53 protein-coding genes (1 of these 53 only partly in view) are annotated in these 55406 nt (G+C 70.1%); 16 read left to right on the forward strand and 37 right to left on the reverse strand.

Going from position 1 to position 55406, the window contains the following annotated elements; genetic code table 11:
• From MEICH_RS29985 to MEICH_RS0103110, 14 genes are all read right to left on the reverse strand, one after another.
• Window positions 1-1967, reverse strand: a 1967-nt coding sequence (locus tag MEICH_RS29985; protein WP_036218230.1) for a glycoside hydrolase family 38 N-terminal domain-containing protein, incomplete at its 3' end; no start/stop codon positions are given.
• Window positions 1951-3324 (reverse strand): DUF885 domain-containing protein, encoded by a 1374-nt coding sequence (locus MEICH_RS23370; RefSeq protein ID WP_027891387.1) that lies wholly within the window; start codon window positions 3322-3324, stop codon window positions 1951-1953. The genes MEICH_RS23370 and MEICH_RS29985, both read right to left, overlap by 17 nt.
• Window positions 3321-4163, reverse strand: coding sequence for an ROK family protein (locus MEICH_RS0103050; protein WP_027891388.1), 843 nt, complete (start codon window positions 4161-4163; stop codon window positions 3321-3323). Before MEICH_RS0103050 ends, MEICH_RS23370 begins: the two co-directional genes overlap by 4 nt.
• 67 nt (window positions 4164-4230) lie before the next feature.
• Window positions 4231-5748: a DUF4127 family protein gene (locus tag MEICH_RS0103055; RefSeq protein WP_027891389.1), complete on the reverse strand. Its 1518-nt coding sequence runs from the start codon at window positions 5746-5748 to the stop codon at window positions 4231-4233.
• Between the two features lie 103 nt (window positions 5749-5851).
• Window positions 5852-7231 carry an FAD-dependent oxidoreductase gene (locus tag MEICH_RS0103060; protein WP_051304192.1) on the reverse strand — a complete coding sequence of 460 codons (1380 nt, stop codon included), beginning with the start codon at window positions 7229-7231 and terminating at the stop codon, window positions 5852-5854.
• Between the two features lie 22 nt (window positions 7232-7253).
• Window positions 7254-8135 (reverse strand): carbohydrate ABC transporter permease, encoded by an 882-nt coding sequence (locus MEICH_RS0103065; RefSeq protein WP_027891391.1) that lies wholly within the window; start codon window positions 8133-8135, stop codon window positions 7254-7256.
• Between the two features lie 177 nt (window positions 8136-8312).
• Window positions 8313-9221, reverse strand: coding sequence for a carbohydrate ABC transporter permease (locus tag MEICH_RS0103070; protein WP_027891392.1), 909 nt, complete (start codon window positions 9219-9221; stop codon window positions 8313-8315).
• Entirely contained in the window at window positions 9218-11296 is a 2079-nt protein-coding gene (locus MEICH_RS23375) for a glycoside hydrolase family 20 zincin-like fold domain-containing protein (RefSeq protein ID WP_174422429.1), read from the reverse strand. The genes MEICH_RS0103070 and MEICH_RS23375 overlap by 4 nt, the downstream gene beginning before the upstream one ends.
• A 44-nt stretch (window positions 11297-11340) precedes the next feature.
• The gene (locus MEICH_RS0103080) at window positions 11341-12570 is read right to left on the reverse strand and encodes an ABC transporter substrate-binding protein (protein WP_027891393.1); all 1230 of its coding nucleotides are present in this window, start codon (window positions 12568-12570) and stop codon (window positions 11341-11343) included.
• Between the two features lie 56 nt (window positions 12571-12626).
• On the reverse strand, window positions 12627-13526 hold the full coding sequence (locus MEICH_RS0103085) for a carbohydrate ABC transporter permease (protein WP_051303869.1): 900 nt from the start codon (window positions 13524-13526) through the stop codon (window positions 12627-12629).
• Complete coding sequence (locus MEICH_RS0103090) at window positions 13523-14440, reverse strand: carbohydrate ABC transporter permease (protein WP_245587608.1); 918 nt, start codon at window positions 14438-14440, stop codon at window positions 13523-13525. Before MEICH_RS0103090 ends, MEICH_RS0103085 begins: the two co-directional genes overlap by 4 nt.
• Before the next feature lie 194 nt (window positions 14441-14634).
• Entirely contained in the window at window positions 14635-15900 is a 1266-nt protein-coding gene (locus MEICH_RS0103100; RefSeq protein ID WP_027891396.1) for an ABC transporter substrate-binding protein, read from the reverse strand.
• Window positions 15901-15947: 47 nt separating this feature from the next.
• Complete coding sequence (locus tag MEICH_RS0103105) at window positions 15948-16787, reverse strand: MurR/RpiR family transcriptional regulator (RefSeq protein WP_027891397.1); 840 nt, start codon at window positions 16785-16787, stop codon at window positions 15948-15950.
• A gap of 165 nt (window positions 16788-16952) precedes the next feature.
• The gene (locus MEICH_RS0103110) at window positions 16953-17648 is read right to left on the reverse strand and encodes an N-acetylmannosamine-6-phosphate 2-epimerase (RefSeq protein ID WP_027891398.1); all 696 of its coding nucleotides are present in this window, start codon (window positions 17646-17648) and stop codon (window positions 16953-16955) included.
• Between the two features lie 77 nt (window positions 17649-17725).
• Here MEICH_RS0103110 and nagZ point away from each other — a divergent pair, with 77 nt between their 5' ends.
• The 3 genes from nagZ (at window position 17726) to MEICH_RS0103125 (ending at window position 20698) form a co-directional block, all read left to right on the forward strand.
• Window positions 17726-19252, forward strand: coding sequence for a beta-N-acetylhexosaminidase (nagZ, locus tag MEICH_RS0103115; RefSeq protein ID WP_027891399.1), 1527 nt, complete (start codon window positions 17726-17728; stop codon window positions 19250-19252).
• A gap of 194 nt (window positions 19253-19446) precedes the next feature.
• Complete coding sequence (locus tag MEICH_RS0103120) at window positions 19447-20409, forward strand: quinone oxidoreductase family protein (protein ID WP_027891400.1); 963 nt, start codon at window positions 19447-19449, stop codon at window positions 20407-20409.
• A 7-nt stretch (window positions 20410-20416) separates the two neighbouring features.
• A complete protein-coding gene (locus tag MEICH_RS0103125) occupies window positions 20417-20698 on the forward strand; it encodes a hypothetical protein (protein WP_027891401.1) in 282 nt (93 codons plus the stop codon).
• 147 nt (window positions 20699-20845) lie between these two features.
• On the opposite strand, the gene MEICH_RS0103130 is transcribed toward MEICH_RS0103125, so the two are convergent.
• The 3 genes from MEICH_RS0103130 to MEICH_RS0103140 all read right to left on the reverse strand — a co-directional run bounded on the left by MEICH_RS0103130 (window position 20846) and on the right by MEICH_RS0103140 (window position 23089).
• Window positions 20846-21076: a hypothetical protein gene (locus MEICH_RS0103130; protein WP_157202589.1), complete on the reverse strand. Its 231-nt coding sequence runs from the start codon at window positions 21074-21076 to the stop codon at window positions 20846-20848.
• 157 nt (window positions 21077-21233) lie between these two features.
• The gene (locus MEICH_RS0103135) at window positions 21234-21695 is read right to left on the reverse strand and encodes a hypothetical protein (RefSeq protein ID WP_027891403.1); all 462 of its coding nucleotides are present in this window, start codon (window positions 21693-21695) and stop codon (window positions 21234-21236) included.
• A gap of 41 nt (window positions 21696-21736) precedes the next feature.
• Window positions 21737-23089, reverse strand: coding sequence for a dihydrolipoyl dehydrogenase family protein (locus tag MEICH_RS0103140; protein WP_027891404.1), 1353 nt, complete (start codon window positions 23087-23089; stop codon window positions 21737-21739).
• Window positions 23090-23203: 114 nt separating this feature from the next.
• Here MEICH_RS0103140 and MEICH_RS0103145 point away from each other — a divergent pair, with 114 nt between their 5' ends.
• Window positions 23204-24121, forward strand: coding sequence for a nitrilase-related carbon-nitrogen hydrolase (locus tag MEICH_RS0103145; RefSeq protein WP_027891405.1), 918 nt, complete (start codon window positions 23204-23206; stop codon window positions 24119-24121).
• 18 nt (window positions 24122-24139) lie between these two features.
• Window positions 24140-24991 carry an NAD(+) synthase gene (nadE, locus tag MEICH_RS0103150; RefSeq protein WP_027891406.1) on the forward strand — a complete coding sequence of 284 codons (852 nt, stop codon included), beginning with the start codon at window positions 24140-24142 and terminating at the stop codon, window positions 24989-24991.
• Between the two features lie 414 nt (window positions 24992-25405).
• Here nadE and MEICH_RS0103155 read toward each other — a convergent pair whose 3' ends face one another.
• Window positions 25406-25627, reverse strand: a complete 222-nt coding sequence (locus MEICH_RS0103155) for a hypothetical protein (protein ID WP_027891407.1) — start codon at window positions 25625-25627, stop codon at window positions 25406-25408.
• 312 nt (window positions 25628-25939) lie between these two features.
• On the opposite strand from MEICH_RS0103155, the gene MEICH_RS0103160 reads away from it, so the two are divergent.
• Both MEICH_RS0103160 and MEICH_RS0103165 read left to right on the forward strand, forming a co-directional pair.
• Window positions 25940-26662, forward strand: coding sequence for a zinc ribbon domain-containing protein (locus MEICH_RS0103160; protein WP_027891408.1), 723 nt, complete (start codon window positions 25940-25942; stop codon window positions 26660-26662).
• 97 nt (window positions 26663-26759) lie between these two features.
• Entirely contained in the window at window positions 26760-27674 is a 915-nt protein-coding gene (locus tag MEICH_RS0103165; RefSeq protein ID WP_027891409.1) for an aminoglycoside phosphotransferase family protein, read from the forward strand.
• A gap of 185 nt (window positions 27675-27859) precedes the next feature.
• Here MEICH_RS0103165 and MEICH_RS0103170 read toward each other — a convergent pair whose 3' ends face one another.
• The 3 genes from MEICH_RS0103170 to MEICH_RS0103180 form a co-directional block, all read right to left on the reverse strand.
• Window positions 27860-28153 (reverse strand): HU family DNA-binding protein, encoded by a 294-nt coding sequence (locus MEICH_RS0103170; RefSeq protein WP_027891410.1) that lies wholly within the window; start codon window positions 28151-28153, stop codon window positions 27860-27862.
• A 92-nt stretch (window positions 28154-28245) separates the two neighbouring features.
• Complete coding sequence (locus tag MEICH_RS0103175; RefSeq protein ID WP_027891411.1) at window positions 28246-28884, reverse strand: lysophospholipid acyltransferase family protein; 639 nt, start codon at window positions 28882-28884, stop codon at window positions 28246-28248.
• A gap of 247 nt (window positions 28885-29131) precedes the next feature.
• Complete coding sequence (locus MEICH_RS0103180) at window positions 29132-29575, reverse strand: YbaN family protein (RefSeq protein ID WP_018464981.1); 444 nt, start codon at window positions 29573-29575, stop codon at window positions 29132-29134.
• Between the two features lie 106 nt (window positions 29576-29681).
• On the opposite strand from MEICH_RS0103180, the gene MEICH_RS23380 reads away from it, so the two are divergent.
• A complete protein-coding gene (locus MEICH_RS23380; RefSeq protein ID WP_036218237.1) occupies window positions 29682-30131 on the forward strand; it encodes a hypothetical protein in 450 nt (149 codons plus the stop codon).
• Between the two features lie 229 nt (window positions 30132-30360).
• On the opposite strand, the gene MEICH_RS0103190 is transcribed toward MEICH_RS23380, so the two are convergent.
• The 3 genes from MEICH_RS0103190 to MEICH_RS0103200 are packed head-to-tail and all read right to left on the reverse strand — an operon-like array spanning window position 30361 to window position 32969.
• The gene (locus MEICH_RS0103190) at window positions 30361-31194 is read right to left on the reverse strand and encodes a metalloenzyme (protein ID WP_027891412.1); all 834 of its coding nucleotides are present in this window, start codon (window positions 31192-31194) and stop codon (window positions 30361-30363) included.
• Between the two features lie 45 nt (window positions 31195-31239).
• Entirely contained in the window at window positions 31240-31590 is a 351-nt protein-coding gene (locus tag MEICH_RS0103195) for a P-II family nitrogen regulator (protein ID WP_027891413.1), read from the reverse strand.
• 11 nt (window positions 31591-31601) lie between these two features.
• A complete protein-coding gene (locus MEICH_RS0103200; RefSeq protein ID WP_027891414.1) occupies window positions 31602-32969 on the reverse strand; it encodes an ammonium transporter in 1368 nt (455 codons plus the stop codon).
• 281 nt (window positions 32970-33250) lie between these two features.
• On the opposite strand from MEICH_RS0103200, the gene MEICH_RS0103205 reads away from it, so the two are divergent.
• From MEICH_RS0103205 to MEICH_RS0103220, 4 genes are all read left to right on the forward strand, one after another.
• Window positions 33251-34177, forward strand: a complete 927-nt coding sequence (locus MEICH_RS0103205; RefSeq protein WP_027891415.1) for an HrcA family transcriptional regulator — start codon at window positions 33251-33253, stop codon at window positions 34175-34177.
• On the forward strand, window positions 34167-34865 hold the full coding sequence (gene moaD / locus MEICH_RS0103210) for a molybdopterin converting factor subunit 1 (RefSeq protein ID WP_027891416.1): 699 nt from the start codon (window positions 34167-34169) through the stop codon (window positions 34863-34865). The genes MEICH_RS0103205 and moaD overlap by 11 nt, the downstream gene beginning before the upstream one ends.
• Window positions 34862-35095 carry a hypothetical protein gene (locus MEICH_RS0103215; protein WP_027891417.1) on the forward strand — a complete coding sequence of 78 codons (234 nt, stop codon included), beginning with the start codon at window positions 34862-34864 and terminating at the stop codon, window positions 35093-35095. Before moaD ends, MEICH_RS0103215 begins: the two co-directional genes overlap by 4 nt.
• A 106-nt stretch (window positions 35096-35201) precedes the next feature.
• Complete coding sequence (locus MEICH_RS0103220; protein WP_027891418.1) at window positions 35202-37211, forward strand: bifunctional diguanylate cyclase/phosphodiesterase; 2010 nt, start codon at window positions 35202-35204, stop codon at window positions 37209-37211.
• 256 nt (window positions 37212-37467) lie between these two features.
• Here MEICH_RS0103220 and MEICH_RS0103225 read toward each other — a convergent pair whose 3' ends face one another.
• From MEICH_RS0103225 to dnaK, 5 genes are all read right to left on the reverse strand, one after another.
• On the reverse strand, window positions 37468-38439 hold the full coding sequence (locus tag MEICH_RS0103225) for an aldo/keto reductase (protein WP_027891419.1): 972 nt from the start codon (window positions 38437-38439) through the stop codon (window positions 37468-37470).
• Window positions 38440-38619: 180 nt separating this feature from the next.
• Entirely contained in the window at window positions 38620-38862 is a 243-nt protein-coding gene (locus MEICH_RS0103230) for a chaperone modulator CbpM (protein WP_027891420.1), read from the reverse strand.
• Between the two features lie 16 nt (window positions 38863-38878).
• Window positions 38879-39769, reverse strand: coding sequence for a DnaJ C-terminal domain-containing protein (locus MEICH_RS0103235; protein WP_027891421.1), 891 nt, complete (start codon window positions 39767-39769; stop codon window positions 38879-38881).
• Between the two features lie 58 nt (window positions 39770-39827).
• On the reverse strand, window positions 39828-40382 hold the full coding sequence (locus tag MEICH_RS0103240; RefSeq protein ID WP_027891422.1) for a nucleotide exchange factor GrpE: 555 nt from the start codon (window positions 40380-40382) through the stop codon (window positions 39828-39830).
• A 69-nt stretch (window positions 40383-40451) separates the two neighbouring features.
• Window positions 40452-42332 carry a molecular chaperone DnaK gene (gene dnaK, locus MEICH_RS0103245; protein WP_027891423.1) on the reverse strand — a complete coding sequence of 627 codons (1881 nt, stop codon included), beginning with the start codon at window positions 42330-42332 and terminating at the stop codon, window positions 40452-40454.
• Window positions 42333-42766: 434 nt separating this feature from the next.
• Between dnaK and ftsH the strand changes: the two genes are divergently transcribed.
• Window positions 42767-44647 carry an ATP-dependent zinc metalloprotease FtsH gene (gene ftsH / locus MEICH_RS0103250; RefSeq protein WP_027891424.1) on the forward strand — a complete coding sequence of 627 codons (1881 nt, stop codon included), beginning with the start codon at window positions 42767-42769 and terminating at the stop codon, window positions 44645-44647.
• Window positions 44648-44872: 225 nt separating this feature from the next.
• Here the strand turns inward: ftsH and MEICH_RS0103255 are convergent, their stop codons facing one another.
• Genes MEICH_RS0103255 through MEICH_RS0103275 form a run of 5 tightly spaced genes read right to left on the reverse strand, consistent with a single transcriptional unit; the run spans window position 44873 to window position 52204 of the window.
• Window positions 44873-46561 (reverse strand): FAD-dependent oxidoreductase, encoded by a 1689-nt coding sequence (locus MEICH_RS0103255; protein WP_051303870.1) that lies wholly within the window; start codon window positions 46559-46561, stop codon window positions 44873-44875.
• A gap of 54 nt (window positions 46562-46615) precedes the next feature.
• Window positions 46616-46873, reverse strand: a complete 258-nt coding sequence (locus tag MEICH_RS0103260; protein WP_027891426.1) for a hypothetical protein — start codon at window positions 46871-46873, stop codon at window positions 46616-46618.
• Entirely contained in the window at window positions 46857-48278 is a 1422-nt protein-coding gene (locus tag MEICH_RS26845) for a sensor histidine kinase (protein WP_051303871.1), read from the reverse strand. The genes MEICH_RS0103260 and MEICH_RS26845 overlap by 17 nt, the downstream gene beginning before the upstream one ends.
• Before the next feature lie 6 nt (window positions 48279-48284).
• Window positions 48285-51623 carry a response regulator gene (locus MEICH_RS26850; RefSeq protein ID WP_051303872.1) on the reverse strand — a complete coding sequence of 1113 codons (3339 nt, stop codon included), beginning with the start codon at window positions 51621-51623 and terminating at the stop codon, window positions 48285-48287.
• A 2-nt stretch (window positions 51624-51625) separates the two neighbouring features.
• Entirely contained in the window at window positions 51626-52204 is a 579-nt protein-coding gene (locus MEICH_RS0103275) for a carboxymuconolactone decarboxylase family protein (protein WP_157202590.1), read from the reverse strand.
• A 168-nt stretch (window positions 52205-52372) separates the two neighbouring features.
• On the opposite strand from MEICH_RS0103275, the gene dps reads away from it, so the two are divergent.
• Complete coding sequence (dps, locus tag MEICH_RS0103280) at window positions 52373-52903, forward strand: DNA starvation/stationary phase protection protein Dps (RefSeq protein ID WP_027891428.1); 531 nt, start codon at window positions 52373-52375, stop codon at window positions 52901-52903.
• Between the two features lie 77 nt (window positions 52904-52980).
• On the forward strand, window positions 52981-53286 hold the full coding sequence (locus tag MEICH_RS0103285; RefSeq protein ID WP_027891429.1) for a hypothetical protein: 306 nt from the start codon (window positions 52981-52983) through the stop codon (window positions 53284-53286).
• 22 nt (window positions 53287-53308) lie between these two features.
• Here the strand turns inward: MEICH_RS0103285 and MEICH_RS27740 are convergent, their stop codons facing one another.
• Window positions 53309-53710: a zinc ribbon domain-containing protein gene (locus MEICH_RS27740; RefSeq protein WP_027891430.1), complete on the reverse strand. Its 402-nt coding sequence runs from the start codon at window positions 53708-53710 to the stop codon at window positions 53309-53311.
• 18 nt (window positions 53711-53728) lie between these two features.
• Between MEICH_RS27740 and MEICH_RS28380 the strand changes: the two genes are divergently transcribed.
• On the forward strand, window positions 53729-54079 hold the full coding sequence (locus MEICH_RS28380) for a GNAT family N-acetyltransferase (protein ID WP_027891431.1): 351 nt from the start codon (window positions 53729-53731) through the stop codon (window positions 54077-54079).
• A gap of 85 nt (window positions 54080-54164) precedes the next feature.
• Here MEICH_RS28380 and MEICH_RS0103300 read toward each other — a convergent pair whose 3' ends face one another.
• On the reverse strand, window positions 54165-54890 hold the full coding sequence (locus MEICH_RS0103300) for a hypothetical protein (RefSeq protein ID WP_157202592.1): 726 nt from the start codon (window positions 54888-54890) through the stop codon (window positions 54165-54167).
• A 118-nt stretch (window positions 54891-55008) separates the two neighbouring features.
• A protein-coding gene (locus MEICH_RS0103305) for a DEAD/DEAH box helicase (protein WP_027891433.1) crosses the window boundary here: on the reverse strand, window positions 55009-55406 show its end. The gene runs 1207 nt beyond the window's last position; only the last 398 of its 1605 coding nucleotides appear in the window; its start codon lies beyond the right edge, outside the window — the gene reads right to left on this strand; the stop codon is at window positions 55009-55011.

A 55406-nucleotide genomic window follows, 5' to 3' on the forward strand; every position in this document is an offset into this window, starting at 1 on the left:
GCGGCCTCGGGGTGGGGGGCGGCGACGCCGGCGCTGAGGCGCTCGAGCGCCCGCCGCCGCAGCCCCTCGGCCACCGCCAGCGCCTGGGACAGGCTCTCCTGGGCGTCCTTGGGCACGCTGTGCACCCCCGAGCCCGGCAGGACGTCGTGGAACTGGCCCAGCAGCAGCGCCTTCCAGGCCCCCTCGAGCGCCTCCCACTCCTCGCCCGCTCCGCCCAGCCCGGCCCGCTCCGCCAGCACCAGCGCCGCCTCGGCCTCGACCAAGGCGTGCTCGAGCCGCCGGTTGAGCCGCTTGACCTCGGCCTGGGTGGTGTAGGTGGCCCGGTGCAGCTCGAGGTACATCTCCCCCACCCACACAGGCAGGGCCGAGGGCGGTGGGGCGTCGATGGTCGATGGTCGATGGTCGATAGCCAAGGGCCTTTGCTGCTTCCCGCCCTCCTGGCGTTCGGCGTTCGGCGTTCGGCGTTCGACGGCTTCGTAGAAGCCCTCCACCCGCCCGATCTCGGCCCTGGGCAGCCCCGGAAAGGCGCGGTAGCGGGCGTAGCGCTCGAGCATCTCGGCGCTGGGGCCGCCCCCGCCGTCGCCGTAGCCGAAGGCGTAGAGGGTGGCGGGGTGGTAGCGCTTGCCCTTGAAGTTGTGCCAGGTGCCCGCGAGGTCCTTGGCCTCGAGCCGCCCGTTGTAGCTCTCGTTGGGGTTCCAGAAGCCGTGGGCCAGCACCCGCGTGCCGTCGAGGCCCTCCCACTGCCATAGGTCGTGGGGGAAGGCGTTGGTCTCGTTCCAATTGAGCTTGGTGGTGAAGAAGTAGGGCAGCCCGCCCTGGCTCAGGACCTGCGGCAGGTTGGCGGCGAAGCCGAAGGTGTCGGGCAGCCAGGCCACCGAGGCCCGCCGCCCGAACTTCTGCTGGAAGTAGCCCTGCCCGTAGAGGAGCTGCCGCGCCCAGGACTCGCCCGAGAGCAAATTGCCGTCGGGCTCGACCCACGTCCCGCCCACCAGCTCCCAGCGGCCCTCCTGCACCCGCTTCCTGACCTCTTCGAACAGCTCGGGGTCGTCGGCCTCGAGCCAGGCGTAGGCCTGGGCGCTGGACTGGTTGAAGCACAGCTCGGGGTAGCGCTCCATCAGGTGCAGCACGGTGGCGAAGGTGCGCCGGACCTTGCGCCGGGTCTCGGCTACCGGCCACAGCCAGGCCAGGTCGATGTGGGCGTGGCCACTCATGAGCAGGCGGCCCGCCGATGGGTAGCGTTCCCGGATGGCCTCGAGCCGACGCGCGAGGTGGGCCCGCGCCGCCTCCAGGCTGGCGCGGTGCTCCGGGCCCAGCGCCAGGCCGGGGCCGTCGAACTTCCACTCCTCCCACAGCTGCGCGGTCATCCCCGACCAGCTCGAGCGCTCGAGCTGCTCGAGGTAGGCCTGGGCCGGGCCGCGCGGCAGCCGGACGAGGGCGAAGGTCTCGGAAAGGGCGTCGAGCAGGAGCTGGGCCACGTCGGGCTGGACCTGCTGGGCCGCGTCCAGGGCGCAGGCTAAGTCGGTGTGCAGCGCCCGCACCTGGAGGTCGGGGAGGAAGAGCCGGGCCTCCTCGAGCCGGGGGTGGGGCACCGGGCTGCCGAAGAGGCCCCTGGGCACCGCCTCGACCTCCAGCGCCACCACCTCGGCGCCCCTAGCGGCCTCGAGCAGCGGGTACTCGCGGTGGAAGGGGTTGAGCCCGCCCAGGGCCTTGCCGTCGAGGGTCAGGAGTCCCTCCCCGCCCACGTTCAGCCGCACCCACACCGGCTTGCCGGCCCAGGCGCTGGGCACGTGGCCGCTGAAGATCATCTCGGCGGGGAAGGCCCGGCTGGGCCACTCCTGCCCCACCTCCAGCGGCAGCCAGTCGGTGTTGGGGGCGCGGAACTCGCACTCCAGCGGGAAGGTCTCGAGGTCGCTCCAGGCCGATAGCTCCTGCAGCCGTGCCCGCAGCCGTTCAAACTCCTGCTTCATAGTCTTCCTTCCCCTCGATCCAGGCCCGCACCATGCCGGGCGTGACGGGCTCCTCGAGCAGGCGGCGGAACCAGGCCTCGGCGTACGGCGGCTCCGCCGCCGTCCCAGAGGGAATCTGCCTACTGGCGTACGGACGATTGTCCGTCCCGGAGGGAATCTGCCCGCTGGCGTACGGACGATTGTCCGTCCCGGAGGGAATCTGCCCGCTGGCGTACGGACCGCGGTCCGTCCCGGAGGGAATCTGCCCCCGCACCCGGAACAGCTCGTCCAGCAGGTCGCCCCCGGCGGTGTAGGTGAAGATGTAGGAGCGCCAGGTGGGGTTGGTGATGAACTCGAGGCTCTTGCGGGCGCGCTCGGGCGTGGCGAGGGCGTAGCGCCGGAGGTAGCCCAGCACCTCGGCCTCGGGGCGCTTCTCCTCGTGCAGCAGCAGCGCCGCGTTGCCCGAGACGTGCTTGAGGGTGCGCTGCTGCCGCACCGCCGCCTGCATGGCCTCGACCTCGGCACGGCCCACGCCCAGGCCCAGGTACCCGGCGAGCTCGAGCAGCCACTGTGCCTCCTCGGCCTCCGGGAGCACCATCGCGCGGGCCTTGACCGCGATCCCCTCGGAGATCACGCACTCGGGGGAGTTGATGAGCAGGATCGAGGCCTCGGCGTGGCCCTGCTCGCGGTACAGGCGCAGCTCCTTGAGCACGTGCTCGGTGTGGTGGCCGGGGTAGCCCTCGTGGGCCATGGTGTCGGGGAGGGAATAGAGGTGGGTGGGGAGGTCGGTGTTGAGGTCGATGCGCGAGCGGTAGCCGCCCAGGTACCAGTTGTAGGCCCCCCAGGGCTGCTCCCTGACCAGCTCCACCGTGAACGACTCCTCCCTCGGCAGCCCGTAGCGCCCGCGCACCCGCTCGCCCAGGCGCTCGAGCAAAATCCCCAGCACCTCCCCCACCCGCTCACGCGGCACCACGAAGCGCTGTCGGAAGGCCTCCAGGCGCTCGGGAACCGGCCCCTGGCCCGGCAGCACGTCCTCCAGGCCGGCGATGGCCTCCTCGAAGCGGGACTCGGGCACCGCCTCGGCCTCCACGCCGTACAGCCGCCGCACCTCCTCGCGGTAGGGCAGCGCCTCGCCCTGCAACAGCGCCAGGGTGGTCTGCATGGCCGCGACCTGCGCCTTTAGCCAGGCGCGGCGCGGTCCGGGCCCCAGGCCCTCCACCGCCCGGGCCAGCTCCTCGGCCTGCCGCGCCAGCTCCGCCAGCGGCAGCATGGCCTCGGGCTTCCAGTCCTCGGGGCCGAAATAGGCGTCGATGTAGCCCGGGAAGTGCTGCTCGATGCCGTGCGCCAGTTCGATGTAGTGCCGTGCCACGTCGGTCATTGCGAAGTCCTCCCGGCCCAGTCGGCCGCCCCGATCAAGCCCGCGTCCGCGCCCAGCGCGGCGGGGAGCACCTCGAGCGCGTACAGCGGGTCCAGGCGGCCCAGCGCGGCCCGCACCCGCTCGAGGTAGCCCGCCGAGAGCCCCAACCCCCCGCCGATCACGGCGCGCTCGAGGCCCAGCATCACCTTGAGGTCGGCCAGCTTGTCGGCCACCAGGCCCGCGCTCTCGGTCAGCTTGGCCTCGGCGGCGGGGTCGGCGGCGGCCCGCCGGACCACCTCCCGCGCCCCCTCCCAGCCGCGCTCCCGCGCCCAGCGGTCCAGGGCGCCGCCGGAGGCGACGAGCTCGAGCGGGGTGCCGTCCGGCGCCCGCATGTAGCCCATCTCGGCGTGCAGGCCGTGGCGGCTGAGGTAGAGCCTGCCGCCCAGCACCAGCCCACTGCCCACGCCGGTCGAGACCGTCACGAAGATGAAGTTCTCCACCCCACGCCCGGCCCCGTAGGCCGCCTCGCCCCAGGCCGCCGCGTCGGCGTCGTTGACGACCGCCGTGGGCAGCCCGGTGGCCTCGTGCAGGGCGCCCTGCAGGTCGTAGGCGTGCCAGCCCTGCAGGGTGTCGGCGTTGAGCGCGGTGACCTTGCCCTCGGCCACGCCCCCGGTGGCGGCCACGCCCAGGGCCCTAGCCCCCGGCAAGAGCGGGCGCAGCAGCTCCAGCGCGGCCCGCGTCACCGCCTCGGGGCCCCGGTCGTGGGTGGGGGTGGGGGCCTCGAGCCGCTCCAGCACCCGCCCCCCCTCCACCCGCGCCGCCGCCAGCTTAGTTCCCCCGATGTCGAGCGCCACGATCATAGGCTGGAGTCCTCGTGCTTCAGGGGGCTGGAGTCCTTGCGCTTCATGACGCTGAAGTCCTCGTGCTTCATGCCCCATTCTCCCGGATGAGCCGCAAGGGGAAGACGCCGGTGAACAGCCGGGGCCAGGCCAGCGAGGCGGGCCCGCGCTCGAGCCGCACCCCCGGCAGCCGCGGGGCGAAGTGCCGCGCCCACAGCTCCTCGACCAAGGGGGCCATGCGGGCCTCGACTTCGGCCTCGGCGCGGGGCTTGAGCTCGCCCAGGTCGAAGGGGCTGGGGTTGGAGAGCGCCTCGCGCACCTCGCCGCGCACGCGGCCCTGGTAGAGCCAGTCGTCGGCGAGCCTCGAGAGGTTGGCCTCGGCCAGGGCCACGGGGTCGCCCCCGTAGAGGGCGCAAACCCCACAGGCGATGGCGCTGCCCAGCGTGTTCCCCGCCGTGTTCCAGGCCGCGTACCCGGCGAGGCGGGTCACGTCCACGGCGTCCAGCAGCAGCCGGGTGAAGCGCTCCTCGGCCCCGTTGGCGTAGGCCACGTCGGCTACGGCGACCCTGCGGCCCGCCCCCAGGTCTTCGGCGACGCGCTCGACGAACTCGGGCAGGTGGCGGTTGGCGGTGTCCACCACCTCGAGGTCGGGCTGGCGGTGGGCCTGCCGGTGGGAGGGGGCGTTGACGGCCAGGATCAGGTCGGCGTCCTCGGGCGTAGGGGCCGCCACGCAGCCCGCCGCCCGCAGGTGGGCCTTGACCAGCTCACCCAGCACGCGGTCCTCGTAGAGCATCACGCTGTGGGGGGCCAGGGCCGAGGGGTAGCGCACCCAGACGCGGGGCTTGCGGCCCGAGCCGTTGACCAAAGCCCGCGCCAGCAGCACCGCCGCCACCTCGTCGGCGCCGGGGTACACGTCGGCCCGGTTCCACAGGGAGAGCGCGTCGAGGCGGGCCTCGAGCCGCCGCCGGTCGCGCGCGGCCAGCCCGTAGGGGGTGGTGTCGTCGAGGGTGAGGCACAGGTGCTCGAGCACCCCCTCCTGCAGCAGGCCGATGGCCGCCTGGTGCAGGGCGTGGTTGCGCTCGCGGGTGGAAAGCCAGTCCCCCAGCACCTCGGCGGGCACCGCCTTGCGGGCCTCCTCGAGCTCGCCGGGGTCGGCCCCGCGCTCCACCCGGTCCGTCCACTCCGACACCCGGCGCAGCGCGGCGCCCCACTCGCCGTAGTAGGGCTTCTCCTCGAGCGGGTCGTTGTCGTGGGCCACCCGCACGATCACGCCGTAGGCCAGCAGGCGCAGCCGGGGGTTGTCCCGCTTCACCTCGCGCAGCACCTCGAGCCGCCCCAGCGCCGCCTCGAGCGAGTCCGACACCCGGCGGGCCGGGATCATGCCGCCCAGGGCGAGGGTCTCGAGGGTGACGACGGCCACGTCGGCGGCGGGGGCGTGCTCGCGCAGCCAGCCGGCGATTCGCGCGGTGTCGGCGGGCCGGTTGAGGTCGTTGAGCAGCTCGAGCGGGGGCGAAAGCAGCTCGACCCCGGCCACCCGCGCGAGCTGGTGGGGGAGCTCGAGGGTGGGCGGGCGGGTGTCACAGGGCAACAGCAGCACGCGCTTCATCGGTAGGGATTCTCCTCGTCGGTGTCCCAGCCCAGGGGGCCGTGTTGAATGGTCGTTCGTAGGGACGACGCGCGCGTCGTCCCTACAGGGTTAGGGTTCGCCCTCACAGGTTGGCCCCCTGCCGCCGCAGGGCCTCGCGCAACTCGACCCCGTCAATCTCGCGCACCCCCACGTCCCGCGCCGCGCACCACGCCGCCGCTACCCCCGCGGCCTCGCCCATCGAGTGGCAGTTCTGCTGCACCCGGATGGCGCTCTGGGCCTCGAAGGTGGCGCTGGCGCAGCGACCCGGCACCAGCACGTTGGAAAGCCCCAGCGGGATCAGGCTGCGGTAGGGGATCTCGTGGAAGGCGTCGGGCTTGAAGTAGGGCAGGTCGCCCGAGCGCTCGTGGTAGAGCTTCTGGCCGCGCGGGGTGTGGATGTCCACGGGGTAGTGGTTGCGGCAGACGGCGTCGGGGAAGGTCTTGCAGTAGAGGATGTCCTCCAGCGTCAGCACGTACTCCCCCACGATGCGCCGGGTCTCGCGCACCCCCACCATGGGGGCGTAGGAGGCGATGAAGGCGTTCTCGCAGCCCTCGAAGGTGGCCCGCAGGAAGCGCAGCAGGCGGTCGATGGCCTCCTTGCCGTCCACCTGGGCCCGGCTCAGCGTCCAGGCGTCGGCCCCGTCGTTGAGCTCGGCGGCCAGGCGCGGGCAGTTGAAGGAGATCACCCCGGGCTGCCCCGGCACGCTGAAGCCCTGGAAGTAGTCGCCGTCGCGCTCGAGCAAGAGCCCCTCCTCGACCCCCCGGCGGAAGAGGGGCTCGAGGCTCGACTTCTTGCCCCACACCATCCAGAAGTGCATGAAACGGGGGCTCTCCTGCGGCTGGCCGTGGCGGGCCAGGAAGGCGCACAGCCGCTCGCCGTCCACCCCGCCCAGCATGAAGCGCAGGCTCATGGCCTGGTGCAGCCCGCTCTCGGCCTCCCCCGCCTCGAAGGGCGCCCCCGCCCGCACCGCCAGGTCGGCGTCGCCGGTGGCGTCCACGTAGGTGTGGGCCGCCAGCCGCACCAGCCCGTCCTTGTTGTGCACCACGACGGCCCGCACGCGCCCGCCCTCCAGCTCGGGCGCGACGAAGTGGGTGTGGTAGAGGATTTCCCCGCCCGACTCGACGAGCATGCGCTCGAGCACGTACTTCATCCCCTCGGGGTTGAACCAGTTGTCGTTGCCGCCCCGGTCGGTGGCCCCGTCGCCGCGCTCGCACAAGCGGCGCTTGAGCTCGTCGGTGAGGCCCCGGTTGAGGTTGACCCCCGCCGCGACGTTGCGCATGAGGGGCGTGACCTGGGCGTTGGTGCCGGTGCCGCCCAGCGAGCCCAGGGCCTCGACGACGAGGGTCCGGGCCCCGGCCCGGGCGGCGGCGATGGCGGCGATCGCGCCCGCCGTGCCGCCCCCCACGACGATCACGTCCCAGGTGCGGGCTTCGGTATGGATGGGTAGATTCACGGTCTGCATGGCGTTCACGTAAAGGGGGGCTTCAGCCTTTCACGGCCCCCTCGAGCCCCCGCATGAAGTAGCGCTGGAAGACGAAGAAGATGATCAGGATGGGGATGATCTGGATGATCGCCCCCGCCGAGACGGCGCGGGTGTTGGTGGCGAAGGCCCCCGCCAGGTCGAGCAGCCCGGCCGCCAGCGGGTAGAGCTCGCGGTCGCGCAGCACGATCACGGCCCACAGGAAGCTGTTCCAGATCGCCACGAACTGCAGGATGCTGAAGGCGGCGATGGTGGGCATGGTCAGGGGTAGCATCACCCGCCGCCAGATGGTCAGCTCGCTGGCCCCGTCGATGCGGGCGGCCTCGATGAGCTCCAGCGGCACCGCCAGGTAGGCCTGGCGCAGCAGGAACAGCCCCACCGTGCTGGGCAGGGCGGGCAGGATGATGGCGGCGAACTGCCCCACCGCGCCGGTCTCGGGGCGCAGCAGGCCCAGCTTGACCGTGGTCACGTAGTTGACGATCAGACCCGCCTCGTTGGGCAGCACCAGGGTCGCCAGGATGGCGTAGAAGACGAAGTTGCGCCCGGGGAAGTTCATCTTGGCCAGCGGGTAGGCCGCCAGCGCGCAGAAGGCCACGCTCAGGCCCACCCCGAACACGCACAGGAGAAGGCTGTTGAGCACCTGCCGGGCCACCGGCACCAGCGAGAAGACCTCCTTGTAGTTGCGCAGGCTGGGGTCGGTGGGCACCAGCGAGGGCGGGAACTCGAAGATGCCGCCCGAGGTCTCGAGCGAGGTCACGAAGGTCCAGACGAAGGGGTAGACGCTGACCACCAGGATCAGCAGCAGCAGCAGGTAGATCAGCACGCGCTCGAGCAGCACGCGGAGGCGCTTGCGGGCGCGGATGCGCTGGAGCTCGAGGTCAGGCACGGCGCCCTCCGGGCAGGCCGATAGCCGATAGCCGATAGCCAAGGGCTGCCGAACGCCGGACGCTAAACGCCAAACGCCCAGAACCACGGTCGAACGGCGTCTCGCGTCCCGCGTCTGGCGTCTGGCGTTTTGCGGCTTGCGTTCGGCGTTGGGCGTTCGGCGTTGGGCGTTCGGCGTTCACGAGCTACTCCCCCCTCGAGTCAGCCGGAAGTTGATCACCCCGAAGATCAGGCTCACCGCCGCGATCACCAGGCCCGCGGCGGCGGCGTAGCCGTAGCGGAAGTCCTGGAAGGCCTGGGCATAGACGAAGTACATGGCGGTGTAGGTGCTGCCCGCCGGGCCGCCGGAGGTCATGACGAAGATCTCCTCGAAGACCTTGATGGCGCTGATGGTCGAGAGCAGGCTGCACACCAGGATGGTCGGGCGCAGGCCCGGCAGGGTGATGTTCCAGAAGACCTGCCAGCGGCCCGCCCCGTCGATCACGGCGGCCTCCTCGAGGCTCTTGTCGATGCTCTGCAACCCCGCGAGGTAGAGCACCATGTAGTAGCCCAGGCCCTTCCAGATGGTCACGAACATCACGGCGTAGAGGGCGAGGTGGGGGTTGGCGAGGAGGTTGGTGGGGTTGTCGGGGTTCATCAGGCCCAGCCGGGTGAGGATGAAGTTGACCGGGCCGTACTGGTTGTACATCCAGTTCCACATCAGGCCGACCACCGCGAAGCTGGTCACCACCGGCACGTAGTAGGCGGTGCGGAAGAGGCTGATGGCGGGGAGCTGGCGGTTGACCAGCATCGCCAGCCCGATGGAGAGGATCTGGATGACGGGCACCACCAGCACGTACTTGACGCTGTTGGTCAGGCCGTACCAGAAGTCGCGGTCGGGGCCGCGCCCGGCGAAGGCGCCCAGCCCGAAGAGCTCCTCGAAATTCCTCAGGCCCACCCACCGGGGCGGGGAGATGATGTTGTACTCGGTGAAGGCTAAGTAGGTGCCGAAGAGGATGGGCCAGAAGGTGTAGACCGCCTTCAGCGCCAGCATCGGCAGCATGAAGCCGTAGGCGATGGCCAGGGTGCGCAGCAGGCGGGCGTTCACCGGGGGGCCTCCGCGCCGTTGGGGGAGCGCTCGAGCAGGGTCAGCCCGACGAGCGTGGGGTTGGCGGCGGCGCCGCTGGACTCGAGGGTGAGGCTCTGGATGGGCAGCTCGGGCTTGGGGTTGTTCCACACGAGGGCGTTGAGCCCCGCGTCGAGCCCGTCGGCGGTCTTGCCGCGCCACACCGGCTCGTAGATCACCGTGCGCACCTGGGGCTCGAGCCAGCTCGTGAGGTGGCGGCCGTACTCCAGCGCCAGCGTGGCCCTCGAGCCGTCGGCGTAGGTGAGGGTGTAGCTGCCGACGCGCTCGTAGCGCTGGCTGCCGATCCAGCCGGTGGTGTGCAGGAAGGCCAAGGCACGCGCCTTGACCCCGCCGAGCTCGAGGGTCACGCTCTGGGGCAGGTCGGCGGCCGCCGCGCGGGCCCCCTTGAGCATCACCGCGCCCGAGACGTGGAAGCGGTAGGGGCCCAGCCGCACCACCCCGGTCGGCAGGGCCGAGAGGTCGGTGCTGGGGCCTTTCTGGATCCACTGGGTCTCGTCGGGGTCGGCGAGGCGGCGGGTGACGGCCGGGCCGAGGTCGACGAGCTGCCCGGCGATGGGCGTGAAGGGCGGCACCCGCCAGGCGTGGCGGTAGCGGGCGGCGAGGTCGTCGGGGGCGGCGGGGGCCTGGGGGTTCCAGAAGGCGCCGGCGGCGTTGAAGTAGGCCACGGCCTGCTCGGCCTGCCCGTCGTACATGGTGGCGTTGCCGAAGTAGCCCGACCAGCGGGTCTGGAGCACCCCGCTCGCGCCGTGGCGCAGGGCGGCCTGGGCCATGCTCTCGGGGTTGCCGGGGTTGTACCAGGAAGAGCCCAGCACCCCGAAGCCCAGGCCCCGGATAGCCGCCAGGGGCGGGTAGTCGGCGGCGGCGCTGTAGTTCCAGTAGGTCACCACGACGTCCTTGGGCAGGGCGGGGGCGATCTGGTCGCGGTAGGCGTCGGCGAAGGCCACGTCGTGCCAGATCATGGTGCCCACGCCCAGGCCCTTGAGGTGGTTGTACAGCCGCAGGGTGTCGTCGACGAAGAGCTTGGGCAGCCCCACCGCCTGCGCCTCGGGCTTGGCGGGGAAGCGGTTCTGGGCGGTCAGCTCGTCGTGCCCGACGTGGACGTACCTGGGCTTGAAGACCTCCACCGCCTCGCTGAGGATGGGCAGCACCACCTCGTAGACGCGGGGCACCAGCGGGTCGTAGGCGTAGGGGTTGGGGGCCTCGGGGTCGGCCCAGAGGTCCTTGTTGCCGTCGTAGCGGCCGGTCTGGGGGTTGTAGAACAGCCACTGGGCGTGGCTCAGCAGCTCGAGGAGGGGGATGGGCTCCATGCCGTGCTCGCGGATGAGCCGCGCCACCCGCTCGGCCTCGGCCCTGGGTGCTCCGCTCGGGTGCCAGACGGCGCGGCTGCTGTTCCACTGCACGTAGTCGCTCATCACCAGCACGTGGCTGTACTTGAGCTTGGCGAGCAGGGGCACCAGCACGTCGTTGATGGCGCGGGAGTCCTTGTCGAGGTAGATCATGGCCATGCGCCAGCCGAAGGCGGGCCAGTCGCGCACCTGGGCGTGGCGAAAGCCCTGGGGGGTGAGCAACTGGCGCAGGGTTTGCGCGCCGCGGTAGGCGCCCAGCGCGTCGAAGCCCACCACCGCCGCGCCGCCCTCCTCGACCCACAGGGCGTAGCCCTCGGGCTTGTCGGGGGTGAGGCCGCGCTCACGGGCGGCCTGGGCGAGCTCGAGGTTCTCGAGCGTCCCCACCCGCACCCACCTAGCGCCCTCCGTGAGCAGGCCGCGGCCGAAGCGGGCCTGCACCTCGCGGCTGAGGTCGCGCAGGGCCCACTGCAGCTCGGGCTGGGGGCCCTCGGCGCGGGCGGCGAGGCCCTCGAGCGGCAGGAAGGCCTCGGAAAGGCGGGCCTCCTGGGGCGGGGGCAGCAGGGCGGAGGGGGCGCTGCCCTGGTAGGCGTCGGGGACGGGGGTGAGGGTGAGGGGGGCGGCGAAGGCGGGGAAAGCGGCCAGGAATGCGGCGAGGGGGAGCAAAAAGGGGGTTCGGCGGGAAAGTCTCATCGGGTGTTGTGCGGGGGCGGCGCGCGCCGCCCCCGCGGGAGGGGCTAAAGGTTGGCGTTCCAGAACTTGACGATCTCGTCGAGGGCGGCCTTGGCGCTCTTCTGGCCGAAGATGGCGGCCTCGATGTTGTCCTTGAAGGCCTTGTTGAGCGCGGCGGCGTTGGGCACCGGCACGGTCAGGTCGCGGCCGTAGCGCATGGTCTTGGCGGCGGCCAGGCGGGCGAGGTCATTGACGCTGCTGCCGCCGGAGCGGAAGAAGGGGTCGTTGGCGGCCTTGACGGTGGTGGGGAAGGTGGTGCCGGTGCGCTTGGAGAAGGCGAGCTGGTTGTCGTCGTTGGTCAGCCAGGCGGCGAGCTGCGCCGAGCGCTTGGGGTCGCGCACGCCCTTGGGCACCGCGTAGGCGAAGGTGCTCGCCTGCACCACCTGCCCGGGGCCGATGGGGTGCGGGGCCACCACGGTGGCCTTCCAGACGGCGTTGTTGTCCTTCTCGAGCCGCGGCATGAACTGCGGGCCGATGATGATGATGCCCAGCTTGCCGGCGGTGTAGAGCTCGTAGGCGGCGGTGAAGCCCCGGCGCATCACGTCCTCGGGGAAGTAGTCCTTCTTGCGCAATTCGACGTACTGCTGCAAAAGCGCCACGTGCGCCGGGGAGTTGAACACCGCCTTCTTGCGGGCGGCGTCGAAGATGGGCAGCCCGGCCTCCTGGAAGGCCTTGAGGAAGTCCACGTTGGCGATGAGCGGGGCGAAGCCGTAGACGCCGGTCTTGTCCTTGATGGTCCTGGCCCACTCGATGATGCCGGGGATGGTCTTGGGCGGGTTGTTGGGGTCGAGGCCCGCCTTGCGCAGGATGTCGCCGTTGAAGGCGACGATGCGGGTCGAAGCGTAGTCGGGCAGGCCGTAGACCTTGCCCTCGTAGGTGAAGGCGTCGAGCGCGGTCTTCTGGTAGTTCCGCAGCGTGGCGGCGTCGAGCAGGTCGTTCAGCGGCAGCAGGGCGCCCTGCTGGGCGAGCTCGAGGATCTGGCTCGAGTTGAGCTGCACCGCGTCCGGGGGGTTGCCCGCGGCGATGCCCGCGAGGATCTTCTGCTGGATGGCGTTCTGCGGCAGGTCAGTCCACTTGAGCTTGACCCCGGCGTTGGCCCGCTCGAAGCGCGCCACCAGCGGCTCGAAGAAGTCGTTGAAGGTGGGCGCGAGGCTGGTGGTGACGAACTCGAGCTGCTGCGCGCTCGACAGCCCCAGCGTGAGCAGGGTGCCGATGGTCAGGAAACGTTTGAGCATGGTTCTTTCCTCCTTGTACTGCCTCGAAAGCCGGACACCGGCGAAAGGCCCCTTGGCTACCCCTTCACCGCCCCCTCCGTGCCCCGCATGAAGAAGCGCTGGGCGAGGAGGAAGACCACGAGCACCGGGATCATCATGATCATCGCTCCGGCGGCGACGTTAAAGGAGTCGTAGTTAAACTGCCCCTTGAGCTTGAGGATCGCCACCGACATCGGCAGCAGGTCGTCGTTGGTCAGCAGGGCCACGCTGGGCCAGAAGTAGGCGTTCCAGGTGCCCACCAGCGTGAAGATGCCCAGCGCCGTGAGCGAGGGCAGCGACAGGGGCACCATGACGCGCCACAGGATCTGCGCCTCGGTGGCCCCGTCGATGCGGGCGGCCTCCATCAGGGTGCTGGGGATGGCGAGGTAAGCCTGGCGCATGAGGAAGATGCCGAAGGCGGTCGCCACCGTGGGCAGCACCACCCCCAGGTAGGTGCCCAGCAGGCCCAGGTCGCGCAGGGTGAGCACGTTGACGATGAAGGCGATCTCGGTGGGCAGCACCAGCGTCGAGACGACGGCCCCGAAGATGAGGTTGCGGCCGGGGAAGCTCATGCGCGCCAGGGGGTAGGCCGCCAGCGCCGAGACCAGCAGCGTGCCCAGCACGGTGAGGCCGGTGATGACGACCGAGTTGAGGAAGTACTTGCCCAGGTTGAGCTTCTCGACGACCTCGAGGAAGTTGCCCAGCGTGAGTGCCTTGGGGAAGAGGCTCTGGGGGAAGGCGTAGATGCTGGTGCCCCCGACCACGGTCTTGTCGGTGATGGCGATGGCCAGCGTCCAGAGGAAGGGGAACACCGCGAAGGCGAAGATCGCCAGCAGCAGCGCGTAGTTGAGCACCCGCGCCACGAGGCGGCGCCACCGGGGGCGGCGCAGGCGCCCGGCCCCCGCGGCTTTGGACAGCCCGGCGACCTCCTGCCTCACGCCCGTCCCCCCCTCTCCTCGCGGGTGAGGTAGAAGTTGAGGTAGCTCAGAGCGAAGCCCACCAGCGCGATCAGGAGCCCGGCCGCCCCGGCCACGCCGAAGTTGGCGTCGAGCATGTTGCCCCAGCTCTTGTTGTAGACGTACAGCAGCGCGGTGTAGGTGGAGTTGAGCGGCCCGCCGCTGCCGCCGGTGAAGACGATGATCTCCTCGAGCACCCGGATCGCCGCGATGGTCGACAGCAGGCTGCACAGCAGCAGCGTGGGCTTCATCAGCGGCACCGTGATGCGCCAGAAGCGCTGCCAGGCGCCCGCCCCGTCGAGCACCGCGGCCTCCTCGAGCTCCGCCGGGATGCTCTGCAAGCCCGCGAGGTAGAGCACCATGTAGTAGCCGAAGCCGCGCCAGAAGGTCACCAGCATGATCGCCCACAGCGCGGTGTGCTCGTTGAGCAGCCAGCTAAAGCGCCCCTCCCAGTTGATGAGGTGCAGCAGCCGCAGCGACCAGTTGAGAAAGCCGTCCTTCTGGAAAATCCAGTCCCACATCACCGCCGCCAGCGCGATCGAGGTCACGACCGGCACGTAGTAGCTGGTGCGGAAAAGCCCCATCAGGGGCAGCTTCTGGTTGACCAGCACCGCCACCGCCAGCGCCGCGACCTGCAGCACCGGCACCACCAGCAGGTACTTGAGCGAGTTCCAGACCCCCGTCTGGAACAGCGGGTCGCCCAGCACCTGCGCGAAGTTGGCGAAGCCCACCCACCGGGGCGGCTCCTTGGCGGCGAGGTCGGCGATGGTGTAGTCGGTGAAGCCTAAAAAGGCCCCGTAGATCACGGGGTAGAAGGTGAACAACCCCATCAGCACCAGCGCAGGCGCCAAAAACGCGTAGGCGATGAGGGCAGTGGTCAGGGCTCGGCGTTTCACGTGCACCCCGTTTGGCCTGTTACCGAAAGGACGCCTTCGAACATTTGGGGTATTTCTGCGGCGGACCGCGCCCGAACGGGGGCCCTGCGAGGCAGGTGAAGGACCGGAGTCATAAGTTCCCTGGCGGATGGCCGGTAGCCCATAGCCAAAATCTCCCCTCTCGCTACGGGCTACCGGCTACCGGCTATCGGCGTCTACTTAGCATTCGCGTTCCAGAAGGTCACCGCGTCGTCGAGGGCCTGCTTGGCGCTCTTGCGGCCCAGGAAGGCGGCCTCGATGTTGTCGTTGAAGTTCTTGAAGATGTCGTCGGTGTTCTTCGGGGGCTTGAAGCCGGGGTTGATGAAGCGGCCCGAGCCCGAGACCATGCCCTTGGCGACCTCGATGGGGTCGTTGGGGTCTTTGGGCCTGAGGTTGGGGTCGTTCTCCGAGCCGCGCGCCGTCGAGACGATGGGCACCACGTTGGCGAACTTGACCTGGTTGGCGCGGCTGGTCATGAAGCTGGCGAAGAGGGCGGCCTCGCGCTTCTTGGTCGAGGCCTTGGGGATGACGAGGTCCATGGCCCCGCCGGTCTGGAGCTTGGCGGCGCCCAAGGGCGCGGCGACGACCTTGGTCTTCTTGTAGAGGTCGGGGTTGGACTCCTTGACGCGGTTGAGCGACTGCGGCCCGCCGATCATGATGGCGACCTTGCCCTGGCTGTAGAGCTCGTTGGTGAGCTGGAAGGCCTCCTTGCGCAAGAGCTCCTGCGGGATCACGTCGGCCTTCATGAGGTCGACGTACTTCTGCAAGAGCGCCACGTGGGCGGCGGAGTTGAAGTTGGCCTTGCCCTGCGCGTCGTAGATCGACAGGCCCTCGAGGAAGAAGCGGCCCAGGAAGCTCGCGCCGTTGGGATCCTTGACCGGGGGCAGCCAGCCGTAGGCCCCGGTGGCCTTCTTGATCTTCTCCGAGGCGGCGAGCAGGTCGTCGGTGGTCTTGATGCCGTTGGGGTCCACGCCGGCCTTGGCGAGGAGCTCGGGGTTGTACATCATCACGCCCTGGTCCACCCAGCCGTACCAGGGGTAGCCGTAGGGCTTGCCGTCGACGGTGAAGATGCTGAGCACGTTGGGGTAGTAGGCGTTCTCGAGCGCGGCCTGGGTGGTGAGCTCGGTGAGCGGGGTCAGCAGCCCGTTCTGCGCGGCGGCGAAGGTGGAGTCTTGCCAGAGGTTGACCACGTCGGGGGCCTTGCCCAGCGCGATCGCGGCGGTGAGGTCGCGCTCCATGGTGTCCTGCTTGTCGACCCACTTGACCTTGACGGTGGGGTTGGCCTTCTCGAAGTCGGCGATCACCCCCTTGATGTAGTTGTCGAAGTTGGGGCTGAGGTAATACGTCCAGAACTCGATCTCCACGGTTCTCTGCTGGGCCATGCCGCCGAGGCCCAATAGCCCCAGGCCCAACATCCCTGCTGCGAGTAGCTTCTTGACCATATCCTCCTCCTGAATGTGCCTACGGGCATAACCCGAAAAGCCAACGGCTAGTAGTTGCGGTCGGCCACCGCCGCCGCCGTCTTGGCGATGTGCTCCGACGAGCGGGGGTGGCGCAACCCCACCAGGGTGTAGAGCAGGTCGAGCAGCAAGAGCTGCCCCATCTTGGCGCTCACCGAGCCGCCGGTGAGGGGCGACTCGGCCACGGGGGTGGTGAGGGTGAAGGCGGCGGCGCGGGCCAGCGGGCTCTTGGCCCGGTGGGTGATGGCGACGGTGGTGGCCCCGGCCTGCTGGGCGAGCTCGAGCGCCTTGACGGTGTCGATGGTGGTGCCCGAGCGCGAGATGCCCACTGCCACCGCCTGCGCGTCGAGGGTGCTGGCCGACATGGCCGCGAGGTGGGGGTCGGCGTAGCCCTGCGCCATGTAGCCCAGCCGCAGGAACTTGTAGGCGAAGTCCAGCGCCGTCACGCCCGAAGCGCCCACGCCGTAGAACTCCAGCCGCCTCGCGCCGAGGATGCGCTCGACCACGGCCTCCACCGCCGCCAGGTCGAGCATGCGCACGGCGTCCTCGAGCGCCTGGCGGGCGTGGTGGGTGACGTACTCGAGCACCTCCGGCGCGGTGCGGGGGTTCTCCTGCGGCGTGAGCCCCACCGGGTTGGCGGCGAGGTCGGAGGCCAGCGCCAGCTTGAACTCCTGGAAGCCGCTGAAGCCCAGGTCGCGGCAGAAGCGGATCACGCTCGCCTCCGACGACCCCGAAGCCTCGGCCACCTCCACCACGGTCTGGTAGAGCAGTTGCTCGGGGTTCTCCCGCACGTACTCGGCGATCTTCTGCAGCGCCGGGGTGAGCCCCTTGCCCACGGAGCGCAGGGAGGCTAAAGCGCCGTTAGGCACGGGCACCTCCGGTGCGCCGATAGCCGATAGCTGCCGAACGCCCAACGCTAAACGCTAAACGCCCGAAGCCGTGATCAAACGGCGTCTTGCGTTTCACCGCCTTGGTGTAGGACGTAGGACATACGATCCTCTCGCGTTGGGCGTTCGGCGTTGGGCGTTCAGTGTTCACCCCGCCACCTTCCCCTCCGCCAGCGCGTCCACGAAGGCTTTCGTCAGGAGCTCGATGCGGGTGAGCGCGGTGCCCACGGTCACGGCGAAGGCGCCGGCCTCGAGCGCGGCCCGGGCGTCTCGGGGGGTGCCGATGCGCCCCTCGGCGATGGTGCGCACGCCGCGGGCGGCGAGTTGGCGCACGAGCTCGAGGTCGGGGCCGGCGAGCTTGGGCGAGTGGTCGGTGTAGCCGGAGAGGGTCGAGCCCACGAAGTCGGCTCCCAGGCGGTGGGCCTCGAGGCCCTCCTCGAGGGTGGAGACGTCGGCCATGGCTAAGCAGCCGTGGGCGTGGACGGCCGCGATCAGGTCGGCCACCGGCACCGGGCGGGGGCGCTGGGTGGCGTCGAAGGCGATGATCTCGGCGCCGCGGCGGGCCAGGGCCTCCACGTCGGCGAGGTGGGGGGTGATGTAGACGGGCGAGCCCTCCACCTCCTTCTTGACCAGGCCGATGACGGGCAGCCGGGTGACGGCGCGGGTGGCCTCGAGGTCGGCCAGGCCCTCGATGCGCAGGGCCACGGCGCCGCCGGCCTCGGTGGCCTGGGCCAGCGCCGCGACGAGGTGGGGGTGGTCGAGGGGGCCGCCGCGCACGGGCTGGCAGGACGCGATGAGCCCGCCGTGCAGGCGTTGGGGGATGCCGGACGTGTCCCTGGGCATGGGTGGCTTCTCCTCTGAAGTGTTGCTCTACCCAAGACGCTATTGCTTGAAGTAAAGTTTTGTCAAGAGGAGCCAACATGGATGAAACGTTACGCCTCGCCGGACGCCTGATGGGCGTGGACATCCCCGCCCCCGAGCTCGACGACGCCACCCGCGCCCACCTGGCGAAGTACCGCTTCGGCTCGGTGTGCCTGTTCCGCAAGAACATCCGCGACCGGCACCAGCTCGCCCGGCTGGTGGCCGAGCTGCGCGAGATCCTGGGCCCCGAGTGCCTCATCTCCATCGACCAGGAGGGCGGCGCGGTGCAGCGCACCACCGACCTGCCCGAGGCCCCCGCGCCCATGGCCATCGGCGCCACCGGCGACGCGGGGTTGGCCGAGGCGGTGGGCGGCGCGGTGGGGCGCTCCCTGATCTCGCTGGGCGTCAACTGGAACTTCGCCCCCAGCCTCGACGTCAACACCAACCCGCTCAACCCGGTCATCGGCGACCGCAGCTTCGGCTCCGACCCGCAGAAGGTGGCCGCGCTGGGGCTGGCCTGGGCGAAGGGCCTCGAGCAAGCCGGGGTGATGGCCTGCGTCAAGCACTTCCCCGGCCACGGCGACACCCACCTCGACTCGCACCTCGACCTCCCCACCGTGGGCAAGCCCCGCGCCCTGCTCGAGCGCCTGGAGTTCCTCCCCTTCCGGCGGGCGGCGGAGGCCGGCGTGGGCTCGTTCATGACCGCGCACATCGTCTACCCCGAGCTCGACCCCGACTACCCCGCCACCCTCTCCCCGCGCATCCTCGGCGGCCTCCTGCGCCAGGAGTGGGGCTACGACGGCGTGGTGGTCACCGACTCGATGGACATGAAGGCCATCACCAAGTTCAGCCCCGACGCCGGCGCGGCGGCCGTGCGGGCCTTCGCCGCCGGGGCCGACATGGTGCTGGCGCTGGGCCCCAAGCCGGTCCAGGCCGCCCAGGCCGAAGCCCTGGCGAAGGCCATCGCCGAGGGCACCATCCCCCGGGCGCGGCTCGAGCACAGCCTCGAGCGCCTCGCCCGGGCCGCCCGGGCCTTCCCCGGCACCCCCCGCCACTACAGCGCCCAGGCCGAAGCCGCCGACCGCGCCCTGATGAAGGAGGCCGCCGCCCGCAGCCTCACCCGCCACGGCCCCGTGCGCCTGCCCCGCCCCGCCGACCGCGTGCTCTTCGTCGCCCCCGACGTCGCCCCCGGCGAGAGCGCCTACGAGAACGGCCCCGCCGCCCAGGACCTCGCCCGCCGCCTCAAGGAGCGCTTCCCCGGCCTCCGCACCCTCGCCTACCCCCGCCAGCAGCCCCAGGCCGTCCTGGCCTCGGCCCAGGCCGCCGCGAAGGAGTCCGACTTCATCCTCTACGTCTCCACCACCCGCCAGCAGCTCTCCCACGCCGAAGCCGAACTCGCCCAAGCCCTCTTCGCCCTCGACAAGCCCGCCCTGCACGTGGCGTTGTGGAACCCCTACCACGTCCAGGTGGTCCGCCAACCCGCCCTCATCACCTACGGCTGGCGCCCACCCACCCTCGAGGCCCTCGTCGAAGCCCTCAGCGGCGCCGAGACCCCGGGAAAGCTGCCGGTGGAACTGGCGGGGTGAGACGCTGAACGTCGAACGCGAAACGCCGATTGTAGGGGCGGGCCCCGTGCCCGCCCCGCCTCTTGCCCCCTATCGACGTCTTCCGGCGTTGGGCGTTGGGCGTTCGGCGTTCAGCATATTGCGTTTTGCGTCTGGCGTTGGGCGTTGGGCGTTCGGCTATCGACCATCAACCATCGACCCAATAAGCTTTGACCATGAAAGCCATCCGCGTGCACAACCCTGGCGGCCTCGAGGCCATGCGGCTCGAAGAAATTCCCGTGCCCGTACCCGGTGAGGGGCAGGCGTTGGTGCGGCTCGAGGCCGTTGGGGTCAACTTCATCGACGTGTACAAGCGCTCCGGGATCTACAAGCTGGACACGCCCTTCACCGTGGGCGAGGAGGCGGCCGGGGTGGTCGAGGCGGTGGGGCCCGGGGTGAGCGGGCTGCGGCCCGGCGACCGGGTGGCCTACGCCAACGTGATGGGGGCTTATGCCGAGTACGCCGTGGTCCCGGCCGATAAGCTCGTGCGCGTGCCGGAGGGCCTCGACTCCCGCACCGCCGCCGCCCTGATGCTGCAGGGCATGACCGCACACTACCTCGTCAAGAGCACCTACCCCCTCAAGGCGGGCGAGACCTGCGTGGTCCACGCCGGGGCCGGCGGGGTGGGGCTGCTGCTGATCCAGATGGCCAAGATGGCCGGCGCGCGGGTGATCTCCACCGCCTCGAGCGAGGCCAAGCGCGCCCTGGCGCGCGGGGCCGGGGCCGATCACACCCTGCCCTACGAGGGCTTCGAGCAAGGGGTGCTCGAGATCACCGGCGGCCAGAAGGCCGACGTGGTCTACGACGGGGTGGGCCAGGCCACCTGGGAAGGCAGCCTGAACTCGCTGCGGGTGCGGGGCATGCTGGTGCTCTACGGCCAGTCGAGTGGCCCGGTGCCGCCCTTCGACCCCCAGGTTCTCAACCGCAAGGGCGGCCTCTACCTCACCCGCCCCTCGCTGTGGCACTACACCCAAGACCGTGCCGAGCTCGAGTGGCGCGCCGGGGAAATCCTGCGGTGGGCCGCCGAGGGCCGCCTCCAAGTGCGCATCGGCGCAGAATTCCCGCTCGAGCAGGCCGCCGAGGCCCACGCCAAGCTGCAAGGGCGCGAGACCACCGGCAAGGTGCTGCTGATCCCCTGAGGCCGCCATGCCCAAGCGCCGCGCTCGAGACCTGGGCCTGCCCTTCGGGGGCGAGACCGGCTCCCTCAACGCTGACCTTCAGACCCGATCCCTCGAGGCCCTGCTGGTGGAGCTAGAGCAGAGCGCGGCCGACTACCTGCTGCTGCGGGCGCGGCTGCGCGGCACAGCGCTGGGCGACGATGAGCGGGAGCAACTCGAGGCCGACCTCCACGCCAAGGTGGTGCTGCTGGCCTCGAGCGCGGAACAGGCCGAGGAGGCCTTGGCCGATACACAAGCCGATACACAGTGAAGGGCCATTCACGAGGTCTTATACCGGATTCAAAAAGATAGTCATCCGAACCAAAGAGACCCAGAGGCTATCTTTTTGAATCCCAGAGCACTCCCTTCGGTCGGGTTAGTTCGTCACCGAACGGTGACGAACTAACCGAATCTGGTATTAGCCCATATCAGAGGTTTTGTTTAAGCCGCGTCCGAGAGCGATCTCCCGCGCCCCGTTGACCACGTCGGACCCGATGTCCTGCAACAGGGCGGTTTGATCGGGCGGATAGCCCTCGAAAAAGCTCGGGTCGCGGCGCACCTCGGCGACCACGGCCTTCCGCTCCTCGAGGCTTTCCGACATGGCAGCCTGAGTTAGGAAAGAGCGGGCCTGTTCAAACGTGCGTTTCACGGCGACCTCCTGGACGTGAGCAGTCAGGAAAGTCAGGAAAGTCAGGAAAGCCGGGTGACCCGGCACCTATCGTCCACGGTTACGCTCCAAAACATCAAAGCCCATCGGTTCGCCAATGAGGGCTGTTAGGCAACAACAAGGGCCACGCTGGCAATAGCTACTTGAGCTTGAGGGTGCAGGTGCCGAACTTCGAGAAATCCTTAGTTCGGTTGGCCTTAGACAGCTCCTCTGCGTCGCCCGCCAGGTAGCGGCCTTCGAACGAGGCGGCCGGGCCGACCGCATTCTCGATATAGCAGAAAGCCCCTTGCCGCTTTTGAGGGTCGGTGATGATCGTGGCGATAGCGGCGGCCTCCTTGGGGGTGTAGAAGATGCCCGCGCTGTAGTAGAAGAGGTTCCCGCTCAAGCGAAGCTCCGGCACGTCCTCGTAAGCGTAGCTCTCCCCATAGGGCTTTTTTTCGCGGAGGTTGAGGAGGAACACGTGCGTGGTGTTCTGCCAGCGCCCGGTGAGCTCCCAGGTCTGGCCGACCTGGAACGGACCAGCCTGCCGGGAGCTAGAGGTCGAGGGGACACAAGCGGCCAGGACGAGGGACGTCAGCACCAGGAGAAGAAAACGTTTCACCCCAGAATCTTATCCAGAAAATGTCCCTACTTTTGGGGCATTTAGCCCGCCAGCTTGCGCGCCAGGCTCGGCAGCCCCTCGGCCAGGGTGGGGTGGATGTGCACGGACTGCTCGAGCCGGCGCCACGTCGAGCCCGCCTCCATGTGGGCCAGGAAAACGTGCACCAGCTCGGCGGCCTCAGGGCCCACCAGCGTCGCGCCCAGGATGCGCTCGGTCTGGCGGTCTACGACCATGCGGTAAAAGCCCAGCGTCTCTCCCGTCTCCCAGGCGCGGGCCACCTTCTCCAGCGGGAGGTCCACGGCTCGGGCGTCGTGCCCCTTCCGGCGGGCCTGCTCGAGCGTGAGCCCTACCCGGCCCACCTGGGGGTCGGTGAAGACGGCGTAGCCCAGCGCCCGGTCGTCGCGGCGGCGGTCCTCGCCGGCTAGGATGGCCTTCAGGCGGCGGTGGTCCTCCCAGGAGACGTGGGTGAACTGCGGCTGGCCCGCCACGTCCCCGATGGCGTAGACCCCCTCGGCGCTGGTGCGGAATTGGTCGTCGGTCTTCACGAAGCCGCGCTCGTCGGTCTCGACGCCGGCGGCCTCGAGCCGCAGCGCCTCGGTGTTGGGCCTGCGCCCGGTGGCGACGAGCAGGGCGTCGCCCTCGAGCCTCTCGCCGCCGAGCTCGAGGGTGAAGCGCTGGCGGCCATAGCGCACCGCCCGGACCTTGCTCCTGAGGTGCAGCTTGACCCCGTCGGCCTCGAGGGCCTCCTGCAGCACCTCGCTCACCTCGGGCTCCTCGCGCGCGAGCACGCGGTCGTTGCGGTCGAGGACGTGCACCGCGCAGCCCAGCCGGGCCAGGCCCTGGCCGAGCTCGAGGCCCACGTAGCCCCCGCCCAGCACCAGCACCCGCTCGGGCCGCTCGCGCAGCTCCCAGAAGTTGTCGCTGGTGAGGTAGGGGGTTCCGGCCAGGCCGGGAATTTCGGGCTCGAGCGGCGAGGTGCCGGTGTCGATGAGGACCACCGGGGCCTGCACCCGCACGCCCCCGCCCTCCACGCGCCGCTCGCCCACGAAGCGGGCCTCGGCCCGCACCAGCCGCACCCCGGCCTTCTTTAGCCGCCCCTCCACCCCCCGCGACGAGGCCTCGGGGTAGCCGCGCACCCGCTCCATCACCGCCGCGAAATCGACCGTCACCTCGGCCCGCACGCCCAGCCCCAGCCGCTCGGCCTTGCGGGCCCGGCCTGCGGCGTGGGCCGAGGCCAGGAAGGCCTTGGACGGGGTGCAACCGGTGTTGACGCAGGTGCCGCCCAAGGCCCCGCGCTCGAAGAGGACCACCCTCCGGCCCTGCTGCGCCCACTCGGCGGCCAGGGGAACCCCGCCCTGCCCGCTGCCGATGACGATCAAGTCCGCACTCTCCATGCGCCGCCTCCGCTCCACGACCCCGGGCGCCGGCCGGGGTCCGTCCGTTTTCCCGCCCCCCAACCGTGAGCCGCGGGTCGTCCGGGCTACCCGGCGGGGCGTACACTAGCCATGATGATTCGCCACGCTGTGCTGCAACTGAAACCCGAAAAGGGTCACGTCCAGAAGAACATCGAGCGCATCGGGCAGGTCTTGCGGGAGATCCGGGGGCACCGCCCCGACGTGGTGGTGCTGCCCGAGGCCTTCCTCTCGGGCTACTTCCTGCAAGGGGGCGTGCGCGAGGTGGCCCTCACCCAGGCCGAGCTCAGCGCGGCCATGAGCGCCCTCTACGACTCGCTCGCCTGGGACGGCCCCCTCGACGTGGTGCTGGGCTTCTACGAGCAGGACAGCGGCATCTACTACAACAGCGCCGCCTACCTCGAGCTCGGCGGGCGCGGCCTGCTCAACGTGCACCGCAAGGTCTTCCTGCCCACCTACGGCGTCTTCGACGAGGAGCGCTACATCTCGCGCGGCAACCGGGTCGAGGCCTTCGACACCCGCTTCGGCCGGGTGGCCCTGCTGATCTGCGAGGACTTCTGGCACTCCGTCACCGGCATGATCGCCGCGCTCGACGGGGCCGACATCCTCTACGTGCCCTCGGCCTCGCCCGCTCGAGGCTTCGCCGGGGCCGAGCCGGCCAACGTGGCCCGCTGGAAGAGCCTCACCCAGGCTACCGCCGCCGAGCACGGGGTCTACGTGGTGCTCAGCTCGCTGGTGGGCCTCGAGGCGGGCAAGGGGCTGGTGGGCGGCAGCGTGATCACCGGCCCCGAGGGCAACCTCCTGGGCGCGGCGCCGGTCTTCGAGGAGGCGGTGCTGCTGGGCGACATCGACCTCGCCCGCATCGCCCCCGTGCGCTACGACAACCCCCTGCTCGCCGACATGGAGGCCGGGATGCCGCTGTTGATGAACGACCTCGAGCGCGTCATGGCCGGGCTCAAGGTGCTCGGCAAGAACCCCCGCCCCCTGCACGGGAAGGAACTGGCCCGGGGCTAGAGGGAGGAAAAAACCGTGCTGAAGATCGTCGAAGCCGCCCCCGGGCGCGAAGTCCTCGAGCTCAACTACCCCCTGGTCACCGACTTCCTCACCCGCTTCATCCGCGAGGAGCTGGGGTGGCGCGGCTTCAGCCGCGCGGTGGTCGCCAACTCCGGCGGGGTGGACTCCGCCACCACCATCGCCCTGACCGTGCGCGCGCTGGGGCCCGAGAACGTCTTCACCGTGTTCATGCCCCACGCCATCTCGAGGCCCGAGTCGGCCGAGCACGCCCGGCTGGTGGCCGAGCACTACGGCACGCCCTACGAGGTGGTGGACATCACCCCCATGGTCGAGGGCTACGCCGCCCAGACCCCCGGCATCACCCCCCGCCGCCTGGGCAACGTCATGGCCCGCGCCCGCACCATCGTGGGCTTCGACAAGGGCGAGCAATACCGCGCGCTGCACTTGGGCACCGGCAACAAGACCGAGCGCCTCTTCGGCTACTACACCTGGCACGACGTGGCCGACACCGGCCCCATCGCCCCGCTGGGCGACCTCTACAAGACCCAGGTCTGGGGCCTAGCCGAGTACCTGGGCGTCCCCGAGGTGGTGCGCGGCAAGCCCCCCACCGCCGACCTTGAGGCCGGCCAGACCGACGAGGGCGACCTGGGCATCTCCTACCGCAAGGCCGACGTGATCTTAGAGCACTACCTCAAGGGCTACCCCGACGCCTACATCGTGGGCCTGGGCTACACCGAGGCCGAAGTAGCACGGGTCAAGAGCCTGGTCAACAAGACCCACTGGAAGCGCCACCTCCCCACCAACGCCGTGGTGAGCACCACCGCCATCCACGAGTTCTACCTGCGGCCGCTGGACTTCCGGCTAGGGTAGCCGGAAGCGGTCAGCGAACGGCTGGTGGCCCGTGGTTCGTCGAGGATCGAGGGTCGAGGGCCAAAGCGTCCCGCGACTTGCGTTCGGCGTTCGACGTTCGACGTTTTGCGTACGACGTACGACGTAATACCGGATTCAAAAAGATAATCATCCGATCCGAAGAGCCCCGGAGGCTATCTTTTTGAATCCTAGAGCACACCCCTCCCTGACGGTCGGCGAAGCAAGCGTATCCCTTCCAAGGGGCGCTATCGCCCTCCGCCACGCGGATAACTTCGGTCGGGTTAGTTCGCCGCCATCTGGCGCCGAACTAACCGAATCTGGTATAAGACGTACGACCGGCGTCTTGCATCTCGCGTTCGGCGTAGGACGTACGACGTACGACCCGCGCCCAACGTCCTCCACCACGCACCCCCTCTACCCGAGCAACCGCCCCGCCACGGCGAAGACCAGCACCATCAGGCCCACGCTCAGCGCCAGGGCCAGCCAGGGCGGGCCTTCGCGCACGTAGCGAAAGAAGCGGCTTTTGCCGAAGAGCGCCCGGCTCAGGGCAATCAGCAGCACGCCGCCGCAAAACACCGACAGCAGGACCATCAAGCGCACGGGCTCGAGGCCGCCCAGCCCTTCCAGCCGTTCCACGCCTCTAGCTTAGTCCCTCGAGAGGATTAAGCCGTCAGCTATCAGCGTTCAGCCGTCAGCGAAAGGCGGGCTCATGGCGTGTGGCACTCGAGGGTCTAGGGCCAAGGGCCAAAGCGTCCCGCGTCCCGCGCCTTGCGTATTGCGTTTTGCGTACGACGTAGGACGTACGACGCACGACCCGCGTTTTGCGTTTGGCTATCAGCTATCGGCTATCCGCAACATCCCCTAAATATCGCTATTTCCGCGCCCAATCCCCCTTTTTACCGCCCCTGCGCTTTGCACGCAGCTTGTGGGCTGGCTTAGACTAGGCTTGTGAACGGGTCCGACGCGCTGGCCGAACTGTTTCGTCTACAAGAAAAAGACCTCGAGCTAGACCGCATCCGTGAGGAACAGGGCAACATCCCCGAAGACCTCAAGGCCGCCCGTGCTCGCTGGCAAAGCCTCGAAGCCGAACTCGCCAAACACCAGGGCGACCTGCGCGAGCAGGAGATGGAATACCGCCAGAACGAGGCCGAAATCGCCGACCTCAAGGAAAAGCTGGGCCGGGCCAAGGAGGCGCAGCGCCAGGCCCAGGGAGCCCGCGAACAGACCCAGTACGAGAACGTGATCCAGCAGCTCACCGGGCGCTACGAGGAGCTCGAGGGCCTCAACGAGCCCAAGTTCGAGGAGATCAGCCGCCTGGAGGGGGAGGTCGAGCGGGTGAAGGCCCTGCTGGCGGAGGCCAAGCCCAAGCTCGAGGAGCTCGAGGCCGCCAACGCCGCGCGGGTGGAGGCGCTCGAGGCCAGCTACCAGAGCAAGCTCGCCGAGCGCAACGCCCTGGCCGCCACCATCCCCGCCAACCTGGTCAAGGAGTACGAGGCCGTGCGCAAGTCGCGCAAGGGCCAGGGGGTCGCCAAGGTCGCCCGCACCGGCTCGGGCTACCGCTGCATGGGCTGCAACGTGCAACTGCCCATGAACATCGCGCAGAAGGTGTACCAGGGCAACCAGATCGTGCGCTGTCCCTCCTGCGGACGCATCATGTGGAAGGGCGAGTAGGGGCGACGCGCGTCGCCCCTACAGCGTTTTCGGGATCGGGGATGACGCCACCCCCCATGGCTGCGCCGCCGGCCGGTCCCGGCTCGAGGAGGTGCCCGTGTCCAGCGGCAGGATGCACGCCGACGAGCTAGACACCGACGCGTCGCTCGTACGCCGGCTGCTCGAGGCGCAGTTCCCGCAGTGGGCCGGCCTCCCGGTCGAGCGGGTCCGCTCCGCCGGCACGGACAACGCGATCTACCGGCTCGGCGACGGCATGGCCGTGCGCCTTCCCCGCATCCCCGCCGCCGCCGCGCAGGTGGACAAGGAGCAGCAGTGGCTGCCCAGGCTGGCCCCATTGCTGCCGCTTCCCGTCCCGGTGCCGCTCGCCAAGGGAGCGCCCGGCGAGGGCTACCCCTGGCACTGGTCCGTCTGCCGCTGGCTCGAGGGCGAGAACGCGACCCTCGAGCGCCTCGCCGAGGCGGCCCAGGCGGCGGCCGGCCTGGCGCACTTCGTCGCCGCCCTACAGCGCATCGACGCCACGGGCGGCCCGCCCCCCGGCCGGCACAACTCCGGCCGGGGTGCGCCGCTGGCCGTGCGCGACGGGCCCACCCGGGCCGCGATCGCCTCGCTGCAGGGCATGCTCGACACCGGCGCGGTAACGGCGGCGTGGGAGGCCGCGCTCCAGGCTCCCCCGCACGACGGCCCGCCCGTCTGGATCCACGGCGACCTGCAACCCGGGAACCTGCTGGCGGTAGGGGGCCGGCTCAGCGCGGTCATCGACTTCGGCTGCCTGGGCGTGGGCGACCCCGCCTGCGACCTGCAGGCGGCGTGGAACCTCTTCACCGCCGAGGCTCGGGAAGCCTTCCGCGCGGCCCTGGGGGTCGACGGCGCGACCTGGGCGAGGGGGCGCGGCTGGGCCCTGTCCGTCGCCCTGATCGCCCTCCCCTATTACCAGCACACCAACCCTTTCCTCGCCGGCGTCGCCCGGCACACGATCCGCGAAGTCCTCGCCGACCATGGGCACGGCGCGTGACGGACATGGCGGGTGCTGCGAGAGGGCCGGCGTTCGTGGGGTTCTCGCTCGAGCGTCCCGCACCGCTGACCGCACCCGGAAATGCTTCAGGGCCAGCCTGGCGGCTGGCCCTGCTGTTGCTTTGGGGAGACAACGAGGGAGGTAGGCCTCCCCCGTTTGAAGGAAAAACTAAGGTCGCTGGAACCTTACTTCTTGACCTTCTCCTTGAGCGCCTTGCCGGGCTTGAAGGCCGGGTACTTGGAGGCGGGGATTTTGATCTTCTGGGTGGTGCCGGGCTTCACGCCGGTACGGGCCTTGCGGGAACGCACCTCGAAGGTGCCGAAGCCGGTGAGCTGGACCTTGTGGCCACCGCTCAGGGCAGCTTCCACCTTGGAGAGGAAGGCGTCCACGGCAGCCTTGGCGTCTTTCTTCTTCAGGCCGGAGGCCGCAGCAACTTGGTCGATCAGATCAGCTTTGGTCTTGGTGGTCTTCTTCGCCATGCATTACCTCCTTTAGTTTTCCCTTCAGGACGGAGTGTAGCACACCATGAGAGAGAAATGCAAGCATCTGGTGGGGCTTCCCCCGCATTATGTTAAGAACCGACAGGCGCCGAATTGCCCTTGCTTACATACTCAGGGGGCAAAAGTGCCGCAACCATGGCCTCGAGCTGACGCGTGACCTCCTCCAACCCCTGATGATCAAGCTTCTTGTCGGGGAGGGTGATGGGATCGCCGAAAACCACTTTTATGTTCCTACGCAAGCGCGGCGCATGGCCCACGGGCCAGGCCTTGTCGCTGCCGGTGATGGCGACGGGCACGATCTTGGCCCCGGTGCGCATGGCGATGGAGGCCGTCCCCGACTTGAAGGGCTCGAGCTTGCCCGTGCGGCTGCGCTGGCCCTCGGGGAAGATGCCGAACGCCAGCCCCTCCTTCAGCGCCCGGATGGCGGCCTTGACCGCCCCAAGGTCGCTGGTGCCGCGCTCGACCGGGATGGCGTAGACCCGCGGCAGCAGCCACGAAAGCACCGGGTAGCGGAAAATATCGGCCCGGGCAATGAAAGCCACGGGCCGCGGGCACACCGAGCCGACGGCGATGGGGTCGAGGAAGGACAGGTGGTTGGAAGCCAGGATGACGGGCCCGTCCTTAGGCACCCGCTCCGCCCCCTCCACCCGCAGGCCGAACAGCACGCGCAGCAGGAAATAGGCCAATGCTTTGCAGATCGCGTAAATCATGCGATTAGATTACCGTGGAATGTGGGAGGCAGGGCGTCGATGGTCGATAGCCGATAGCCGAACGCCGGGCGCGGGCCGTACGTCCTGCATCGTCGTACGTCGTACGCAAAACGCCCCTTTTTTACCCCCCTTAGCAAGGGGGGCAGGGGGTATCCCCCCTCCCCGGCGGCGGGGAGGGGTTTACCACGAGCCACGGACCACGGGCCTCCCGATTACCGCTGACGGCTGACGGCTGAAAGCTGACCGCTTACGGCTTACGGTTTTCCCTCGTCGGCACCCGGAAGAGGATGAACCAGACGCCTGCTACGCCCAGGGCGAGGGCCAGGGCTCGAGCGGCCCAGGATTCAACGGCGACGCTGCTCAGGAGCACGGCGACCGAGCACATGGAGGCGGCGATGCGCTTGGCGCGCAGGGGCATGCCTTTGCCGGCGCGGTAGTCGCGCACCAGGGGGCCCACCTTCGGCAGGGCCAGCAGCCACTCGAGCCAGCGGCGGCTGCCGCGGGCGAAGCAGTAGGCGGCGATGATGAAGAACACCGTCGAGGGCATCACGGGCAGGAAGGCCCCGATGAAGCCCAGGGCGACGAAGAAAAAGCCCACCCCGATCCAGACCCAGCGGATCGGCTGGGCCAGGACGGCCTCGGCGGGCGGGGTGAGGGCGGGTTCGGGGGTGGACGCTTCGCGCTCGGGCATAGGCTCGCCTCAAAGTCTTCAACAGTCTACGGGCTCGAGGCTACCGCATCGCGCCCTGGGCAACCTTTGGGACGTTTGTCCCTGGAAACGGGTGATAATGCCCCCGATGAGGCTTTCACCCCAGGTCATCCGGGCCATCGGGCAAATCCTGGCCGTCTCCTACCCCCTCTTAGCACTCTCCACCGGCGCGCGCGGGGTCTACCAGCTCTGCTGCAAGCCCGGCGTCAGCGACTACCTCGCCCCCGCCATCACCACAGTAGCCGCCGCGTGCTACCTGCTGGCGACGCTGGGCTTCGTGATCCGCAAGCCCGGCACGTGGCGCCTGGCCGTGGGCCTGCTGAGCTTCGAGACCGCCGGGGTGCTGCTGGTGGGCACCCTCACCGTGCTCGAGCCAACCGCCATCGGCCACACCGCGTGGTCCTACTTCGGCAAGGACTACGGCTTCCTACCCCTGCTCCAGCCGATCCTGGGGCTGGTGTGGCTGCTGTGGCGGGAGAACCGGGAGGCCTACGGGGTTGTGAGCGGTCGGGCGGCAGGGGCAGAGGGAAAGCACTGAGCGGTCAGCCATCAGCCGTCAGTGGTCAGCTTGTGGCCTGTGGCCCGTGGTAAACCCCTCCCCGGCGGCGGGGAGGGGATATCCCCCCAGCCCCCCTTGCTAAGGGGGGTGACAAGGCGTCTTGCGTCTTGCGTCTTGCGTTTGGCGTAGGGCGTTTGGCGTTTGGCGTAGGGCGTACGACCCGCCCCCGGCGCCCGGCGTCCGGCGTTGGGCGTCCGGCTATCGGCCATCAGCACCCCGCATCCAGCACCTCCCGCACCCACGGCGCCACGTCCAGCAGCGAGGTCATCGCGGGGACGGTGGAAGCCTTGGGGCCCAGCACCAGCAGGGGCACCGGGTTGCGGGTGTGGGCGCCGTGCCAGGGTTCTTCGGCGTTGCCGTGGTCGGCGGTGAGGAGCAGGGTGGCCTCGGGGGCGGCCTCGAGCCAGCCCCACACGAAGCGCTCGAGCTCGGTGAAGCGCTCGGGCAGGCGCTCGGGCTCGCGGTGGGCGGAGTAGTCGAGCGACCAGTTCTCCAGGAAGAGCAGGTCGTTTTGCCCGGCCATCCCGGCGAAGCGCTCGCCCGCACGCTCGGGCTCGGGCCAGAAGGCCGGGAGCATGGCCCGCGGGTCGTCGAGGGGCAGCAGCTCGAGGCCCGCCGCCACCGCGGCGTAGGCGAAGGCCGAGAACATGTTGCGCCGGGAGCCGCGCAGGCGCTCGAGGTACTCGCGCCGGTAGCCGTTGGCGTGCAGCACGCGCAGGCCACGCCGCACGGCCCACACCTGGAGGCTTTGCTCGCGCAGCAGTTCCTGCAGGCGCGAGCCGGGGTGGGGCCCCTGGTGGTGGCCCAGGAGGGCGCTGGCGTTGGCGCCGGTGAGCAGCGTGGTCTGGCCGGTGCCCGACTGGGGCAGGCCCTCCAGGCCCAGGTTGGCGTCGAGCACGCGGTAGGCCACGCCGGGGGCGTCGTGGGCGGCGGGGGCGAAGCCGCCGGTCAGGGCGTGCAGGGTGGGCAGCTCGAGCTGCCGCAGCGGGCTGCGGGGGTCAGCGGATAGCCCCAGGCCGTCCACGAAGAGGAAGGCGAGCACCCCTCGAGTCTACCGGGCTCGAGGGGTGCGACCGGGGGCCGGCGCTCAGCCGACGGGGGTGACGGCGGCGGTGTCCTCCTCGCCGGTGCGGATGCGGTAGACCTTCTCGACGGGGAGCACGAAGATCTTGCCGTCGCCCACCTCGCCGGTGCGGGCGGCGCTCATGATGGCCCGCACGGTGGGGGCGACGAAGGAGTCGGAGACGCCGATCTCGAAGCGCACCTTCTCGTGCAGCTCCATCTTGACGGTGGTGCCGCGGTAGGTCTGCACCTCGTCGGTCTCGCCGCCGTGCCCCTGCACGCGGGAGATGGTCAGGCCCCGCACCTCGGCCTTGTACAGCGCCTCGAGCACGTCGTTGACTTTCTCCGGACGGACGATAGCCACTACCAGTTTCATGCCCTACCCCCTCAGCCCTTCACGGTAGCGGGCGCGCCGCGCGGCTCGCCGGACTCGAGCACCAGGATGGCCCCCTCGCCGCTGGTGTAGCTCTCCTCGCCGTGCTGGCTAACGTCCATGCCGGTGGCCTCGTCCTTGGCGCTGGCCCGCAGCGGGGTGACGGCCCCCACCAGCTTGAGCAGGCCGAAGGTCATCAGGCCGCTGTAGAGCACCGCGATCAGCACCGCGAAGGCCTGGATCAGCACCTGCTGGGGGTTGCCGGCGATGAGGCCGTCGAAGTAGCCCACCTCCACCCCGGCGATCACCTTCTGGCCGAAGACCCCGGTCAGGATGGCCCCGGTCATGCCGCCCACGCCGTGGCCGGCGAACACGTCGAGGGAGTCGTCGAGCTTGCTGCGGGCGCGCCACAGCAGGGCGAAGTAGCTGGGGAAGGCCCCGATGGCCCCCATCAGCAGCGCCGAGGTGGGCGAGACGTAGCCGGCTGCCGGGGTAATCACCACCAGCCCCACCACGATGGCCGTCGCTAGGCCCACCGCCGTCACCTTGCCGGTGCGGGTGAGGTCCAAGAGCGCCCACGCCACCAGCGTGGCCGCCGGGGCCAGCAGGGTGTTGACGAAGGCGATGGAAGCGCTCTGGCTCGCGCCCCAAGCACTCCCCGCGTTGAAGCCGAACCAGCCGAACCACAGCAAGGCCGCGCCCAGCAGCACGAAGGGCACGTTGTGGGGCAGGATGGCCTGGCGGCCGAAGTCCTTGCGGGCCCCGAGCACCAGCGCGGCCACCAGGCCCGAGATGCCCGCGTTGATGTGCACCACCGTTCCGCCCGCGAAGTCCCAAGCACCCAGGTCGGCCAGGAAGCCCCCGCCCCACACCCACTTCGCCAGCGGCGCGTAGACCGCCACGCTCCACAGCGTCATGAACAGCATGAAGGCCGGGAAGCGCATGCGCTCGACGACGGCCCCCGAGATCAGCGCCGCCGTGATGACGCAGAAGGTGCCCTGGAAGGCCATCCACAGGAGGTGGGGGATGGTGATGGGCACCACCGCGCCCTTGTTCTCGAGGCTCACCCCGCTCAGGAAGCCAAAGCGCAAGTCCCCGATGAAGTTGTTGCCGCCCGGGCTCAGCGAGAGCGAGTAGCCCACCAGCGCCCAGGCCACCCCCACGAAGCCCAGCGCCACGAAGCTCATCATCATGGTGTTGAGCGAGCTCTTCGCCCGCACCAGCCCGCCGTAGAAGAAGGCCAGGGCCGGGGTCATCAGCAGCACCAAGCCCGTAGCCACCAGCATCCAGGCGGTGTCGGCCGCCGAGAGCTCGGGTTCTTGGGCGAGCCCTACCGAGCCGGCCCCCACGGCCAGCATCCCCAACCAACGAAGGTTTTTCATCCCCGCACCTCCATGGCCCAGAGGCTAGCAGGGGTCATGTCAAATGTCAAATTTGCCGCGAACGGTTTGCCAAGCTATAACCAAAATTGCCCACCAATTATCGAAACTGCCGACATCTTGTTACATCCTGTTTGAGCAAGTGTGTAAGATTTAAATAACAGTGCGCAAGAGGACCGCCGCTTTGGTATACCTTTAGAGCGGGGCCGGGGCCGCAAGACGTGAGGGATGGATGCTTTCCTCACTGCACGCTGCGGCGGCAGGCGCATAAACTAGAGGTTGAGATGACCGAGCGGCAGCGCACCCTGTTGCACCTCCTGGTGGAGAGCTACATCCAGGGCCAGGCCCCGGTGCCTTCGGCCGTCCTGGCCGAGCGGCTGGGGCTCTCCCCGGCCATGGTGCGCTACGAGCTCATCGAGCTCGAGGAGGCCGGGTACGTCGCCAAGCCCCACGCCTCGGCGGGGCGGGTGCCCACCCGGCAGGGCTTCCGGCACTACGCCCTCTCCAAGCTGCCGCCCGACCTGCTGCCCAAGGCCACCCTCGAGCGCTTAGCCCTGGTGATGGGCGGCGCGGGCGACCGGCGCGAGATGCTGCTGGTGCAGGTGGCCTCCAAGCTCTCGGGCTACCCCGCGCTGCTGCGCCTGCGGCTGCAGCGCTCGACGCGCATCCGGCAGGTGCACCTCTCCTCGCTGGGCGAGGGCAAGGTGCTGGCGGTGGCGGTGCTCGAGGGCGGGCGGGTGCGCGAGGCGCGCCTCGAGCTCAGCTTCGCCCCCAGCGAGCCCCAGCTCACCGAGGCCGAGGGGCGGCTGCGCGGGCAGGTGGTGCTCGAGCCCCAGCCCGCCGACACCCCCACCACCCGCGAGCTCTTCGCCGCCTTGAAGCGGGCCTTCACCCAGGACGAGCTCGAGGAGTACCGCGAGGGCATGGGCCTGCTGCTGGGCGAGCCCGAGGCCATGGACCCGGCCTTCCTGCGCCACGCGCTGCAGCTCTTCGAAGCCCCCGGCGACGAGCCCCTCACCCCGCCCGGCGGCCTCAACGTGCGGGTGGGCGAGGTCGAGGGGATCTCGCTGGTGCAGGCGGGGGTGGCCCTGGGCGAGACGGTGGGCGAGCTCTCCCTGCTGGGGCCCATCCGCATGCGCTACCCCCAGGCGCTTTCGGTGGCCTTCGGCCTGAGCCAGGTGTACATGGGGAAGGAGCGCTATGCGAATTGACGTCCTCTTCTTCGCCCTCTTCCGCGAGCAGGCCGGCACCCGCGCCACCGCCCTCGAGCTCCCCGAAGGCGCCACCGTGCGCGACGCCCAGCGTGCCCTCGAGGCCCGCTTCCCCGGCCTGGCGCTGGGCCAGGGGCTGGCCGCGGTCAACCAGGAGTTCCGTCCCGCCGAGCACCCCCTGAGCGAGGGCGACGAGCTGGCCTTCCTGCCCCCCGTCTCGGGCGGCGGCGTGCCGGAGGTGGCCGAGGCCCAAGACAGTTGGGGGCTCACCGAGGAGCCGCTCGAGCCCCAGCGCTGGCTGGACTGGGCCAGCGCCCCGCCCTACGGCGCGGTGGTGAGCTTCCTGGGCACCACCCGCAGCCCCAACAAGGGCAAGGAGGTGGCCTACCTCGAGTACGAGGCCTACGGCGGCATGGCCGAGCGGGTGATGGGGCAGATCATCGCCGAGATGCGCGGGCGCTGGGTGCTGGGGCGCGTGGCGCTGTGGCACCGCGTGGGGCGGGTCGAACCGGCCGAGGCCTCCATCCTGATCGTGGTGTCCTCGCCCCACCGCCCCGAGGGCTTCGAGGCCTGCCGCTACGCCATCGAGCGCGTCAAGCAGGTGCTGCCGGTGTGGAAGAAGGAGTACCTCACCGACGGCTCGCACTGGGTGGAGGGCTTCGCCCCCGACGAGCTGCGCCTGCGATGAACGAGGCCACCTTCGTGCTGATCCGCCTGGTCGTGTGGCTCTTGCCCGCGGTCCTGGGCTTCCTGGCGATGCGGGCTTGGCGCGGGGGGCGGGCCCGGGTCGCGAGCGGGCTGGCGCTGGGCGGGCTGCTGGCGGGCCTGCTGGCGAAGCCCTTGCCCGTCGGGTTGGTGCTGCTGGTTCTGGGCCTTCTGGCAGGTTGGGGCGGGGTTTTGCAGGGGACCAAGCGTTAATGATACCGGCTCTTCGGGCTGGCTTTGTCGGATTTGACCATCGCGGGCTGTTCGCGCCGACTACACTGGGAAGATAAGTTGGGCTGTATCTCCTGGAGGGCATCGGGTGAATGAGTTCAATTGGAAATTATTCGCGCCGCTCTCGATCGAGGGTTCGACCCTCTTGATTGAACACCAGGAGCTTCCCGAGGGCACGGCGGTGCGGCTGGGGGGTTCGGCCGGGACCGTGCTGCGCGCGCCCGAGGCGCAGGAATTGCTGCTGCACCTGCTGACCGGCGAGTCGTGGGTGAGCAACCGCCTGGTGTGGGCCGCGCCCCGCCTGCACCTGGGCCACAAGGGCTACAACCTCAACGAGCGGGCCCGCCTGGCCCTCATCGAGTCGCTGCAGTCCCTGCTGGCCGACAGCCAGGACACCGCCGGCGGCGCCCAGCCCCAGGACTCCTGGCAGCGCGTGGTGCTGCAGCTCGCCCAGGGCCAGTTCGCCTCCCTCGAGCAGGCCCTCCCCCGGTTGGGGGAGGCCACGCTGAAGCTCTTGGGCCTGGAGAGCCTCAGCCTGTGGGTGCGCGACCCCGACACCCGCCACCTGCGGCTGGCGGCGCGCTACCCCCAGATCAACACCCCCGAGCGCCTGATCACCGCCCAGGACAACCCGGTCTACTTCGCCGCGCTCGAGCGCACCCTGCTGCTCACCGTCGAGGACGCCAAGACCGACGCCCGCGTGGCCGAGCTGCGCGGCATGCTCACCACCTGGGGCGTGCAGTCGATGCAGCAGGTCGTCTTCCACGGCGAGGGCGGGGTGCTGGGCGTGCTGTGGCTGGAGAACGGCCAGCCCCGCACCTGGAGCAGCGAGAAGGAGGTGCTGGCGCTGTCGCTGGGCCACCTCTTCGAGCGCCAGATCTACCAGCCGCAGGGCGAGGCCCCGCGGGTGGTGCTCCAATCGCGCAAGAGCATCGGGCTCAAGCTCACCGAGTTCGAGGCCCAGATCGCGCACGCCATCGCCCTGGCCGGGCGCCACAAGCGCATGGTGGGACTGGTGCGCGTGCAGATCGACGGCCTGGCAACCGGCCAGAACGAGACCGCCGCCAAGGAGATCGCCACCTGCCTGCGCAGCTCCGACGCCATCACCTGGCTGGGCGCGCAGGGCTACGCCCTGCTCCTGTCGGAGATCCGCTGGCCCAGCGGCGCGGCCCGGGTGGCCCAGCGCATCCTGCAGCGGCTGCGCTCGGCGCTGGGGCACGGCTTCAAGGTCGCCATCGGCATCGCGGTCTTCCCGCAGGACGCCAGCGCCGTTCCCGAGCTGTGGGAGCGGGCCGAGCAGGCCTGCGCGCAGGCGCTGGAGGACGGCGGGGGCATCCGCCTGCTGACCCCCGGGGCCTCCGAGCTGCAAGAGGCCATCACCCGCGACAACCTCACCCTGCACTTCCAGCCCATCCTGCGCCTGTCAGACCTCGAGCTCATCGCCGTCGAGGCGCTGGTGCGCTGGCCCCGCGCCCGCGGGGCCACCAAGCAGGCGGGCGAGTTCCTGGGCACCGCCCACCAGGCCGGGCTCATCGCCGTGCAGGACCGCTGGACCCTCGAGCGCGTGCTCGAGCAGGCCGCGCTGTGGCGCCCCTCCGGCGTCAACGCCTACTTCAGCCTCAACCTCTCCGGCGAGACCCTCACCGACCCCGCCTTCCCCACCCGCCTGCAAGACCTGCTGCAGGCCAAGCGGCTCGCCCCCGAGATCCTGGTGCTCGAAGTGCGCGAGGAGGCGCTGTCGTGGGACCTCGAGGCCTCCATCCGCACCCTCACCCTGCTCAAGGAGATGGGCGTGACCATCGCCCTTGACGACTTCGGCACCAGCCCCATCCCCATGGACCAGCTCAAGCGCCTGCCGCTCGACTGGATCAAGCTCGCCCCCCTCTTCACCAACCCCGACAACGCCGCCTTAGCCAAGGCCGCCGTCGAGATCGCCCACGCCATCGGCGCCAAGGCCATCGCCAAGGGCCTCGAAGACCAGAGCCAGCTCACCCGCCTCAAAGAGCTCGGCTGCGACTTCGGCCAAGGCCACCTCCTGGGCTGGCCCGTCCCCGCCGAAGACCTGGGCGCCCTGCTGGTCTGGGGCATCGGGAGCTGAGCCCGGCAGCGGTCAGCTATCAGCCGTCAGCCCTCAGCTCGTGGCCTGTGGCGTGTGGGAATATCCCCCCTGGCCCCCCTTGTTAAGGGGGGTAAAGAAAAGGCGTTTTGCGTTTTGCGTTTTGCGTTTGGCGTTTGGCGTTTGGCGTCTTGCGTACGACGTAGGACGTACGACGTACGACCCGCGCCCGGCTATCGGCTATCAGCTATGGGCTATCAACGTCGGGCGGTCGGCTACCGACCCCCGACCCCCGCCATCAATCCGACCAATGCGCCGGCCTCCGCACCCAGCGGTGCTTGCGCAGGCGGGCCATGAGGTCTTCGGGCAGGGGCTCGAGCCCGCTCACGGCGGCGTTGGCCTCTACGTGGCGCACGCGGCGCATGCCGGGGATCACGGTGGAGACGTCGGGGTTTTGCAGGATGAAGCGCAGGGCCAGCTCGGGGAGGGTCATGCCCTCGGGGAGGTCGGCCTTGAGGCGCTCGACGCGCTCTAGGGTGGGGATGAGGTTCTCCTTGCTGAAGTAGCGGTTGCGCCAGTCGCCCTCGGGGAAGGTGGTGTCGGGGGTGAGGGTGCCGGTGAGGGAGCCCTCGTCGAAGGGCACGCGGGCGATGACGGCGACGCCCAGCTCGCGGCAGCGCGGGAAGAGCTCGTCCTCGGGGTTCTGGTCGAAGAGGTTGTAGATGACCTGTACCGCGTCGATGAGGCCGGTCTCGAGCGCCAGCAGGGCGTTCTCGGGCTCCCAGCGGTTGATGCTGATGCCCCAGGCCTTCACTAAGCCCTCCTCCTTGAGCTTCTCCACCTCACGCTGCCAGCGCGCGTCGCGGGCCCAGTTGTCGTGCCAGACGTGGAACTGCATGAGGTCGAGGGAGGGCAGGCCCAGGTTTTGCAGGCTCCACTCGGTGTAGCGGCGGATGTGGTCGGGGGGGTAGGTCTCCTCGAGCGGGTACTCGGCCCGGGCGGGCCACTTGAAGTTCTTGGCGGGGATCTTGCTGGCGGTCCAGAGCTTCTTGCCGGGGTTGGCCCGCACCAGCTCGCCCAGCATCCGCTCACTCCTGCCGTCGCCGTACGCCCAGGCGGTGTCGAAGAAGTTTATGCCCAGGTCCACGGCGCGCTGCAACGCCTGGCGCACCTCCGCCTCGTCCGAGCCCGTCCAGCCCGCCAAGCCCCACATGCCGTAGCCGATCTCCGAGACCGGCCAGCCCAGTCGTCCAAAGGTCCGGTGGCGCATGGGACCATTGTGGCACGGGCTCGAGGACTTCTAGCAGGGGTTGCTGATAGCCGATAGCCGATAGCCGATAGCTGATGGCTGATAGCCAACAGACGCGTCGGACAGGCCGGGCCGTGGGCGCTCCGGAGCACTAGCACGGGAACACCACTCCAGCCCTGGACTCGCTACCCGGTCGCGGCTTCACCAGCCCACGCGCTCGAGCACCTCCACCACCAGCGCTGCCCCGACCAGGTTCACGCCCAGGTCGCGGCGGATGCGCTCGGCCCGGCGCAGGCGCAGGAGGTCGTGGGGCTGGAAGTACCAGTGCCCGCCCGCCTCCGTCGGCTCCACGAAGCCGATCTCCACGTACGCGCGCACCGCTGCCGGGGAAAGCCCTTCGCCGGCGATGGCCTCGAGGCTGTACAGCTCGCTGCGCACCAGCATCTTCCCCTCCTCGCGTCTAGTGCTTGGCCTTGAGCAGTTCGGCCAACTGCTGGTAAAGCTTCTCCTCCTCGGGGGTGGGGTGGGTGGGGAGCACCACCCGGATCTCGGCGTACTGGTCGCCGCGGCTGCCGTCGCGGCGCGGCCAGCCCTTGCCCTTGAGCCGCAGCTTGCGGCCGTTCTGGCTGTGCTTGGGGACGTGCAGGTCCACGGGGCCGTCGAGGGTGGTCACCCGCACGTTGCCGCCCACCACCGCGACGGGCGCGGGAACCTCGGCCACCACGTAGACGTCGTCGCCCTCGAGCCGCATGGCGGGGCTGGGCTGGAGGCGCACGGTGAGGTAGAGGTCGCCGCCCGAGCGGCCCTTGCCCGCCAGCCGGACCTTCTGGCCCTCGCGCACGCCGGGCGGGATGCGCACGCTCAGGCGCTCGTTGTTGACCGAGATCAGCTTCTCGCCGCCGCGGTAGGCCTCCTCCAGGCTCAGGACGAGCTCGGCCTCGAGGTCGCGCCGCTCGCCCACGCGCACTCGGCCCCCGGCCCGGCCCCCGCCGAAGAATTCCTCGAAGCCCCCGAAGCCGCCCGAGCCGCGCCCGGCGAAGTTACCGAAGAGCTGCTGGAAGAAGTCGGAGAAGTCGCCCACGTTGCCGCTGAAGCCGCCCTGCCCCGGCGGGGGCCCCTGCCAGCGGGCCTGGCCGGGGTCGGAGCCGTAGCGGTCGTAGAATTGGCGCTTCTCGGGGTCGGAGAGCACCGTGTAGGCCTCGTTGATCTCCTTGAAGCGCTCCTCGGCCCCGGGGTCCTTGTTGACGTCGGGGTGGTACTTGCGCGCGAGCTTCTTGAACGCCTTCTTGACCTCGTCTTCCGAGGCGTTCTTGGAGACACCGAGGATGGCGTAGTAGTCCTTGTAGGCCATAACGATCGCCGGCAGCGGATGGCTTACAGCCGGTAGCCAGGCAGCGACGAGCTACCGGCTACCCGCCATCCGCCTTCGGCTCCTCCCCCTTGCCCACGACCACCCGGGCCTCGCGCACCAGCGCGGGGCCGTAGCGGTAGCCTTCCTGGTAGACGTGCAGGATCTTGTCCTTCTCGCCCTCGAGCATCCCGATGGCCTCGTGGTAGCGCGGGTCGAAGTCGGCGCCCACGCCGGGCACGGGCTCGACGCCCAGGCCCGTCAGGGTTCGCTTGAAGTTCTCCAGCACGGCCCTGACGCCGGGGATCAGGTCCTCGGGCTTGGCCTGGGCGAAGCCCAGGGCGCGCTCGAGGTCGTCGGCGACGGGGAGCAGGGCCCGCAGCACCTTCAGCTCGCCGCTCCTGCGGGCGTCCTCGAGGTCGGCGGCGGTGCGCTTGCGGAAGTTGTCGAAGTCGGCGTACAGCCGCACGTACTTGTCCTTGGCGGCGCGCAGCTCGGCCTGCAGCACGTCGAGCTCGGCCCGCAGGCGCTCGACCTCGGGGATGTCGGGCTGGGCCTCGCCGGCGGGGTTCTCCGCGGCGGCTTCGACGGGTTGGGTGTTTTTGGTCTCTTCCATACCTTCCTCGCGCGTGGCCGGTAGCCGACAGCCCCTGGGTCATAGGCTATCAGCTACCGGCGTCGGCGTTCAGTCTGCGGGCTTGTAGTCGGCGTCGATCACGTCGTCGGGCTTGTTGCCCTGGGCGGGCTGGCCCCCGGCCGCGGCGCCCACCGTGGCGCCCTGCTCGTAGGCCTGCAGGGCGTTGGCGAGGTCCTGCAGCGCGGAGGAGAGCTCGGTGTCGGGGGCGTCGCGGTCGCGCTCGACGAGCTCCTTGGCCTTGGCGACGGCGGCCTCGAGGCGGCTCTTGGCCTCGGGGGTGCTCTCCTTCTCGCCCATCAGCCGCTCGGCCTGGATGCGGGCGGTGTCGAGCTGGTTCTTGATCTCGGCGTGCTCCTTGCGCTTGCGGTCGGCCTCAGCGTTGACCTCGGCCTCCTTGACCATGCGCTCGATCTCGGCCTCAGAAAGGGTGGTGGTGTTCTGGATGGTGATGCTGGCTTCCTTGCCCGTGGACTTCTCGCGGGCGGTGGCGTGCAGGATGCCGTTGGCGTCGATGTCGAAGGTGACCTCGATCTGGGGCATGCCCGCCATCATGGGGGGGATGCCCTCGAGGCGGAACTTGCCCAGGCTCTTGTTGTCGGAGGCCATGGGGCGCTCGCCCTGGAGGATGTGGATCTCCACGGCCGGCTGGTTGTGCTCGGCGGTGGTGAAGATCTCGCTCTTGCGGGTGGGCACGGTGGTGTTGCGCGGGATGAGCACGGTGGCCACGCCGCCCTTGGTCTCCACCGCCAGCGACAGCGGGGTCACGTCGAGCAGCACCACGTCCTCGACCTGTCCGGTCAGCACGCCGGCCTGCACCGCCGCGCCCAGGGCCACCACCTCGTCGGGGTTGACCGAGCGGTTGGGCTCCTTGCCCAGCATCTCCTTGACGATCTGGGCCACCGCCGGGACGCGGGTCGAGCCGCCCACGAGCAGCACCTCGTCGATCTGGCTGGGCGAGAGCCCGGCGTCCTTGAGGGCCTGCTCCACCGGCTGGCGCACCCGCTTGAGCAGGTGGGCGATGAGCTCTTCGAACTTGGCGCGGGTGAGCTTCTTCTCGAGGTGGATGGGGGTCTTGGTGACGGGGTCGAGGCCGATGAAGGGCAGGCTGATGGTGGTCTCGGGGGTGCCCGAGAGCTCGATCTTGGCCTTCTCGGCGGCCTCGATCAGGCGCTGCAGGGCCTGACGGTCGCCGCGCAGGTCCACGCCGCCCGACTCCTTCTTGAACTCCTCGACCAGCCAGCTCACGATGGCCTGGTCGAAGTCGGAGCCGCCCAGGTGGGTGTCGCCGGCGGTGGCCTTGACCTCGAAGACGCCCTCGCCGATCTCGAGGATCGTCACGTCGAAGGTGCCCCCGCCGAGGTCGAAGACCAGCACGGTCTCGTTGCCCTTCTTGTCCAGGCCGTAGGCCAGTGCGGCCGCGGTGGGCTCGTTGATGATGCGCAGCACCTCGAGACCCGCGATCTTGCCGGCGTTGGCGGTGGCCTCGCGCTGGGCGTTGTTGAAGTAGGCGGGCACGGTGATGACGGCCTTGGTCACGCGCTCGCCCAGCTTCTTGGAGGCGTCATCGACGAGCTTGCGCAGGATCATGGCGCTGACCTCCTCGGGGGTGTAGAGCTTGCCCCCGATGTCCACGCGCACGCCGCCGTCGGGGCCCTGCTGCACCTTGTAGGGCACGCGCTTGGCCTCCTCGGTCACCTCGTCCCAGCGCCGCCCGATGAAGCGCTTGATCTCGAAGACGGTGCCCTCGGGGTTGAGCGCAGCCTGGCGGCGGGCCATCTGGCCCACCAGCGTCTCGCTGCCCTTGAACGCCACCACGCTGGGGGTGGTGCGGTTGCCTTCGGTGTTCTCCAGGACCACGGGCTTGTCGCCCTCCATGATGGCGATCACGCTGTTGGTGGTCCCCAGGTCGATTCCCACTGCTTTAGCCATTGCGGTCACCTCTTCAGTTCGCGTTGGGGGCGCGCTAGCCCCGGCTCTGCGTCGCTATCCTCAACCCACTAGCTGTGGAGGAACTGAGGCTAGCTCACTAGCCTTAAGACTAGCTTTACGAGGCGCCAATGTCAATAGACTTGAGTGTGGTTATATCAAGGTTGGCCGGGGGCTCGAGCGGGCGCGGCTTTTGGCGGCTGTGGCAGGGGAAGGCGGTGGCGGGCACCCTCGTAGGGGATTCTCAGAAATTCGCCGCCGGGATTTGCCGGTTCCACGACGCAAAAGCTGGGCCTAAGGTGGCTTTAAGCCAGTGGGCGGAGCATGGGTTGCATGAAAGGCAGCTCAACGTTCCAGAGGGCATTTTGCGTGTGTTTGGCTACCTTTGTCCCCCCCGCGCGATGTACCCTATAAACACTTAGGAGAGAGGATCCTACATGAACCGACTGCCCTTCAACCTTTGGTTCGTGCTCATCGCAGCCATTTTGATTGCTTGGGCATTCAGCTTGACCGGCAACCAAACCCCGCAGGGCCAGATCGGTTATGGAGCCTTCCTGGACGCCGTTCAGAACGACCGCGTCAAGGAGATCGTGGTGCAGAGCGGGGGCACCCGCATCAGCGGCAAGTACACCGACGACGAGAAGTTCATCACTAGCTCGAGCGCCCCCGTCACCAACGCCGACCTCGAGAAGTGGCGCGCCCAGGGCATCGCCGTGGACGTGGCCCCGCCCCCCAGGGAGAACCCCTTCCTGGGCTTTTTGCTGCCCATCCTGCTGGTGGGCCTGGCCTTCGCGGCCATCTACTACTTCTCGCGCAACCGCGGCCCCTCCGGCGACAACGCCTTCAGCTTCACCAAGAGCCGCGCCAAGGTGCTCACCGAGGCCCCCAAGACCACCTTCCGCGACGTGGCGGGCTGTGACGAGGCCAAGGAGGAGCTCAAGGAGATCGTGGAGTTCCTCAAGAACCCCGGCCGCTTCCACGAGATGGGCGCGCGCATCCCCAAGGGCGTGCTGCTGGTGGGGCCGCCCGGCTCGGGCAAGACCCACATCGCCCGCGCGGTGGCCGGTGAGGCCAAGGTGCCCTTCATCACCGCCTCCGGCTCCGACTTCGTGGAGATGTTCGTGGGCGTGGGCGCCGCCCGCGTGCGCGACCTCTTCGAGACCGCCAAGCGCCACGCGCCGTGCATCATCTTCATCGACGAGATCGACGCCGTGGGCCGCAAGCGCGGCGGCGGCGTGGGCGGGGGCAACGACGAGCGCGAGCAGACGCTCAACCAGCTCCTCGTCGAGCTCGACGGCTTCGAGAAGGACTCCTCGATCATCATCATGGCCGCGACCAACCGCCCCGACGTGCTCGACCCCGCGCTGCTGCGCCCGGGCCGCTTCGACCGCCAGGTGGCCATCGACGCCCCCGACGTGCGGGGCCGTGAGCAGATCCTGCGCATCCACGCCAAGGGCAAGCCCATGGCCGAGGACGTGGACCTGGCCCTGGTGGCCCGCCGCACCCCGGGCTTCGTGGGGGCCGACCTCGAGAACCTCCTCAACGAGGCCGCGCTGCTCGCCGCGCGCGAGGGCCGCAAGAAGATCACCATGAAAGACCTCGAGGAGGCCGCCGACCGCGTGGTGATGGGCCCGGCCAAGAAGAGCATGGTGCTCACCCAGCGCGACCGCGAGATCACCGCCTACCACGAGGCCGGGCACGCCCTGGCGATGTACTACCTCGAGCACGCCGACCCGCCCCACAAGGTCACCATCGTGCCGCGGGGGCGCGCGCTGGGCTTCGCCATGCCCCGCCGCGAGGACATCCTGCACTGGAGCAAGAAGCGCCTCACCGACCAGATCGCCGTGGCCCTGGGCGGCCGCGCCGCCGAGGAGCTGGTCTTCGAGGACGTGACCACCGGCGCCGAGAACGACTTCCGCCAGGCCACCGACTTGGCCCGCCGCATGATCACCGAGTGGGGCATGCACAAGGACTTCGGCCCCGTGGCCTACCAGGTGCGCGAGGACACCTACTTGGGCGGTTATGACGTGCGCCAGTACTCCGAGGAGACCGCCCGCCGCATCGACGAGGCGGTGAAGGGGCTGCTCGAGGAGCAGCACGAGAAGGTGATCGAGCTCCTGCGCGAGCGCCGGGAGGTGCTCGAGCGCGTGACCAAGGCCCTCCTCGACTACGAGACCCTCAACGCCGAGCAGTTCGAGCGCGTGGTCCAGGGCCTGCCCCTCGAGGACCCCACCTCCAACGAGCCGCCCAAGGACCAGGAGGAAAAGGACACCCCGCGCATCGTGCCGAAGATCAAGCCGAACCTGGGCGGGGCGTGATGGGTGGGACGCCGAGCGCTAATAGCCGATAGCTGATAGCCAGACGCCGGACGCAGGGTGTACGACCCGCGTCCGGCGTCGTACGTCTTACGTCGTACGTCGTACGCCAAACGCGAGACGCAAGACGCCTTGTCACCCCCCTTAGCAAGGCTAGGGGGATATTCCCACACGCCACGGGCCACGGGCCTTTGCTGACGGCTGAAAGCTGACCGCTGACCGCTTCCCTCACACCGTCTTGAGGTACTGGTGCACCAAGCCCACGGTCACCCCGCCCTCGCCCACGGCGGAGGCCACGCGGCGAACGGCGCCCTGGCGCACGTCGCCGGCGGCGAAGATGCCGGGGACGCTGGTCTCGAGCAGGAAGGGGTCGCGCTTGAGGGTCCAGCCCCTGGGGCGCCGGCCCTCGCGCAGCAGTTCGGGGCCGGTGAGGACGAAGCCGGCGGCGTTGAGCTCCACCAGGCCGGCGAGCATGCGGGTGTGGGGGACCGCGCCGATGAACAAGAACAGGGCCGCCGCCGGCAGGGTCTGGCTGGACCCGCTTTCGAGGTCGCGCACCACGACGGCCTCGAGGTGCTCCTCCCCCTCGACCCCGGCGACGACGGCGCGGGTGCACACCTCGATGTTGGGCTGGGCGCGGATCTGGTCCACGAGGTACTGCGACATGCCGCGCTCCAGCGCCTCGGCCCGCACCAGCATCGTCACCCTGCGGGCGTAGCCGGCGAGGAAGATTGCGCCCTGGCCGGCCGAGTTGGCCCCGCCGACGACGAAGACCTCCCGGTCCCGGTAGAGCGCCGCCTCGGTCACGGCGGCCCCGTAGTAGACCCCGGCCCCGGTCAGGCGCTCGACCCCGGGGGCCTCCAGGCGCTGGGCGGTGGCCCCGGTGGCGATGAGCACGGCGCGGCAGCTCAGCTCGCCGCCGTCCTCGAGCTCGAGGACGCGGTAGGAGTCCTCCGCCCGCACCCGCCCGACCTCGCGGGGGGTGAGGATCTCGGTGCCGAAGCGCCGGGCCTGGGCCTCGGCCCGGCGGGCGAGCTCGACCCCGGAGAGGCCCTTGGGGAAGCCCAGGTAGTTCTCGATGCGGCTGCTGGTGCCCGCCTGCCCGCCCAGGGCCTCCTTCTCGACGACCAGCGTGCGCAGGCCCTCCGAGGAGGCGTAGACCGCCGCCCCCAGCCCGGCCGGGCCGCCCCCCACGATGATGAGGTCGTAGAAGGGCTGGCTGGCCTGGGTCCTCATGCCGATCTTCTCGGCCAGCGCCCGCGGGGCGGGGGCCTCGAGGCTGCTGCCGTCGGGGAACCAGACCACCGGCAGCCGCGGGCTGGGCCCGCCCAGCGTGGAGAGCAGCCGCAAGGCCTCGGGGTCGTGCTCGAGGTCGAGCCAGTGGTAGGGGACGCGGTTGCGGGCCAGGAAGTCGCGCACCTGGTGGCTCGACGCCGACCACAGCGTGCCCACCACCCGGATCCCCTCGTAGGGGAGCGAGACGCTCTGGGCCCACTCCTCGAGCAGGTCGTCGAGGACCGGGTAGAGGTGCTGCTCGGGCGGGTCCCAGGGCTTCATGAGGTAGTAGTCGAGGCCGATGCGGTTGATGCTGGTGATGGCGGCTTCGGTGTCGGCGTAGGCGGTGAGCAGCACCTTGCGGGCGTCGGGGTAGAGCTCGAGGGCCTGGGCCAAGAACTCCGTCCCCGTCATCTGCGGCATGCGCTGGTCGGCCAGCAGCAGCGCCACCGGGACGCCGCGCTGCTTGAGCCGCCGCAGGGCCTCGAGGGCTTCCGCGCCGCCCCCGGCCCCCATCACCCGGTACTCGCGGTAGCGGCGCCGCAGGTCCCGCTCGACCGCGCCCAGCACGGCGGGCTCGTCGTCGACGGCCAGGACGACCGGCTTGGCCGGCCGCTTGTGGTTCAGGGGTTCTTCAACCATGCCCGGACTCCTTTACTCGACACCGATAGCTGCTTCCGGCCTGCGTTCGAAGGCCTATTCCTTCCCGTACTCCTCGGAAAAGCGCCGCGCGTACTGCTCGGGCCAGTCGGGGCCCTGCACCTCGCGGCCCATCCTCGCCAGCCACTCGGCCAGCTCCTCCCGGCCCAGCGGCCTGCGCGCGTAGGCCTGCAGCCGGGGGTGGAGGTACTCGGCGTACCACCGCGGCCACTGTGGGTCGTCGCCGCCGGCGTGCGCGAAGGCCCGGTGGTGGGCCTCCCCCGCCTCACGGAACAGCTCATCCAGCGGCTTCATCCGGGCTCCTCTCCAGGCGCAGCGGCAGGCGCACGCGGAAGGTGGTGCGGCCGGGCCGGGACTCCACCGTGATGCTCCCCTTGTGCCGCTGGGTGACGATGCCGTGGCTGATGCTCAGCCCCAGGCCGGTCCCCTCGCCGGGGGCCTTGGTGGTGAAGAAGGGGTCGAAGATCCTGGGCCGGATCTCGGGGGGGATGCCGGGGCCGGTGTCGGTGACCTCCACCACCACCGCGTCGCCGTCGCGGCGGGTGACGAGGGTGAGCTCGCCCTGGCCCCGCATGGCCTGGACGGCGTTGTCGATGAGGTTGGTCCAGAGCTGGTTGAGCTCGCCGCCGTAGCCCTCGATGGCGGGCAGGTCGGGGGCGTAGTCGCGGCGCACCGTGACGCCGTGCTTCAGCCGCGCGCGCAGCATGACCAGGGTGTTCTCCAGGCCCTCGTGGACGTCGACGTTCTGCACCGGGGCCTGGTCCATGTAGGTGTAGGCCTTCAGCGCCCGCACGATGGCGTGGACCCGCCGGGCCCCCTCGCCGATCTCCTCGAGCACGCTGAAGACGGTGAAGCCGCTGCTGAGCCAGGCCAGCAGGGCCGGAACATGCCCGGGGAAGCGCTCGGCCAGCCCCGCCAGCGCGTCCGGGCCGTAGCCCATCGAGACCAGCACCGGGGCCGCCTCCCAGGCCTGCTCGAGGCCCGCGTCCTCCAGCCAGCGCTCGAGCTCGTCCTCGAGGTCGCCGCGGCGCAGGGGGTCGAGCGCGCCCACCCGCTCGCGGCAGGCCTCCTGCTCGGCGGCCAGGCGCCGGAGGGTCTCGACCTGCTCGGGGCCGAGCGGGGCGGTGCAAAGCTTTAAGTAGGCGGCCAGGTGCTCTCGCAGGGCCCGCTCGAGCTGCTCGGCCCCGCGCTGCGCGGCGGCGACCGGGTTGCCCAGCTCGTGGGCGATGCCCGCGGAGAGCTTGCCCAGCGTCGCCAGCTTCTCGCTCTGGCGCAGCATCAGCTCCTGCTGCAGGTAGGCCTGCTCGAGGTCGCGCAGCTTCTTGCGGCGCAGCGAGGCCTCCAGGCGCGCCCGCAGGAAGACGGCGTTGAAGGGCTTGGGGAGGTAGTCCTCGGCCCCCATCTCGATGCAGCGCACCGCGCTGTCCACCTCGTCGAGCGCGGTGATGACGATCACCGGGACGTGCCGCAGCGCGGGGTCGTCCTTCATCCGCGCCAGCACCGCGTAGCCGTCCATCTCGGGCATCAGGATGTCGAGCAGCACCGCGTCGAAGGGCTCCTGGCCCAGCCGCTCGAGCGCCTGGCGGCCGTCCTCGGCCAGGGCCACGGCGTGCCCCTGCTGCTCGAGGGTGCGGGCCAGGGTCATGCGGTTGACCCGGTTGTCGTCGACCACCAGGATGCGCCCGCGCTCGCCTTCCACCGGGGCTCAGCCTCCCCCGCGCAGGGCCTCGAGGGCGGGCCGCACCCGCTCGAACTCGGCGCGCACCCGCTCGAGCAGGGCCTCGGCCCCCTCCAGCGACCCCGCCTTGCCCTGCCCCTCGAGCTCCTTGCAGAGCTCGGCCAGGTCGTGGGCGCCGAACTGGGCGCCGTTGGACTTGAGGGTGTGGGCCGCCATCCGCACCCCGGCGGCGTCGCCGGCCTGCAAGGCCTGCTCGAGGCCCTGGATGAGCGCCGGGGCGTCGTGCAGGAAGGTCTCGGCCAGCTCGGCCAGGAAGGCCCCGTCCCCGCCCGCCAGGGCGCGCAGCTCCTCGAGGGCCGCCGGGTCCAGCCGCGCCCCGGGCCAGGGGGCCGGGGGGCTCTCGGGACGCAGGCGGGCCGCCGCCTTCTCCAGCACGGCCACGAGGGCTTCGGGCCGGATCGGCTTGCTCACGTAGTCGTCCATCCCCGCCGCCAGGCACATCTCCCGGTCGCCCTCCATGGCGTTGGCGGTCATGGCGACGATGAAGAGGGGGGCGGCCGGCCAGCGCTGCCGGGCCAGCCGGGTGGCCTCGAGGCCGTCCATCTCCGGCATCTGCACGTCCATGAGCACCAGGTCGTAGGGCTGCCGCTCCAGCGCCTGCAGGGCCTCCAGGCCGTTGCCCGCCACGTCGGCGCGGTAGCCCATGCGCTCCAGCAGCCGCAGGGCCAGCTTCTGGTTGGTGGCGTTGTCCTCGACCAGCAGGACGCGCAGGGGCAGCCTCCGGCCCATCTGCGGGTCGAAGCTCGAGGGGCCCCGACCGGCCTCGGGCAGGGGCCGGGGCTGCGCGGCGAACACGCCCACCAGCGCGTCGAAGAGCTGCGAGGGCCGGACCGGCTTGGTCAGGAAGACCCGGAACAGCCCCTCCCCCTCCCCCATCTCCCGGCGCCCCAGCGAGGTCAGCATCACCAGGGGCAGCGCCTCGGCGTCGCGCAGCTCGCGGATCTTCCGGGCCAGGGCCAGGCCGTCCATTTCCGGCATCTGCATGTCCAGGACGGCGACGTCGAAGGGCTCGCCCTGCGCCACCCAGGCCAGGGCCTCCAGCGGCCGCGCGGTGGCCCGGTGGCGCATCCCCCAGGCCTCGGCCTGCTGCTCGAGGATGCGCCGGTTGGTGGCGTTGTCGTCGACGATCAGCACCCGCCGGCCCCGCAGCTCGGGGGGCCCCCCCTGCAAGAAGGCCCGCGCGGCCGGGGGGGCGGCCTCGGCCCGCACGGTGAAGTGGAAGGTGGAGCCCTCGCCGGGCACCCCGGTGCTCTCCACCCACATGCGCCCCCCCATCATCTCGCTCAGGCGCTTGCTGATGGCCAGCCCCAGGCCGGTCCCCCCGTAGCGCCGGGTGGTCGAGGCGTCGAGCTGGCTGAAGGAGCGGAACAGCCGGTCCATGCGCGCTGGGGGGATGCCCACGCCGGTGTCGCGCACGGCGAAGTGCAGCTCGTGGCCGCCGCCCTCCAGCGGCGCGCTCCCCACGCTCAGCACCACCTCCCCCTGCTCGGTGAACTTAACCGCGTTGCTCAGCAGGTTGACCAGGATCTGGCGCAGCCGGGTCACGTCGCCCACGATGGCCTCCGGGGTGCCCGGGGCGATGAGGTAGGCGAGTTCGAGGCCCTTCTCGGCGGCCTTGGCCGACAGCAGCTCGAGCGCCCCCTCCACGCACTCGCGCAGGTCGAAGGGCTGGTGCTCGAGCTCCAGCCGGTCGGCCTCGATCTTGGAGAAGTCGAGGATGTCGTTGATGATCGTCAGCAGCGACTCGCCGGAGTTGCGCACGGTCTCGGCGTACTCGCGCTGCTCGGGGGTGAGCGCGGTGTCGAGGAGCAGGCCGGTCATGCCGATGATGGCGTTCATGGGCGTGCGGATCTCGTGGCTCATGGTCGCCAGGAAGGCGCTCTTGGCCTCGTTGGCGGCCAGGGCGGCGTTCTTGGCCTGCTGCACCTCGGCGAAGAGCCGGGCGTTGTCCAGCGCCAGCGAGGCCAGCGCGGCGAAGCGGGTGAGGAGCTCGACGTCCTCCCCCGCGATCTCGCGCTCGGTGTCGCTGCCGTAGGCGATGCCCAGCGTGCCCACCACCTGCTCGCCCGAGTGCAGCGGCACCACCGCCGCCGAGCGGATGCGGCTGTAGTCGAAGCTGGGGTTGCGGTGGTCCCAGGCGCCGAAGTCGCGCACCACCAGGGGCTGCCCCTGCACCAGCACCTGCCCCGAAACCCCCTCCCCCGGGGCGAAGCGCAGGCCGATGGTGGCGGCGAAGACGCCGGTGCCCACCTTCTGCTCGAGGTGGCCGCCGCCGGGCTCGAGCAGCGTCACGAAGCCGTGGGGCGTCCACAGCAGCTCGCTGGCCTGCGAGACGATGTCCTGCAGCAGCTCGCCGAGGTCGAGCCGCCGGATCAGGCCCAAGGCGGTGCGCTGCAGGGCCGCCAGCAGCTCGTTCTGCCGCTGCAGGCGCTCCTGGTCGCGGCGGCGCTCGGTGATGTCGACGACGTAAAAGCGCAGCCGCTCGTGCCCCGGCACGCGGCGGAACATCTGGTGGTACCAGCGCTCGCCCACCGCCACCTCGCGCACCGCCGAGGTCTGGCCGCTCTCCCCCAGCGCCGCGTCGACGGCGGGCAGGTCGGCGAGGAAGGGGTGCCGGCCGCGCTCGAGGGGCGAGTCGGGGAAGATGCGCTCGGCGGCCGGGTTGAGGTAGAGGATGTCGCCGGAGAGGTCGACCTCGAACACCGGCCCCGGGTTGAGCCTGGGGAAGGAGGCCAGCCAGGCGAGCTCCTCGTTGGCCTTCTTCAGCCGCTCGGTCTGCTGGAGGTGGTCGATGGCCAGGGCCAGGTGGGTCGCCACGGTGCGGGCGATCTTGCGGTCCTCCTCGCCGTAAGCCTCCGGCTTGGCGGCGGCGAAGGTGAGCGCGCCCAGCACCTTGCCGTAGGCCTCCAGCGGCAGCGAGAGCGCGCTGGCGAGCGAGCCGTCCCACAAAGCGGCGTCGGCCCAGGGGGCGTAGCGCTCCCGCTCGGCGCGCAGGTCGGGGAGGACGCGCAGTTGGCGGCTGTGCATGACCGCGCCGGGCAGGTCCTGGCCCCACGGCACGCGCTCGAGCTCGAGCGGGGCCACCGCGCGGCGGGCCTCGAGCAGCGTCTGCAGGCGGTAGCTCTGGCCGTCGGGGTCGGCCAGCGCCAGGGTGCAGCGCTCGAAGTCGAGCACCCACTTGACCTGGCGGACCACCCGCTCGAGCAGCCCCGGCAGGTCGGTGGTCTGGGCGATGGCCAGCACCACCTCCGAGAGCATGGCGTAGCGGGCCGACTGCAGGTGACGGGCGTCGCGGGGGTCGGCCATGGCTACCTGCTATGCGCCAGCATCCGGGCCACGTGGGGGTCCACGTCGATCTTGAGGGCGTCGGCCAGGGTGTCGTTCATGGCCGCGACCGCCGCCATGAAGACGATCTCCACGATCTCCTCGTCGCTCAAGCCCTCCTCGCGCAGGCGCTGGTAGTCCTCCGCCGAGAGCTCCTTGGGGTGCAAGGAGGCCTTGATGGCGAATTGCAGGATGGCCTGCAGCCGCTCGGGCGAGACGTTGCCCAGGTCCTCCACCACCCCCGCCAGCGTCTGCTCGTCGATCCCCAGGGTGCGGCAGGAGAGCTCGTTCCAGGCGCTGCAGTACTCGCAATTGCGCCGCTCGGCGATGGCGTAGAGGATGATCGACTGCAGCGACTGCGGCAGGCTCGAGTGCTCGAGGCTCGCCCGCAAGAAGGCCCAGTAGATCTTGAACACGGCGGGCGAGTTCGCCAGCACCCGCATCGAATTGGGCACGAAGGGGATCTGCAGCGCGCGCTTGATCTCGGCGAACGCCTCCGCCATCTCCCCCGTGGCCTCGCCCTCCCCGACCAACGCCAGCCCGCTCTTGAGAATATGGACCATGATCGCAATCCCCCAGCCTGCCGGTTCCCGCCCGCGGTAAATTGTGGTAACCCCACCATTATAGGGCCTTACCGCCGCCGCCGGCCTCTTGCCGGGCCACGATTGCGCCGAGGGTTACACGCGGCTTTCACCCTCGTGCCCTACCGTAAGGTCAGCAAGGAGGCAGCTATGGCGACCAAGCGACCGAGGGGCAATTCCGGCAAGGGCAGCGCGGTAAAGGCCAGGCTCAACCCCACCCGCAACGACCTCCCCACCGACGTGCGCCACGCGGTGGTCAACCTGCTCTCGCCCTACCTGGCGAGCGCCGTCGACCTGCACTGGCAGGCTAAGCAGGCCCACTGGAACGTCAAGGGCCCCAACTTCATCGGCCTGCACGAGCTCTTCGACCGGGTGGCCGAGGCGGTGGACGGCTGGGCCGACCTGCTGGCCGAGCGCGTCGTGCAGCTCGGGGGCGTCGCCGAGGGCACCGTGCAGGTCGCCGTCGACCGCTCCGCGCTGCCGGCCTACCCGCTCGACATCCTGCGCTGGAGCGACCACGTCGAAGCGCTCTCGAGCTCCCTCGCCGCCTTCGGCAAGCTGGTGCGCGAGGGCATCGACCAGGCGGGCGAGCTCGGCGACCAGGATACCGCCGACTTGTGCACCGAGATCTCGCGCGAGGTCGACAAGTTCGTGTGGTTCGTCGAGGCGCACAACCAGTAACCCCCCGCCTGCCCCCTCCCGTCCCCAAAGGTGAGCCCCCTCACCAGGCCCCACCGCCCACCCGCTACCGTGAGGGCATGAACGCACTCGGGTGGGTCCTGCTGGTTCTGGGCGTGTTGCTGGCTACCGGGCTGCTGGGGCCGGCGATCGGGCTGGTGCTGGCTTTGCTGGCCTTGCCGGTCGCCCTCATCGCGGGGGTCGCCGTCCTGCCGGTCGTGCTGGTGCTGGCGGTGCTGGGCCTGGCGTTCGCCGTCCTGGGCTCGCTGATCGGCGGGCTGTTCGCGCTGCTGGGCCTCCTGGTCAAGTTCTTACTGCCCCTGCTGCTGGTGGCCCTGGGGCTGTGGCTGATCCTGAACCGCCGCCGCCCGGTGCGAAGCCCGTAAACACCAGTTGACACTCCCACGGCTAAAGCGCGTGGGATTCTTCGTTCACAGGCTCGGCCCATGCCGACACCTCCCGAAGCTCACCGGGCGTGTCCCGCCCTGTGTTCGGTTTGCGATAGGCAAAGCGCTTGAAGTTGCCCGCCGCCAGCACGTCCCGGTCGTGGCGCCTGCCGCACCCCGGGCAGTCCCACGCCCTATCCGCAAGGGTGAGCGCGTGGTTGTAGTAGCCACACACGCACAGGCGAGAGGACGGCTCGAACCGCCCAATAGTACGCAGGTGTTTACCGTTCCACGCGGCCTTGTATTCCAGCATTGAGCCGAACATGGCCCACCCACTCTGCCCGACGTGCCTCGCCAAGTTCCCGTTCGCCATCATGCCCTTGACGTTCAAATCCTCTAAACAGATGGTATCGAAGCGGCGCACAAGGTCAGTGGATAGCTTGTGCAGGGAGTCGGCCCTGGCAAAAGCTACTTTGCCCGCGACCCCCAGGGCCGGCTGGTCGGCTACACCGAGGTCTACGGCCACCCCAACCGGCCGCAGGTCATCCACCAGGGGGCCACCGGGGTGCGGCCGGAGCACCGGAGCGTGGGGCTGGGGCGCTGGCTCAAGGCCGCCATGCTGGAGCGCATCCTGGAGCGCCAGCCCCAGGCCCGTTTCGTGCGCACGGGCAACGCCGACTCCAACGGCCCCATGCTCAGGATCAACCACGCCCTGGGCTTCAAGCCCTACGTCTCCAACGTGGTCTGGCAGGTGCCGGCCGACAAGGTGGCGGGCTACCTCGGCGAGGACTGAGACTAGACCTCGTGCGGGGACCGTCGAGGCCGCGTTCGGGATAGCAGCCTGGGGTGGCTCGCGAAATTATCCGCGAGCGGCCGGCTCAGAGGCGCACCCGCAGGCGCACGAAGGCATACCAGGCCCCGTCGCCGCCGGCCTCGCCCTGGAGGCTGAGGCCCTCGAGCACGGGGTAGAACGCCCCCAGGTAGGGCCCGTGCCCCAGGTAGGAACCGCCCGCGAGCACGGCGCCGAGGTAGAGGCTGTAGCCGGCGTAGAGGGTGAGCGGGTCCAGGCCGTAGAAGTCGGCCTCGAGGTAGCTCGAGAGGTAGGCCTCCGCGGGCAGCAGGTACAGCCGCGCCTCCAGGTTGGCGAGGAGTTCCCAGTCGTCGGCGAGTTCGTAGCCCAGGTCCAGCCCGGCGTAGGGGGCGAGGTTGAAGCCGAAGGCGTAGTCGGGCGGGGCCAGGCTCAGGTCGGCCCGGGCCCCGGCGTAGCCCCCCAGGCTCAGGCCGGTCTCGTCGAGCAGGGGGGCGGCGTACTCGAGGTAGGGGCTCAGGCCGAAGCCGGGCAGGCTCGCGCCGTCCTCGGGCTTGCCCCGGCCTCTCCCCTTCCCCGCCCCGCCGGGGGCCGCCGTGAGGCCCAGGCTGGCGTAGGCCCGCAGCCCGGCCTCCAGCCCGGGGAGCAGCTCGAGGCGGTAGCTGCCCTGCAGGGTCAGCTCGCCCGACTCCAACAGGGGCCGGCTGTCGAAGCGCAGCGCCAGGGAGAAATTCTGGGCCGATCCCGGGGTCAGCACGAACCCGGCCGCGGCGATCACGATCAGCAGCATCCTCATGGCTCGGTCTCCTGCCCCGGACCATAGCACGCGGGAACAGGGGCGGGCAATCCGGCCCGGGAGCACGGAAAAACCCGCACGCCGTACAGGCGTGCGGGCCAGGGATCAGGCCGGCGAACTACCGCGCCACCGGGCGGCGGCGCTCGAAGGGGCGACGGTCGCGGCCCTCGGAGGGGCGCCCGCCGCGCGGACGCTCCTCGCGCGCGCCCGCGCCGGCCTCGGCCGGGACCTCGTGGGCGCGGGAGAGGTGGAACTCGGTGAGATGCGACTGCACGGACTCGAGCTCCTCCCCCGGCAGGTCGAGGTAGGCGGCGCTGTCGGTGAGCAGGATGCGCCCGATGCGCCCGGCGCCCGCCTTCTTCAGCACCGCCACCACGCGGGGCACCGACAGGCGCGGGCCGGTGAGCTTGACCGTGACCAGGCCCTCCTCCCCGGTGATCAGGCTCTTGGAGGCGGGGGCGCCGCCCAGCAGCAGCGCCAGCATCCCGGCCACCGCCTCGAGCTCGCCCTCCGCCA

This window comes from Calidithermus chliarophilus DSM 9957 (assembly GCF_000430045.1).
Classification (GTDB): Bacteria; Deinococcota; Deinococci; order Deinococcales; family Thermaceae; genus Calidithermus; species Calidithermus chliarophilus.

Excerpts from the sequence above, each read along its gene's own strand:
- MEICH_RS23370 (WP_027891387.1), bottom strand. The coding sequence starts at position 3,324 with ATGACCGACGTGGCACGGCACTACATCGAACTGGCGCACGGCATCGAG.
- MEICH_RS0103050 (WP_027891388.1), bottom strand. The coding sequence starts at position 4,163 with ATGATCGTGGCGCTCGACATCGGGGGAACTAAGCTGGCGGCGGCGCGG.
- MEICH_RS0103055 (WP_027891389.1), bottom strand. The coding sequence starts at position 5,748 with ATGAAGCGCGTGCTGCTGTTGCCCTGTGACACCCGCCCGCCCACCCTC.
- MEICH_RS0103060 (WP_051304192.1), bottom strand. The coding sequence starts at position 7,231 with ATGCAGACCGTGAATCTACCCATCCATACCGAAGCCCGCACCTGGGAC.
- MEICH_RS23375 (WP_174422429.1), bottom strand. The coding sequence starts at position 11,296 with ATGAGACTTTCCCGCCGAACCCCCTTTTTGCTCCCCCTCGCCGCATTC.
- MEICH_RS0103080 (WP_027891393.1), bottom strand. The coding sequence starts at position 12,570 with ATGCTCAAACGTTTCCTGACCATCGGCACCCTGCTCACGCTGGGGCTG.
- MEICH_RS0103100 (WP_027891396.1), bottom strand. The coding sequence starts at position 15,900 with ATGGTCAAGAAGCTACTCGCAGCAGGGATGTTGGGCCTGGGGCTATTG.
- MEICH_RS0103110 (WP_027891398.1), bottom strand. The coding sequence starts at position 17,648 with ATGCCCAGGGACACGTCCGGCATCCCCCAACGCCTGCACGGCGGGCTC.
- nagZ (WP_027891399.1), top strand. The coding sequence starts at position 17,726 with ATGGATGAAACGTTACGCCTCGCCGGACGCCTGATGGGCGTGGACATC.
- MEICH_RS0103120 (WP_027891400.1), top strand. The coding sequence starts at position 19,447 with ATGAAAGCCATCCGCGTGCACAACCCTGGCGGCCTCGAGGCCATGCGG.
- MEICH_RS0103125 (WP_027891401.1), top strand. The coding sequence starts at position 20,417 with ATGCCCAAGCGCCGCGCTCGAGACCTGGGCCTGCCCTTCGGGGGCGAG.
- MEICH_RS0103140 (WP_027891404.1), bottom strand. The coding sequence starts at position 23,089 with ATGGAGAGTGCGGACTTGATCGTCATCGGCAGCGGGCAGGGCGGGGTT.
- MEICH_RS0103145 (WP_027891405.1), top strand. The coding sequence starts at position 23,204 with ATGATTCGCCACGCTGTGCTGCAACTGAAACCCGAAAAGGGTCACGTC.
- MEICH_RS0103170 (WP_027891410.1), bottom strand. The coding sequence starts at position 28,153 with ATGGCGAAGAAGACCACCAAGACCAAAGCTGATCTGATCGACCAAGTT.
- MEICH_RS0103175 (WP_027891411.1), bottom strand. The coding sequence starts at position 28,884 with ATGATTTACGCGATCTGCAAAGCATTGGCCTATTTCCTGCTGCGCGTG.
- MEICH_RS0103180 (WP_018464981.1), bottom strand. The coding sequence starts at position 29,575 with ATGCCCGAGCGCGAAGCGTCCACCCCCGAACCCGCCCTCACCCCGCCC.
- MEICH_RS23380 (WP_036218237.1), top strand. The coding sequence starts at position 29,682 with ATGAGGCTTTCACCCCAGGTCATCCGGGCCATCGGGCAAATCCTGGCC.
- MEICH_RS0103195 (WP_027891413.1), bottom strand. The coding sequence starts at position 31,590 with ATGAAACTGGTAGTGGCTATCGTCCGTCCGGAGAAAGTCAACGACGTG.
- MEICH_RS0103200 (WP_027891414.1), bottom strand. The coding sequence starts at position 32,969 with ATGAAAAACCTTCGTTGGTTGGGGATGCTGGCCGTGGGGGCCGGCTCG.
- MEICH_RS0103205 (WP_027891415.1), top strand. The coding sequence starts at position 33,251 with ATGACCGAGCGGCAGCGCACCCTGTTGCACCTCCTGGTGGAGAGCTAC.
- moaD (WP_027891416.1), top strand. The coding sequence starts at position 34,167 with ATGCGAATTGACGTCCTCTTCTTCGCCCTCTTCCGCGAGCAGGCCGGC.
- MEICH_RS0103215 (WP_027891417.1), top strand. The coding sequence starts at position 34,862 with ATGAACGAGGCCACCTTCGTGCTGATCCGCCTGGTCGTGTGGCTCTTG.
- MEICH_RS0103225 (WP_027891419.1), bottom strand. The coding sequence starts at position 38,439 with ATGCGCCACCGGACCTTTGGACGACTGGGCTGGCCGGTCTCGGAGATC.
- MEICH_RS0103230 (WP_027891420.1), bottom strand. The coding sequence starts at position 38,862 with ATGCTGGTGCGCAGCGAGCTGTACAGCCTCGAGGCCATCGCCGGCGAA.
- MEICH_RS0103235 (WP_027891421.1), bottom strand. The coding sequence starts at position 39,769 with ATGGCCTACAAGGACTACTACGCCATCCTCGGTGTCTCCAAGAACGCC.
- MEICH_RS0103240 (WP_027891422.1), bottom strand. The coding sequence starts at position 40,382 with ATGGAAGAGACCAAAAACACCCAACCCGTCGAAGCCGCCGCGGAGAAC.
- dnaK (WP_027891423.1), bottom strand. The coding sequence starts at position 42,332 with ATGGCTAAAGCAGTGGGAATCGACCTGGGGACCACCAACAGCGTGATC.
- ftsH (WP_027891424.1), top strand. The coding sequence starts at position 42,767 with ATGAACCGACTGCCCTTCAACCTTTGGTTCGTGCTCATCGCAGCCATT.
- MEICH_RS0103255 (WP_051303870.1), bottom strand. The coding sequence starts at position 46,561 with ATGGTTGAAGAACCCCTGAACCACAAGCGGCCGGCCAAGCCGGTCGTC.
- MEICH_RS0103260 (WP_027891426.1), bottom strand. The coding sequence starts at position 46,873 with ATGAAGCCGCTGGATGAGCTGTTCCGTGAGGCGGGGGAGGCCCACCAC.
- MEICH_RS26850 (WP_051303872.1), bottom strand. The coding sequence starts at position 51,623 with ATGGCCGACCCCCGCGACGCCCGTCACCTGCAGTCGGCCCGCTACGCC.
- MEICH_RS0103275 (WP_157202590.1), bottom strand. The coding sequence starts at position 52,204 with ATGGTCCATATTCTCAAGAGCGGGCTGGCGTTGGTCGGGGAGGGCGAG.
- dps (WP_027891428.1), top strand. The coding sequence starts at position 52,373 with ATGGCGACCAAGCGACCGAGGGGCAATTCCGGCAAGGGCAGCGCGGTA.
- MEICH_RS0103285 (WP_027891429.1), top strand. The coding sequence starts at position 52,981 with ATGAACGCACTCGGGTGGGTCCTGCTGGTTCTGGGCGTGTTGCTGGCT.
- MEICH_RS0103300 (WP_157202592.1), bottom strand. The coding sequence starts at position 54,890 with ATGAGGATGCTGCTGATCGTGATCGCCGCGGCCGGGTTCGTGCTGACC.